This is a genomic window from Phyllobacterium phragmitis, assembly GCF_002980495.1.
In the GTDB taxonomy this organism is placed as follows: Bacteria; Pseudomonadota; Alphaproteobacteria; order Rhizobiales; family Rhizobiaceae; genus Paramesorhizobium; species Paramesorhizobium phragmitis.
In genome coordinates this window covers 1-53,069 of the sequence record NZ_PVBR01000030.1, presented here as the reverse complement: position 1 = coordinate 53,069, position 53,069 = coordinate 1, and the positions used below count along the sequence as shown (strand labels likewise).

General features: G+C 59.0%; 44 protein-coding genes and 4 pseudogenes. 18 read left to right on the top strand and 30 right to left on the bottom strand.

Features of this window, described 5'->3' with window-relative positions:
* Nucleotides 1-261: 261 nt before the first annotated feature.
* From C5748_RS25100 to C5748_RS25090, 3 genes are all read right to left on the bottom strand, one after another.
* Nucleotides 262-450 (bottom strand): hypothetical protein, encoded by a 189-nt coding sequence (locus tag C5748_RS25100; protein WP_146119620.1) that lies wholly within the window; start codon nucleotides 448-450, stop codon nucleotides 262-264.
* 325 nt (nucleotides 451-775) lie between these two features.
* Nucleotides 776-1,726 (bottom strand): alpha/beta fold hydrolase, encoded by a 951-nt coding sequence (locus C5748_RS25095; protein WP_105745456.1) that lies wholly within the window; start codon nucleotides 1,724-1,726, stop codon nucleotides 776-778.
* Between the two features lie 29 nt (nucleotides 1,727-1,755).
* Entirely contained in the window at nucleotides 1,756-2,880 is a 1,125-nt protein-coding gene (locus C5748_RS25090) for an MFS transporter (RefSeq protein ID WP_245581964.1), read from the bottom strand.
* A gap of 182 nt (nucleotides 2,881-3,062) precedes the next feature.
* On the opposite strand from C5748_RS25090, the gene C5748_RS25085 reads away from it, so the two are divergent.
* Nucleotides 3,063-3,662, top strand: a complete 600-nt coding sequence (locus tag C5748_RS25085) for a TetR/AcrR family transcriptional regulator (RefSeq protein ID WP_105745452.1) — start codon at nucleotides 3,063-3,065, stop codon at nucleotides 3,660-3,662.
* A gap of 276 nt (nucleotides 3,663-3,938) precedes the next feature.
* On the opposite strand, the pseudogene C5748_RS25080 reads toward C5748_RS25085, so the two are convergent.
* Both C5748_RS25080 and C5748_RS25070 read right to left on the bottom strand, forming a co-directional pair.
* Nucleotides 3,939-4,130: pseudogene (locus C5748_RS25080) on the bottom strand (Tn3 family transposase); the annotation flags it as partial.
* Nucleotides 4,131-4,887: 757 nt separating this feature from the next.
* The gene (locus C5748_RS25070) at nucleotides 4,888-5,538 is read right to left on the bottom strand and encodes a TetR/AcrR family transcriptional regulator (protein ID WP_105745448.1); all 651 of its coding nucleotides are present in this window, start codon (nucleotides 5,536-5,538) and stop codon (nucleotides 4,888-4,890) included.
* A gap of 158 nt (nucleotides 5,539-5,696) precedes the next feature.
* Between C5748_RS25070 and C5748_RS25065 the strand changes: the two genes are divergently transcribed.
* Genes C5748_RS25065 through C5748_RS25055 form a run of 3 tightly spaced genes read left to right on the top strand, consistent with a single transcriptional unit; the run spans nucleotide 5,697 to nucleotide 10,116 of the window.
* Entirely contained in the window at nucleotides 5,697-7,847 is a 2,151-nt protein-coding gene (locus tag C5748_RS25065) for a TonB-dependent siderophore receptor (protein WP_105745446.1), read from the top strand.
* Nucleotides 7,848-7,854: 7 nt separating this feature from the next.
* Nucleotides 7,855-8,976, top strand: a complete 1,122-nt coding sequence (locus tag C5748_RS25060; RefSeq protein ID WP_245581963.1) for an ABC transporter substrate-binding protein — start codon at nucleotides 7,855-7,857, stop codon at nucleotides 8,974-8,976.
* 18 nt (nucleotides 8,977-8,994) lie between these two features.
* The gene (locus C5748_RS25055; RefSeq protein ID WP_105745442.1) at nucleotides 8,995-10,116 is read left to right on the top strand and encodes a siderophore-interacting protein; all 1,122 of its coding nucleotides are present in this window, start codon (nucleotides 8,995-8,997) and stop codon (nucleotides 10,114-10,116) included.
* Between the two features lie 184 nt (nucleotides 10,117-10,300).
* Here the strand turns inward: C5748_RS25055 and C5748_RS25050 are convergent, their stop codons facing one another.
* The 12 genes from C5748_RS25050 to C5748_RS24995 all read right to left on the bottom strand — a co-directional run bounded on the left by C5748_RS25050 (nucleotide 10,301) and on the right by C5748_RS24995 (nucleotide 22,727).
* Complete coding sequence (locus tag C5748_RS25050; RefSeq protein WP_199194897.1) at nucleotides 10,301-10,636, bottom strand: hypothetical protein; 336 nt, start codon at nucleotides 10,634-10,636, stop codon at nucleotides 10,301-10,303.
* On the bottom strand, nucleotides 10,633-10,974 hold the full coding sequence (locus tag C5748_RS25045; RefSeq protein ID WP_105745440.1) for a cupin domain-containing protein: 342 nt from the start codon (nucleotides 10,972-10,974) through the stop codon (nucleotides 10,633-10,635). The genes C5748_RS25050 and C5748_RS25045 overlap by 4 nt, the downstream gene beginning before the upstream one ends.
* 22 nt (nucleotides 10,975-10,996) lie before the next feature.
* On the bottom strand, nucleotides 10,997-12,070 hold the full coding sequence (locus C5748_RS25040) for a tartrate dehydrogenase (protein ID WP_105745438.1): 1,074 nt from the start codon (nucleotides 12,068-12,070) through the stop codon (nucleotides 10,997-10,999).
* A gap of 22 nt (nucleotides 12,071-12,092) precedes the next feature.
* Nucleotides 12,093-13,562 carry an NAD-dependent succinate-semialdehyde dehydrogenase gene (locus tag C5748_RS25035; RefSeq protein WP_105745436.1) on the bottom strand — a complete coding sequence of 490 codons (1,470 nt, stop codon included), beginning with the start codon at nucleotides 13,560-13,562 and terminating at the stop codon, nucleotides 12,093-12,095.
* A 47-nt stretch (nucleotides 13,563-13,609) separates the two neighbouring features.
* Nucleotides 13,610-15,034, bottom strand: a complete 1,425-nt coding sequence (locus C5748_RS25030; protein WP_105745434.1) for an aldehyde dehydrogenase family protein — start codon at nucleotides 15,032-15,034, stop codon at nucleotides 13,610-13,612.
* Nucleotides 15,035-15,051: 17 nt separating this feature from the next.
* A complete protein-coding gene (locus C5748_RS25025) occupies nucleotides 15,052-16,746 on the bottom strand; it encodes a GMC family oxidoreductase (protein WP_105745432.1) in 1,695 nt (564 codons plus the stop codon).
* The gene (locus C5748_RS25020) at nucleotides 16,743-17,540 is read right to left on the bottom strand and encodes an ABC transporter permease (protein WP_105745430.1); all 798 of its coding nucleotides are present in this window, start codon (nucleotides 17,538-17,540) and stop codon (nucleotides 16,743-16,745) included. Before C5748_RS25020 ends, C5748_RS25025 begins: the two co-directional genes overlap by 4 nt.
* Nucleotides 17,541-17,543: 3 nt before the next feature.
* The gene (locus C5748_RS25015) at nucleotides 17,544-18,416 is read right to left on the bottom strand and encodes an ABC transporter permease (protein ID WP_105745428.1); all 873 of its coding nucleotides are present in this window, start codon (nucleotides 18,414-18,416) and stop codon (nucleotides 17,544-17,546) included.
* Nucleotides 18,417-18,440: 24 nt separating this feature from the next.
* Complete coding sequence (locus C5748_RS25010) at nucleotides 18,441-19,481, bottom strand: ABC transporter substrate-binding protein (protein WP_105745427.1); 1,041 nt, start codon at nucleotides 19,479-19,481, stop codon at nucleotides 18,441-18,443.
* A gap of 61 nt (nucleotides 19,482-19,542) precedes the next feature.
* Nucleotides 19,543-20,847, bottom strand: coding sequence for an NAD(P)/FAD-dependent oxidoreductase (locus C5748_RS25005; RefSeq protein ID WP_105745425.1), 1,305 nt, complete (start codon nucleotides 20,845-20,847; stop codon nucleotides 19,543-19,545).
* A 19-nt stretch (nucleotides 20,848-20,866) separates the two neighbouring features.
* A complete protein-coding gene (locus C5748_RS25000; RefSeq protein WP_105745463.1) occupies nucleotides 20,867-21,598 on the bottom strand; it encodes an HAD-IA family hydrolase in 732 nt (243 codons plus the stop codon).
* Between the two features lie 37 nt (nucleotides 21,599-21,635).
* Entirely contained in the window at nucleotides 21,636-22,727 is a 1,092-nt protein-coding gene (locus C5748_RS24995; RefSeq protein WP_105745423.1) for an ABC transporter ATP-binding protein, read from the bottom strand.
* A gap of 231 nt (nucleotides 22,728-22,958) precedes the next feature.
* On the opposite strand from C5748_RS24995, the gene C5748_RS24990 reads away from it, so the two are divergent.
* Nucleotides 22,959-23,927: a LysR family transcriptional regulator gene (locus C5748_RS24990; RefSeq protein WP_105745421.1), complete on the top strand. Its 969-nt coding sequence runs from the start codon at nucleotides 22,959-22,961 to the stop codon at nucleotides 23,925-23,927.
* Nucleotides 23,928-24,064: 137 nt separating this feature from the next.
* A complete protein-coding gene (locus C5748_RS24985; protein ID WP_105745419.1) occupies nucleotides 24,065-24,304 on the top strand; it encodes a hypothetical protein in 240 nt (79 codons plus the stop codon).
* Nucleotides 24,305-24,498: 194 nt separating this feature from the next.
* Here C5748_RS24985 and C5748_RS24980 read toward each other — a convergent pair whose 3' ends face one another.
* The gene (locus C5748_RS24980) at nucleotides 24,499-25,461 is read right to left on the bottom strand and encodes a 3'-5' exonuclease (protein ID WP_105745417.1); all 963 of its coding nucleotides are present in this window, start codon (nucleotides 25,459-25,461) and stop codon (nucleotides 24,499-24,501) included.
* Between the two features lie 91 nt (nucleotides 25,462-25,552).
* Between C5748_RS24980 and C5748_RS24975 the strand changes: the two genes are divergently transcribed.
* From C5748_RS24975 to C5748_RS24935, 9 genes and pseudogenes are all read left to right on the top strand, one after another.
* Complete coding sequence (locus tag C5748_RS24975; protein ID WP_105745415.1) at nucleotides 25,553-25,759, top strand: hypothetical protein; 207 nt, start codon at nucleotides 25,553-25,555, stop codon at nucleotides 25,757-25,759.
* A gap of 88 nt (nucleotides 25,760-25,847) precedes the next feature.
* Nucleotides 25,848-26,039 (top strand): annotated as a pseudogene (locus tag C5748_RS29070) (DUF6088 family protein); the annotation flags it as partial.
* Between the two features lie 430 nt (nucleotides 26,040-26,469).
* Nucleotides 26,470-26,901, top strand: a complete 432-nt coding sequence (locus tag C5748_RS24965; RefSeq protein ID WP_105745460.1) for a ParB N-terminal domain-containing protein — start codon at nucleotides 26,470-26,472, stop codon at nucleotides 26,899-26,901.
* Complete coding sequence (locus C5748_RS24960) at nucleotides 26,898-28,271, top strand: Y4yA family PLP-dependent enzyme (RefSeq protein WP_105745413.1); 1,374 nt, start codon at nucleotides 26,898-26,900, stop codon at nucleotides 28,269-28,271. The genes C5748_RS24965 and C5748_RS24960 overlap by 4 nt, the downstream gene beginning before the upstream one ends.
* Complete coding sequence (locus C5748_RS24955; protein ID WP_105745412.1) at nucleotides 28,272-29,282, top strand: PLP-dependent cysteine synthase family protein; 1,011 nt, start codon at nucleotides 28,272-28,274, stop codon at nucleotides 29,280-29,282. It abuts the gene before it with no gap.
* Nucleotides 29,279-30,418, top strand: coding sequence for an NAD/NADP octopine/nopaline dehydrogenase family protein (locus C5748_RS24950; protein ID WP_105745409.1), 1,140 nt, complete (start codon nucleotides 29,279-29,281; stop codon nucleotides 30,416-30,418). The genes C5748_RS24955 and C5748_RS24950 overlap by 4 nt, the downstream gene beginning before the upstream one ends.
* Nucleotides 30,418-32,304: an IucA/IucC family protein gene (locus C5748_RS24945; RefSeq protein ID WP_105745407.1), complete on the top strand. Its 1,887-nt coding sequence runs from the start codon at nucleotides 30,418-30,420 to the stop codon at nucleotides 32,302-32,304. The genes C5748_RS24950 and C5748_RS24945 overlap by 1 nt, the downstream gene beginning before the upstream one ends.
* On the top strand, nucleotides 32,301-33,530 hold the full coding sequence (locus tag C5748_RS24940; RefSeq protein WP_105745405.1) for an MFS transporter: 1,230 nt from the start codon (nucleotides 32,301-32,303) through the stop codon (nucleotides 33,528-33,530). Before C5748_RS24945 ends, C5748_RS24940 begins: the two co-directional genes overlap by 4 nt.
* A 14-nt stretch (nucleotides 33,531-33,544) precedes the next feature.
* On the top strand, nucleotides 33,545-34,687 hold the full coding sequence (locus tag C5748_RS24935) for an ABC transporter substrate-binding protein (protein WP_105745403.1): 1,143 nt from the start codon (nucleotides 33,545-33,547) through the stop codon (nucleotides 34,685-34,687).
* 82 nt (nucleotides 34,688-34,769) lie between these two features.
* On the opposite strand, the gene C5748_RS24930 is transcribed toward C5748_RS24935, so the two are convergent.
* From C5748_RS24930 to C5748_RS24890, 7 genes are all read right to left on the bottom strand, one after another.
* Nucleotides 34,770-36,905, bottom strand: coding sequence for a TonB-dependent receptor (locus tag C5748_RS24930; protein ID WP_105745401.1), 2,136 nt, complete (start codon nucleotides 36,903-36,905; stop codon nucleotides 34,770-34,772).
* Nucleotides 36,906-37,959: 1,054 nt separating this feature from the next.
* Complete coding sequence (locus C5748_RS24915) at nucleotides 37,960-38,805, bottom strand: ABC transporter permease (protein WP_105745399.1); 846 nt, start codon at nucleotides 38,803-38,805, stop codon at nucleotides 37,960-37,962.
* Nucleotides 38,802-39,830, bottom strand: a complete 1,029-nt coding sequence (locus C5748_RS24910; protein WP_105745397.1) for an extracellular solute-binding protein — start codon at nucleotides 39,828-39,830, stop codon at nucleotides 38,802-38,804. Before C5748_RS24910 ends, C5748_RS24915 begins: the two co-directional genes overlap by 4 nt.
* A 27-nt stretch (nucleotides 39,831-39,857) precedes the next feature.
* Nucleotides 39,858-40,910, bottom strand: a complete 1,053-nt coding sequence (locus C5748_RS24905) for an ABC transporter ATP-binding protein (protein WP_105745395.1) — start codon at nucleotides 40,908-40,910, stop codon at nucleotides 39,858-39,860.
* A gap of 25 nt (nucleotides 40,911-40,935) precedes the next feature.
* Nucleotides 40,936-41,853 (bottom strand): ABC transporter permease, encoded by a 918-nt coding sequence (locus C5748_RS24900; RefSeq protein ID WP_105745393.1) that lies wholly within the window; start codon nucleotides 41,851-41,853, stop codon nucleotides 40,936-40,938.
* Nucleotides 41,854-41,863: 10 nt separating this feature from the next.
* On the bottom strand, nucleotides 41,864-42,373 hold the full coding sequence (locus tag C5748_RS24895; RefSeq protein ID WP_158259924.1) for a GAF domain-containing protein: 510 nt from the start codon (nucleotides 42,371-42,373) through the stop codon (nucleotides 41,864-41,866).
* Entirely contained in the window at nucleotides 42,370-44,211 is a 1,842-nt protein-coding gene (locus C5748_RS24890) for a CocE/NonD family hydrolase (RefSeq protein ID WP_105745389.1), read from the bottom strand. The genes C5748_RS24895 and C5748_RS24890 overlap by 4 nt, the downstream gene beginning before the upstream one ends.
* An 86-nt stretch (nucleotides 44,212-44,297) precedes the next feature.
* On the opposite strand from C5748_RS24890, the pseudogene C5748_RS29585 reads away from it, so the two are divergent.
* The 3 genes and pseudogenes from C5748_RS29585 to C5748_RS24880 all read left to right on the top strand — a co-directional run.
* Nucleotides 44,298-44,519 (top strand): annotated as a pseudogene (locus tag C5748_RS29585) (helix-turn-helix domain-containing protein); the annotation flags it as partial.
* A 57-nt stretch (nucleotides 44,520-44,576) separates the two neighbouring features.
* Complete coding sequence (locus C5748_RS24885; protein WP_245581962.1) at nucleotides 44,577-45,254, top strand: LysR substrate-binding domain-containing protein; 678 nt, start codon at nucleotides 44,577-44,579, stop codon at nucleotides 45,252-45,254.
* 403 nt (nucleotides 45,255-45,657) lie between these two features.
* Nucleotides 45,658-46,041, top strand: a complete 384-nt coding sequence (locus C5748_RS24880; protein ID WP_245581961.1) for a hypothetical protein — start codon at nucleotides 45,658-45,660, stop codon at nucleotides 46,039-46,041.
* Here C5748_RS24880 and C5748_RS24875 read toward each other — a convergent pair.
* From C5748_RS24875 to C5748_RS24850, 5 genes and pseudogenes are all read right to left on the bottom strand, one after another.
* Nucleotides 46,038-46,373: an SbtR family transcriptional regulator gene (locus tag C5748_RS24875; protein ID WP_342588386.1), complete on the bottom strand. Its 336-nt coding sequence runs from the start codon at nucleotides 46,371-46,373 to the stop codon at nucleotides 46,038-46,040. The genes C5748_RS24880 and C5748_RS24875 overlap by 4 nt on opposite strands.
* Nucleotides 46,374-46,666: 293 nt before the next feature.
* Complete coding sequence (locus C5748_RS24865; RefSeq protein WP_105745383.1) at nucleotides 46,667-48,088, bottom strand: aldehyde dehydrogenase family protein; 1,422 nt, start codon at nucleotides 48,086-48,088, stop codon at nucleotides 46,667-46,669.
* Between the two features lie 54 nt (nucleotides 48,089-48,142).
* On the bottom strand, nucleotides 48,143-48,934 hold the full coding sequence (locus C5748_RS24860) for an SDR family NAD(P)-dependent oxidoreductase (RefSeq protein WP_342588385.1): 792 nt from the start codon (nucleotides 48,932-48,934) through the stop codon (nucleotides 48,143-48,145).
* Entirely contained in the window at nucleotides 48,931-49,554 is a 624-nt protein-coding gene (locus tag C5748_RS24855) for a carbohydrate kinase family protein (RefSeq protein WP_245581960.1), read from the bottom strand. Before C5748_RS24855 ends, C5748_RS24860 begins: the two co-directional genes overlap by 4 nt.
* A gap of 62 nt (nucleotides 49,555-49,616) precedes the next feature.
* Nucleotides 49,617-52,592: pseudogene (locus C5748_RS24850) on the bottom strand (Tn3 family transposase).
* Nucleotides 52,593-53,069: the final 477 nt, after the last annotated feature.

Below are 53,069 nucleotides of genomic sequence, written 5' to 3'. Positions count from 1 at the left end.
CCTCATTCGCTCCATCAACGACAAGGCCAGCCTCAAGGTCAGACGGAAAACGCTCGGATGGGACGACGATTATCTCGAAACCGCAATAACCGCAGCACACAAATGATTTTTCAAGCGATTCCCCTGCCTAGGGCGAGGTGAACCTATCACGTTGCTCCGAGGCCCATCGCAAATAACATTGGTTGGGTTTTACCGGCTCACCTTACCAGCCGGTAGATGTCACTTGGCGCTTAAATGGAGACCGGAAAGAAGTTGGGGGTGTCAGGCGGCGATGAGCATCAAGTTTCGGTCGGGCGTTCGGTCTATTGCTCCAGGTTTGGCAAGACCCGTGTACCGCCCCAGCCTGCCGTTCGGATGCGCGGTTCGCACATTGAGCAGGAACTGGGCGCCGGAGCGCGACCAACGCATTTGTCGCTTCTTGCACATGCGCTGGTTGATCAGCTGGTTCACGGTCGATTCCACATGGGCGGTCGACACCCGACCGCCTATTCGGCAATGTGACGCGTAGTCCGCTAGGGATCCGATGTTGCGAAAGACATAGCTGCGGAATTCCTCGAAGCGTTGAGATCATCGATTCTGGCGGATCCAGATGGGAAGCGGTGCAGTCCGGTTGGCTACCAGGACGCTACAGCGCCCAATGCCCGGAGCGTTTTAGGACGGTCTGTCCGATGGGAAGTCAGGGTTTTCGCAACAGCTCGGCGGCTTCGTGCCAGAAGCCGCCGCTCTTTCCGCCCTGTCGAAAGCCGGGCGAACATAGTTCGCTCGGCACGCTGTGCTATTTCGTCAGGAACTCGACGACCGCCTGATTGAGAGGTGCGCTGCATTCTTCGGGTAGCCAGTGGCCGCAATCAGGAATGACGAGCCCTTCGACATTCGTGCCGTACTCTCTAAGTTGATCTACCTGCAACTGGCCCATACCGCCGTGGCCACCTCCACCGATTGCAAGGACGGGCATACGCAGCTTAGTTTCAGCCAGGGGTTTATTCCGCTCTGCCGTCTCGTTGAGCGATCGGTAATACTCAAATGACGCATTGAGGGAATGGGGCTTCGCGTATGACGCCGCGTACATATCGAGGAGTTCGTCAGAGAAAGCATCGCGGTTGGTTGCGTGTTCCTTAATGAAGTGTTCGAAGAACATTCGCTCGTGCCCAGTCACGAGCGTTTCCGCCAGATTTCCAGCCGCCGCGAAAAAGCTGAAATGCCAGACAAGAGATTCACCCTTTGGCGTGAAGGCCGGAAACGCGTAGATACGATCGTTCGGGATCGGTGCCTCCATGAAGACCAATTTGCGAATATCATCCTGATGGATGACTGCCATCGGATAGGTGTTCCAGATGCCGATATCATGGGCGACCAGATCGAATGGGGCATCCGAGCTGAACTGTTTGGCCAGTTTGTGAAGGATAGGTGCTACGTCCTGCCCTGCGTAGGACTTCGGCGGGCTCGACTGACCGAGGCCCGGCAGGTCAACCGCAACGACCGTATGCGTCTTTGCGAGTTCAGGCATGAGCTGATGCCACTCGTACCAGCTTTGACCAAAGCCATGTACGAGGAACGCCAGAGGCCCTGAACCGCCCTTGACATAGTGGAGTTTCACCGAGTCGATCTCGGAATAGTTGCTCTCGAAACCTGCGGGGACAGGGAATTCTGTCTTGGTCTCGGCGCAAGCCGGGGCGATCATGATGGCAGCCGCAAGGGCCACCGCTGAAAGCAGTTGTTTCATCATCGTAAGGTTTCCTTGGTTGGTGTTGGTTTCTAGTGACGCCGATTACCTGGCGGAAAGCCGTTCGTTCGCGCGGCGTAGGCGATGCAGAATGCGATGAGCGCCAGAACGAGCACGGCGGGTGGGAAGGTTGCCGCCCCGCCGTTGTCCAGAAGAACACCCCCGAGGATGCTGCCGCCGGCGATGGCGGAATTCCAGACGACGACATTCATAGAGAGGGCGATGTCCGCTCCCTCACCAGCGGTATCTGCCAAAGCAGTTTGGAGTTGCGTTGCCGCGCCTCCAAAAGTGACACCCCAAACAGCAGTTGCCAGAAGCAGAATGACGGGAATTGTGCCTAGCAGCATAAGGAGCAAGGCAATTAGACTGAACGCGACCAGCGCGATCAGCACGGATGCTCGCAGCGCGCAATCAATCACACGTCCGGTGATCCAGATGCCGACCAAAGCCGCCATGCCAAAGGTAAGCAGAACGAGATCGACGCGCTCGGACATATCGGCCCGCGAAGCGAAGGGGGCAATGTAGGTGTAGAGGATGTTATGGGCGAGCATCCAAAACAGGACCACGGACAACACGGCGCGAACACCCGGCATTGCAGCGACCCGGCCAAGACTGACCTTGCTGTCACTTTTCTGTCCTGGGTAGTTAGGGACGGCGATGAGAATCCAGGCGATTAGCAAGAGCGTCATGGCAGACATGACACCGAACGCCATGCGCCAGCCGATGGCAGTGCCGAGCCATGTGCCGAGGGGCACACCAATCGAAAGAGCAATCGGCGTCCCGACCATGGCAAGCGCCATGGCGCGGCCCTGTTGATGCGGTTCGACCATGCGACGCGCGTAGCCCGCCAAAAGGCTCCATGCCAGACCCGCGGCCGCTCCTGCAAGAAAACGAGCAGCGAGCGTCAACCAGTAGTTTTCCGAGACTGCCGTCAGGGAGTTGAATGCCAGAAACCCGAGGACCGTCAGCAACAGCACGTTTCGGCGAGACCATGTTTGGGTGAGAAGAGTCAGCGGTATTGCGGCCACAAGCGAACCGATGGCGTAGGCGGCAACCGACTGCCCGGCGAGCGACTGCGAGACGCCTAGACCATCCGCCATTTGGGGCAACAGCCCTGCGGGAAGCGTTTCCGTGGCGATACAAATGAAGCCGGTCATCGCCAATGCCAATAGAGCGGCTACCGGCAATGGTTTGTGATCGTCGGGGGCTTGTCCCGCCCGCCCTAACTTGTGGGGCATGATTTCTCCTACTTATGTATCGGTTGATACGGAACTACGGATCATCGAAGCACTTGTCAACAACTTATGTATCGACTATTTCATAAATAGGAGATTGATCGATGGCACGAACTGGACGACCCCGCGAATTCGACAGACAGGCGGCGCTGGACGCAGCGCTCACTCTTTTCTGGAAGCAGGGCTATGAGCCGACATCGCTTAACCAACTCAAAGAGATAATGGGGGGCATCTCTCCTACAAGCTTCTATGCGGCGTTCGGCTCAAAGGAGAAGCTTTTCGAAGAGGTGGTGGAACTGTATCGGTCTACCGAAGGACGCGTGACGGATATTCTGTTCGATGATGAAATCTCGCCACGCTCCGCTATTGAGCGGTGTTTGCGCCAATCAGCGAAGATGCAGACCGATCCTTCACATCCGCTGGGTTGCCTCATCGTATCAGGGGCGAGCAACTGCGGCAGCACGGGCAACCGGGTAGTCGAGCTGCTGAAAAGCATCCGCAGAAAGAACCATGAGGCAATCAAGAGCCAGGTTCGGCGGGCAGTTGCAATTGGGGATTTACCTAACAGCACCGATATCGAAGGCCTGACCGAAATGTTCAGCACCTTCCTCGTCGGTATTTCGACTGCCGCACGGGACGGTGCGAACAGAGCCAACTTGGATCGGTCGATCGACCAAATCATGGCGCTGTGGGGAAAGCGCTGAATTGTTCGCCTGCCGCACAACGACATTGATACAATCCAGAAGAAAAAACATTCCGACCTTCCTCTGATGGACGGCTTTGGGCCGACCTCGGACCTTCGCTCGTCGCGAAAATCCCAATAAAAGTAGGAATTCCGCGCCTGAGTTTTGCATCGCGCATTTTCACGCCGTTGCTCAGGCAGCGATTTTTCCAAAATCGATCCTGCTGTCCAGATCGAGGTCGAAACGACCGTAAGGATTGACGTGGGCATAGATCAGCGGCGTAAGACCGCGATAGTCTTCCGGTGACGAGCACCGTTTGAGCTGAGAATAAACGCATGTGGCGCGCTTCTCGACATGCCAGTAAATCATGCCCCCGCGGCCACCATAGCGGGCATGCCACTCGGTCATCAGGTTGCGGTCCCAAGCTCCAAACTTCGTAGAATCCGAGGCACAGGCCGTTCCTGCATCACCCCAACCGGAAGCAAGGCAACAGTCTTTGCAGGCGCTGGTATCGTCGCTGGCTCAGATCCCGAAAAGGAGCACACGGAGACGAGCACGAAGCTGCAAACCTTCATCAATGCATTGGGATAAGCGTCGGCTACCGATCTTCCGGAGTGGCGGGGGAGCAAATGTTTTGCAGACAACATGGATGATTGCGCCCTAAAATATGAGAATAATAGTCAACAATTACTAGACGGGACCGTCCCGTTTGGTATAACTGCAGCCAAGGTGGAGGCAGACCTATTCGGTGGCGATAGCAGAGGGCCGAGTGGCCGCTTCACCCCGAAACGTGATTTCGCTTTGTTGGCTCCCGCCTCGCAGCTTGGAGCCGTCCGAATGTCGCGTCGGTGACGCGGTATTTGCAACCAATCATTCCAAGGCATCAGAGAGGCTAGGTATGCCGACGATACAGCAGCGCGTTGAATTCGGAGAATTCGAAAGGTCGAACAGCCACGGTAGGTCGGCCGAATATATCAGGGCAGGCCGCAATCAGGTTTGCGGGAGGTCGATGTGAACACTCTTCCAGATCGTTTCGCTCAACCACATAGTGTGCTTCCAGTTTGACAAGCTCATCTGCCCTCTCGCTCAATATAGCGATCTCGCCGAGGAAAGAACGCGGCTGCTCCGTCAAAAAATATGGGTAATCAGGCATATGAGATCCAAGAGAGCGCTCGGTTCAACTCAACGATCGTAGATGCCGAAGCAATAAACGGCGTATTGCCACAGAGCTGCATTCGGCAGGCTATTATATAGTCTCCCCACTCACACCATTGATGAGCCAATACCAAGTCCTGTCAAAATGTGCTTCAATATTCCGGCGCGAATCAAACTCATTGCTGCCCATCATTGCCGCGGCCGTCGGCAACGCGACCATACAGTGAATGAGGTGATGAGCGATCTCGGTAGCATCGCCAGCGCCGATGGCACCGACGTCTTGCGCCTCGCCAACCGCCTCAATCAGCTTCACCATGATCGGATCCGGCTGCGGCGGTATCGGCCCGTTCTTCTCGAAAACAACAGCTTCACTGAAGGTGATACGCTTCAATGCGATGAGTTCCGGCTCCATATTCACATGCAAGAGCTCGAGCATCAGTGATCGGAGCCGCTCAAGTGAGTTCCCGCTTGCCGCGGGCATCTTCTCGAGCTTGGCAGTCGCGCACTGATGTGCGTGCTCGACGACCGCTTCGAATAGAGCCACTTTCGACGGGTAGCGGCGATAAACGGTGTCCTTGCCGGCTCCGCAATGCGAGGCGACCTGTTCCATCGACGTGCCCGCAAATCCCCTGCTGGCAAAAAGCGCGGTAGCCGCCTCTATAATTCTCTTTGCCGCTGCATCCTGTTTCGCTTTAGGGGGCCGACCCACTCGGGTCCTCGTACGTACGTTTTCAGATGCCATCTTTTTCTCCGACTGTCCTAGGCTCGTCCCGTCTTAACGCCGAGGGTTAGTTTGCCAGCACGAAAGCTGATGAAACCGCTCATATTTACTGGACAGGACGATCCCGTTTGATTTAATAGCCTACCAGATACTGCAAGCTTCGACCATGGGGGCGTTTCGTGAAGCACAGCCTTTCCCTAAAACAGATACTGACGGCATCGACCTTTCTCCTCGTTGTCAACCAAACCTGGGCTCAGGACCAGGTCACACAACTGGCGCCCATCATAATCTATGGTGAAGGCACCATCGACGACACGTCTGGCAGCATTCTCGTCAAATCGGCACGATCCGCCACCAAAACCGTGACGCCGGTCGCAGAGACGCCGCAGTCCATAACGACCATCCCGCGCAAGCAGATCGATGAACAGAACCCTCAGACGGTCGGAGAAGCGCTGCGCTATACCGCCGGCGTTCTTTCTGATCGGGATTCGAATTCCCGCTATGATTCGGTATTTCTCCGTGGCTTCGGCGCATTCGGCACCGCCACGAGTTATGTCAGCTATCTCGATGGCCTGAAGTTGCAGCGAGGACAGGCCTTCGCCACTCCGTCCATCGATCCGTTCTTCCTGGATCAGGTGGACGTCCTGAAGGGGCCGTCTGCCCTTCTCTATGGGCAGATCAGCCCCGGCGGCCTCGTCAATCAGATTAGCCGGGAGCCGTCCGACGTCCAATCAAACGAGGTGCGGCTTGAGGTCGGATCGGACGGGCGGGTTCAGAGCGGACTTTACTCCACCGGAGCTCTCACCTCCGATGGCACAGTGCAGTACGGGCTTGGGGTCATCGGCCGGTCCTCGGGCACGCGCTATGACGATGTCGATGAGCAGCGCCTAGGCGTGATGCCATCGCTGAAGTGGGAGCCGGACGCAGACACGTCGCTGGTGATCTCCGGCTATTATCAACGGGATCCGGAAGGCGGCTATTTTAATTCCCTGTATCCGAAGTTTCTGGCGCCTGCAGGCTATGCCGGTTTCTTGGCGCGCGATCTCAATGTTGGTGATCCAAACTACGACGCATTCGACCGCACCCAATACGGCGTTGGCTATAGGTTCGAACACAGTTTTGATGAACAGGTGACCGTACGTTCGAACTTCCGATATTCTGGCGTTGAGACTGACATGCGATCGCTCCAGATGAACGGCCCGATGTCGGCAACCGGTCTTATCCCTCGCTGGGCTGTGCATTCCATTGAAGACGCGAGTGGTTTTTCGTTTGATAATCAGGCCGAGTTCAACTTCGACACTGGCGCCGTCAGTCATACGCTTCTTGCAGGCCTGGACATCCAGCGCTCCAGCAGCAGTTGGGAGTATATGCTGGGTGGCGCAACATCGCTTGATGTCACCAACCCCGTTTATGGTCAGCCGGTCGGCCCGTTCATGACTGCGATCGATAGCGATCAGACGCTTCGCCAGACGGGTATCTACGTTCAAGACCAGATAGAAATCGGCGGCCTGCGCGGTGTCTTCGGTGTCCGGCACGACTGGGCAGACCAGGATACGGATAATCGCCTCACCGGCGCGTCAACCGAGCGATCTGACAGCGCGCTGAGCTATCGAGCCGGTCTGCTCTATCTATTCGATAACGGCATAGCGCCCTACGTCAGCTACTCCACCTCATTCGAGCCGTCGACCAGCGTGGGAGCCGACGGCAGTCCGCTGAAACCGACGGAAGCGCAACTATACGAGGTGGGCATCAAGTATCAGCCAACCGGGCTGGATGCCATCTTCACGCTATCCGCCTTCGATATCCGCCAAAAGGATGTCGTCTACTTCAACGCTTCAACCGGCTTCAACGAGCAACAGGGCGAGATCCATTCGCGCGGCGTGGAACTTGAAGCAAGAGGTAACCTGGCCAGCAATCTCGAGCTGATCGCCGCGATCTCCCTTCTCGACACGGAAGTCTCCGAATCCAGAATCGCGTCGATCGTTGGCAATCGGCCGCAGGCCGTACCGCGTTATTACGGTTCGCTCTGGGCAAACTACACCGTCGATACCGGCGCGCTGAAAGGTTTGAGCATCGGTGGGGGAGTACGTTTCGTCGGATCCAGCTACAGCAATGACGCGAATACGGTGAAGGCCGATGGCTACACGCTGCTAGACGCAGCGCTCCGCTACGATTTTGGAGCGAAGAACCCAGGTCTGAAAGGGCTTCAGGCAACGCTGAATGTCACTAACCTGCTCGATAAGGAATATTATTCCTCCTGCAGTTCCGAATATTATTGCCAGTACGGGAACGGGCGCACGGTATTGGCTGGTCTTAGGTACAAGTGGTGAGGCAGCCGTGACGATCACACGACGCAGTTTCTGCGCTTCCCTCGCCGCCGGTTTCCTTTCGGCGATCCGGCCGACCGGGGCGGAACAACCCGTTACGATCATGGATATGGCAGGGCGCGAGGTACATCTCCCCGCACTGCCAAAAAGGATCGTCCTGCTCGAAGCACATGATCTCCTGACCATGTCCCTTCTACATCCCGATCCTGCCTCCCTCGTCGTTGGCTGGGCGGCTGTCGATCGTATAGACAGCGAACTACTGGAGAGACTCCTCGTCAACGGCCACACGATCAGCGTCGCCGGCAAGCAATCTCCCGACACGGTCTCGCTGGAGGGGCTGATCGGTCTAGCACCCGATCTAGTCGTGACAACCTCCTTCATGACGCCTCAGGGCAACGGCGAATCCATAGCGGAGCGGCTGGGTCAATTCGGAATTCCCGTCGTCTTCAGCGACGCCTCGAGCAACACGTTCGTGGGCGCGCGTGACTCAGATCCAGTTGCCGAACTCAAAGCCTCGATGAAGATGTGGGGGGTGCTTCTCGGCGTGTCGGAAAAGGCCGATACATTCGTCTCGTTTTACGAACGAGAACTGGCGGGCATCACAGCGCGCATCTCGGGTACGAAACCAATCACGACCTATCTAGAGGTCCAGTCCACCCTTGACGACTGCTGTTGGGCGGCAGGCCGGAAGGTCTGGGGCGATCTGCTGGCACTTGCCGGTGGACAGCCCTTACCAGGCGTGACCGCGCCTTGGTTCGAGAAGCTCTCCCTCGAATATCTGCTGTCCACGCCCCACGACGTCTACATCGCCTCCGGCGGTGGTTGGGCCTCGGGCAGCCGTCCCGCGATCGGCCCCGGTTTAGACCCAAAGCTGGGCAGGCAAGGATTGCAGCGCCTGATCGACGGAAGGCCTGCATTCGGTCATCTGCCAAGCGTTCGCGCAAGACGCGTTCATGGGATATGGACCGGGCTGATCACCAATCTTCCGCTCAACATCCTCTTCGTAGCCCAAGCCGCAAAATGGCTGCACCCCGAGCAATGCATCGATCTCGACCCTGTGGCCATCCTCGATCGCATCAATCGCGATTTCGCGGCATTCCCCATTGAGGGACCGTTGTGGGCCTCAATCTGAGTTCAAGGAGCAATCCGGATGTCACTGATCATCAACAAACGATATCGCGCAAACGCCATGGTGCCGTTTGCGAAAATCAGTGAATACGTCGAGCCGATCGTCGATTCGATCGCGACCCACGACATGACTGTTGAAGAAGCCGATGGTGTTCACCATATCCGCTCACCGTTCGGGGATGCCACGTTCGAAGCGACCGCAAACGGCTTCAGGCTGACGGCCGAAGCGCCGGACGCCGGTGGCCTCAATCGGCTGAAACACGCGCTCGTCGGGCCGATCGGCTTCATCGCCGCCCGTGAAAAACTGGAAATCCACTGGGATGGCGATCATGCGGAACCGGCCCTGCCCGCCGATCTGCGCATCCTGCATGTGAAATCCGTAGAAGACATTGCGCCGCGCTTCCGCCGGATCGTGTTCCGGGGGGAGAACCTCGTACGGTACGATCGCGACGACCAGTTCCACTGTCGACTCATCTTCCAGCCGCGTGGCACAGCCGAACCGCGATGGCCCATGCTCGACCACCGCGGCCATGTCGTATGGCCGGATGACAAAGCTGTTCCGACACGGGTCTACACGATCCGGCATATCGACGCAGCAAGCCAGGAAATCACGATCGACTTTGCCCTTCACGCCAACCCCGGCCCTGCAACCCGGTGGGCCATGGATGCGCGAACGGCAGATCTTGCCGGTATTCTCGGTCCTGCCGCGAATGGTCCAAAACATGCAGAATTCTATATCCTGATTGGGGATGAGACTGCATTGCCGGGTATCGCAAGGATCCTTGAAAACTTGCCCGTCACCGCGACCGGCTATGCGTTCATCGAGGTGGATGCCAAATCAGACGAGTTACCACTTCGCTGTCCGGCCGGCCTAAAGGTCGTTTGGCTGCACCGCAACGGCGCTGACGCCGGCACGACGACATTGCTGGAGGATACCGTATGCACAATAAAATGGCCTGAGACACTCGAGACGGTCTTTGTCTGGGGCGGATGCGAGCACAGGGCATTCAGTGCTATTTATCGCCACATGAAGAAGGATATCGGGCTTTCTCGCGATCGCTTCGTCCTCTACTCGCACTGGCATAGGCGCTTCAGCGAAGAAGAAATCATCGCCACAGGAGCGGAGGCATATCTGCCACAGTGAAAGCCCCAACAGCTCTTTTTGGGTCTTGAAGGGATACGAACTGCCAGCGCTGCGGCCGATTTATCTAAGCCTCTGATAAGGCTAGAGCTATTAATCGTAGAGAGTTTTCTGGCTCTCACGGGTGTCCTTGAGCTCTTTTCGAGGTGTCGCTAAGAATCCCGGGCGAGGTCGCTCCACCGTAAGGCTACCTGCCTGATCCGTCATCGCGGAAGTTTTGGCCATCTCCGCTTTCGAGCAAACCAAGGATTTCGACCGGGTGAAGGCTCGCCTGGACGCTATGGGGTTCAAGCGCTTGCAGCTTTTCGAGAGTTTCTATTCTGCGGCTTCTCTCGTTTAGCCAGCGGCGACGCCATGCATCGGCAATTGCTGCGACGGGTTTACCCCGAATGCCCTCATTCGATAGTCCCAAAAGCGCCTCTCTTGCCCCAACACCAAGCTCACAGGCGTAAAACAAACGGGGTGTGGCGTGGTGAAGAATAGTGTCGCTGTCCAGACCAAGAGCATCGAGACCTTCTCTCATCTGTCGGAGCCTCGGACTGGTGTCTTCGCCGAAGCGATTGTTGAGCCGGGCCGCATGGTAAAAGTATCACCAGCGACAAAGCGGCGAGGCTCCTTGTCGTCCTCGGTCAGTTCCAGAAGTCCGGACAGGATGGTGCAATATTCCCGGGTCCCGCCCGTGATCGAACGCGTTGCGCCGGGCGTGGCTTCCCAGATGCCGGAGCGGATGCGGCCGTTATCGACATTGTCCCGCTCCCAGGTCTTGTAGGACGGCTTGCCGTCGACCAGGCGTTCGGGCAGGGCCATGCTTTCCTTCGGCGTGCCGGGATTTTCGAGATTGAAGACGATCAGGTTGGACATGGAATGAACCTTTTAAACTGTATCAGGACAACAGGACAGCGATTGCCTTGCCGCAGGTTTGGGTGTCCGCGCTACCGCCAAGATCGCGGGTGCGCAAGCTGGGCTCTTTCAGCACCATCTCGATGGCGCGCATGATGTCGGCAGCGGCCTGTTTCTCGCCGAGATGGTCGAGCATCATCGCCGCCGACCAGATCTGGCCGATAGGATTGGCAAGGTTCTGGCCGGCGATATCGGGAGCTGAGCCATGGACCGGCTCGAATAGCGAAGGGTGCTCCCCCTCTGGATTGATGTTACCGGACGGCGCAATCCCAATCGTGCCGGCGCAGGCCGGGCCAAGGTCGGAGAGGATGTCGCCAAACAGGTTGGAGCCGACCACAACGTCGAAAATCTGCGGTTTCAACACGAAATTTGCCGTCAGGATATCGATGTGGAACTTGTTCCAGGAGACATCGGGATAGGACGACGCCATCTCCGCGACCCGCTCGTCCCAGTAGGGCATTGTGATCGCAATGCCATTCGACTTCGTCGCCGACGTCACCAGCTTGCGCGGGCGCGTCCGGGCAAGGTCGAAGGCGAACTTCAGGATGCGGTCGACACCCTTGCGGGTCATCACCGTCTCCTGCATCACCATTTCGCGCTCTGTGCCCTCGAACATTCGCCCGCCGATGGCGGAATATTCGCCTTCGGTATTTTCGCGTATCACCCAGAAGTCGATATCCCCGGGCTTACGACCGGCCAGCGGACACGGCACGCCCTCCATCAGCTTGACCGGGCGGAGATTGACATACTGGTCATACTCGCGCCGGAACTGCAGCAGCGAGCCCCAAAGCGAGATGTGGTCCGGCACGATGTCCGGCCAGCCGACCGCACCGAAGAAGATCGCGGCGGGCTTGCCGATTTCTTCCTTCCAGTTTTCCGGCATCATGCGGCCGCGCCGGGCATAGTAGTCGCAATGGGCGAAGTCGTGCCATTTCTGCCTCAGCGTGAAGCCGTGACGGCGCGCGGACGCTTCGAGCACCCTTATGCCTTCGGGCATGACCTCCTTGCCGATACCGTCGCCGGCGATCACAGCAATATCGTAGATGCGTTGCGTCATAAGCTATCTCCTGCTTCGCCTGTCAGGCAGGCTGCGTATCCAAACCGCCAAGGTGAAAGGCCTTGACCTCGAGATATTCGTCCATGCCGCTGGGGCCGCCCTCGCGGCCAAGACCGGATTGCTTGATGCCACCGAAGGGGGCGACTTCCATCGACACGCTGCCGGTGTTGAGCCCGACCATGCCGAATTCCAGCACCTCACCGACGCGCCACGCGCGATGAAGGTTTTCGGTGAAGAAATAAGCGGCGAGACCGTGGGGTGTCGAATTGGCAATCGCGATCGCCTCCGCTTCGGTCTTGAAGCGGAAGAGCGGCGCCACAGGTCCGAAGGTCTCCTCACTGGCAAGTCGCATCGCGGTGGTCGCTCCGGTCAGGACGGTCGGAGCGACATAGCGGTCGCCCGCCGGAAGGTCGTCGCGGGGCGTGATGTTGGCAGCGCCTAACGCCAGTGCGTCCTCGATATGGGCGCTGATCTTGCCAACGGCTGCGACGTTGATCATCGGGCCTATCTGGATATCGTCATCAGCGCCGGAACCGACGCGCATGGCGCGGACACGCGCAGCAAGCTTGCTTGCAAAGGTATCGTAGACTCCATCCTGGACGAGCAGGCGGTTGGCGCAGACGCAGGTCTGCCCGCCATTGCGGAATTTGGAAACGATTGCTGCTTCCACGGCAGCATCGAGGTCAGCATCATCGAAGATGATAAAGGGCGCGTTGCCTCCGAGTTCCAGGCTGAGACGTTTCACCGTCGGGGCGCACTGCGCCATCAGTAGGGAGCCCACCGCCGTCGAGCCGGTGAATGACACCTTGCGGACATCCGGGCTGGTTGTGAGCGACGCGCCAATCGCCTTCGGCAGGCCGGTCACGATATTGATGACGCCAGGCGGGATACCGGCGCGTTCCGCCAGCAGCCCTAATGCCAACGCCGAATATGGGGTAAGTTCGGACGGCTTGATGACCACGGTGCAGCCGGTCGCCAGTGCCGGCGCGCACTTACGGGTGATCATCGCATTGGGAAAGTTCCAGGGTGTAATGATTGCCGCGACGCCAACTGGCTCTTTGCTGACCAAAATACGGCGATCGACTGTTGGTGCCGGGATGATCATGCCGTAGCTGCGGCGAGCCTCCTCGGCGAACCACTTGATGAAGGAAGCGCCGTAGAGGATTTCGCCCCGTGCTTCGGCCAGGGGCTTGCCCTGTTCGCGTGTCATGATCAGCGCGAGATCGTCTGCATTTTCGATGAGCAGGTCATGCCAGCGGTCGAGGAGGCGCGCCCGCTCCACGGCCTTGGTCAGCCGCCAGGTCTTGAAAGCCGCAGCCGCAGCCGCGATTGCCCGGTCGGTGTCGTCCTTGCCGCAATCCGGCACAGTCCCGATGGAACCGCCGGTGGCGGGATTATCGACGGTAACGGCGGCGCCACTGGCGGCACCCGTCCAGTTGCCGTCGATCAGCGCCTGCTGCACGAAGAGTGACGGATCTTTGAGATTGAGCATGTCTTCACCTGTAATGTGTAGCGCTGATGGTTGCAGTGACGGCATCGTCAGTCGCCGAAACCAACGATTCCCTTGATTTCCGTAAATTCGTGGAGCCCGAACTTGCCGTATTCGCGGCCATTCCCGGACTGCTTGTAGCCGCCGAAGGGAGCCGCACCGTCCCAGGCAGAGCTGTTCAGACGAACGATGCCTGTCCTGAGCCGTCGTGCGAAAGCGCGCGCCTCCCCGGCTTCGCCCTGGACATAGGAAGCCAGGCCATAGGGTGTGTCGTTGGCGATCTCGGCGGCCTCATTGTCACTGTGATAGCCCAGGATCACGAGAACGGGTCCGAAGACCTCCTCGCGGACGATCGTCATATCGTTTGTCACCCGTGCGAAGATCGTCGGCCGCACGTAATAGCCGACATTGAGATGGGCGGGTCGGTCAGGGCCGCCGGCAACGAGTTCGGCGCCCTCCTCCAGGCCCTTGCGAATGAGGCCCTGGATCTTATCGAACTGGGTCTGACTGACGACAGGTCCGATGTCGGTCTCCGGATCAACGGGAGGACCGACGCGAACCGATTCAGCCGCCTGCCGGGCAATGCCGATCACTTGGTTCATCTTCTCCTCTGGGACGAGAAGCCGGGTCGGCGCATTGCAAGATTGGCCGGAATTGGCAAAGCATTTGTCCACACCGGCCCGGACGGCCGCATCGAGGTCGGCGCTTGGCAGAATGATGTTGGGCGACTTGCCGCCCAATTCCTGGTGAACGCGCTTCACGGTCGGGGCTGCCGCCTGCGCCACCGAGATGCCGGCGCGCGTCGAGCCCGTGAAGGACACCATGTCGATATCGGGGTGACCGGAGAGCACCGCGCCTACGGTCGGGCCGTCGCCGTTTACAAGATTGAACACACCCTTCGGCACACCGGCTTCGTGCAGGACCTCGGCAAAGAGGATGGCATTTAGAGGGGCGATCTCGGAGGGCTTCAATACCATGGTGCAGCCCGTAGCAAGCGCCGGCGCAACCTTGCAGGCGATCTGATTGATCGGCCAGTTCCATGGCGTGATCATGCCGACGACGCCGATCGGCTCATGCACGATGCGGGTTGTGCCCTGCATGTATTCGAAGGCGAAGTCCCGCATCGCCCTTATGGTCTGCTCGAAATGAGCGATGCCGATACCGGCCTGCTCATCCCGTGCCATACGGCGTGGAGCACCCATTTCGCGTGAGATCATATCGCCCATCTCATCGTTGCGCCGCTTCAATATAACAAGGATGCGCTCGAGCAACCCGAGACGCTCCTCGTGCGGCGTCAAGGAGAAGCTGGCAAATGCATGACGGGCGGCGGCGATGGCGCGCTCTGCATCGGCGGCACTACCCATGGCAATCTGGGCGAAGGGCTGCTCCGTTGCAGGATCGATAACCGTCATGCGCTGATCTCCGACCGGATCGACCCACGCGCCGTCAATGTAGAACTTCAGATAGCTGTCCATTGATATCTCTACGCGCTTCAGCGACCGGCCAGGATGAAATCGGCGACCCGCTCCGCGATCATGATCGTCGGTAGGTTGGTATTGGCGCATGGGATGGAGGGCATCAGAGACGCATCGCAGACCCGCAATCCTTCGACGCCGTTCACCCGTCCGGTCGGAGACGTCACGGCCATTGGATCGCCGGCCGGCCCCATGCGGCATGTTCCCGATGGATGCCATGTGCCGCCGACATTGTGTCTGACGAAATCGGTCAGGGCGTCATCGTCCCCCAGCAAACCACGCATCGTCGTTCCCAACGTGATCGCCGAATGGACAAGGGCAGAGCGGAGCGGCCCCGCCATATCCAGCAGGCCCGCGAGCATGCCGCGCTGCAAAGCGTTCCACGCTCCCGGCACCGCCACCTTCGCAACCCGCGGCGAGTAGCTGGAGGGGAAGACCGTGCCGCGATGGCCGTCCATGGAGGGATCGCACACCGCCTCGGCGCCCATGCGAAGCGCGAGCTTGAGCCGGCTCAGATCGCGTTCGTCGCTCAGCATCCTGAAATCGACATCTGGCTCAGCCTGGAGATTGGCGGAGGCAAGACGCACGGACCCGCGCGAATAGGATTTGTTGACCCAGAAAAATATGCTGCCGAGGCGCGTGCCGACCGAATGCCAGCCGGACCGCGAGAGAATGGCGGCATGCATGTCGCCGCGCGGCGCGCCGTCCAGTCCAGAGGAAAAGCGCCAGATCGCCTGTTCGTGGTGCTCGGCCAGGTCGCGCACACGCATATGCGGCGGCAGATAGGCGGCGACAGCGATGGAGGGATGTTCCATGAGATTGCGACCGACGCCCTCGCGCCCGACCAGGACATTCACCCCCGCTGATGCGAGATCGCCGGCGGGTCCGATACCGGATCGGAGCAGCAAGGCCGGTGAATGGATTGCGCCGGCCGAAACGATCACTTCCGCCGCATGGATCGTCTCCGCCATTGCGCCCGACAGCTGCGCGCCCGTGGCACGTCGGCCATCGAACAGTATTTGAGTTGCTACGCTTTCGGTGATGATCCGAAGATTGGGCCGTTTGCGGACGTCCGGTGTGAGATAGGCCAGTGAGGTCGGAATCCGCTCGCCGCGATCGCTGACGGCGATGGCACCGCGAAAGACACCGTCTTCCCAGGGACCATTCTGGTCGGGCTTGATCGGATAGCCACGCCGGTCGAGCGTCTTCATGACACGATCGACGAAGGGCGAAATCTTGTCATCGGAGACGCGGCGGATGGTGAACGGGCCATCCTGTCCATGCAGCGGGCCGTTGAAATCCCTGTCGGTCTCGATCTTGAGAAAATAGGGGAGGCAATCGTCCCAGCCCCAACCCTCCGCGCCAAGCGCCTGCCATTCTGCATAGTCTGCAGGAGCACCCCGGTTGGCCATCATGGCATTGATCGCCGATCCGCCACCAAGCAGCCTTGCCTGTTCATAGCGCCGCGAAGCGCGCGGGGCGGTGTTGGAGCGCGCATACCCCATCAGCGCCGTGAGCTGCGACCAGATATTGCGCGTGTCGAGATAGGCACGTCCGGGATAGCGGCTGCGGATCTCGTCGGGAATATCGTCGGCTGAGATATTGCGCCCGGCTTCGACCAGCACGACCGTTCGTCTTGGATCAGCCGAGAGCCGGGCGGCCAGCACACAGCCGGCCGACCCACCACCCAGGATCAGGTGATCGACGATCATGTCGCCCGCCCTTGGGAGCGATCAGCGTTGCGTGCGTTCAGCGCCGCCAGCATCAGCAGGATGAAGGAAATCGTCGTCAGCAGCGAGCTGATCGACGCGATGGTCGGATCGATCTCGTCACGCAACGCGGTGAACATACGCTTGGTCAGCGTCTGGTACTCTCCGCCGGAGATGAAGAGCGACACGACCGTCTCGTCGATTGCCGAGATAAAGGCGAACAGCAAACCGGAAATCACGCTCGGCCGGATTTGCGGCAGGGTGACAGCAAAGAAGGTGCGCCATCTGTTCATGCCGAGGCTGCGCGATACCATTTCCTGTGTTGGGTCGAACTTGCGAAGCCCGACCAGAACCGAGGTAACGACATAAGGCAGTCCCAGCATCACATTGGCGAGGATAAGCCCGGTCATGGAGGCAAGCAGCCCGACCTGTGCGTAAACGAGGAAGACGCCGACGGCGGTGATGACAATCGGGACGATCAGCGGCAGCAGCAGCAATGCTTGCAGGCTACGAACCAGGCGCGACTGCGTAAGGTTCAGAGCATAGGCTGCGGCCGTACCGAAGATGGTCGCGATCACGGCACTGCAGACGCCGACGATCAGGCTGACGCGCGTGGCCTGCATCCAAGCGGCACCGCCCAGGTAAGATTCATACCACCTCAGCGACCAGGAAGGTGGCGGAAAGGCGAGGAAACGAGCGCCGGAAAAGGACATCGGCAGGATGATCAGAACCGGTATGATTAGCCAGGCAAGGATGAGGACCACGAAACCGTAGAGAAGGACTTTCGACAGGCTCATGCGTCACCTCGTTCCCATGATGCGTTCGAATGGTATGAGCAGGCTCGCCAGGCGGAAGACGAGGAAGACGCAGATCATTAGTACCACGCTGATTGACGAGGCGGCGCCCCATTCGTTGTAGACCTCGATATTGCGCGAAACCAGCATGGAGACCATGTAGGTGCGTCCGCCGCCGAGCAGCTCCGGCGTGATATAGAAGCCAAGCGTCAGCACGAAGACCAGCACCATGCCGGCGATCAAGCCCGGCAGCGACAGCGGCAGGAAGACGCGCAGGAAAACATGCATCGGCGATCCACCCAGGCTGGCGCCGGCCATGGTCAATTCACCCGGGATTTTCTTCATCGTTGCATAAAGCGGCAGCACCATGAAGGGCAGCAGGATATGAATTGTTGCCATGACCGTGCCGAATTCGTTGTTGACCAGGCGCAGCGGCGTATCGATCAAGCCGGAGCCTGTCAGCGCCGAATTGATGATGCCGTTGCGCTGAAGCAGGATCAGCCAGGCATAGGCGCGCACCAACACCGAGGTCCAGAACGGAAGCAACACCATGGTCAGGATAAGGATGCTCCAGCGTTGGGGCGCCCCCGCCGCCACATAGGCGACGGGGTAGCCGAGGACAACCGTCAGCAGCGTGACGATCGCGGCGATGCGGAAGGTTTGCAGGAAAGTCGCCCAATAGACGGAATCCGTCAGAAACCGCTCGTAGTGGGCGAGCGTAAAGCGGCCGTCCTGCCAGATCGACTGCCAAGCCAGCCATAGCAGTGGCAGAACCAGCAAGATGATGATGACCAGAAGCGCTGGAGCCAGCAGCAGCAGCATGAGCCTCTGCTCGCGCCGCTCATGCAGTTCCGAGGGATTTCGCGTCGACTTCGTCATCAGTGACCCTCCAAAGGCCCGTGATTACTGCTGGATGAACGAGGCCCAGCGCTTTTGCGCATCCTCGCCGGCGGGCGAGCTCCACCATTCGTCGGCGACCAGTACCTGAATAGCTGCATTTTCCGGTGAACTTGGCATTTCAGCCGCACGTTCCGGCGAAATCTTGCCGGTCTTGTAGGCTTCGGGGTTGCCCGGGCCATAGTCGATATAGGCCGGGAAGTTCGCCTGGATATCCGGTGTCAGCGCGGCATTGACGAACTTGACTGCGGTTTCCATGTTGGGCGCGCCCTTAAGGATGCAGAGCGACGTATATTGAAGGAAGCCTTGGTTGAAGGAGTAGCCGATCGGCGCGCCTTCCTTGACGACCGCCGCCACGCGGCCGTTCCAGGCCATTTCCATGTCGACTTCGCCGTCGGCGAGCAACTGTGCCGACTGTGCGCCCGAGGTCCACCAGACAGACACATGCGGCTTGATTTCCTCGAGCTTCTTGAAGGCGCGATCGACATCGAGCGGATAGAGCTTGTCGGCCGGCACCCCATCAGCGAGCAATGCTGCTTCGAGAGTGGCGAGGGGATGGTTGCGCAAGGCCCGGGCGCCGGGGAATTTCTTCACGTCCCAGAAGTCAGCCCACGTCTTGGGCGGATTGTCGCCGAATTTGTCCTTGTTATAGGCGAGCACGCTTGAATAGAATTCATAGGCCACCGAATAAGGGCTCTTATAGGCCGCCGGCATCTTCCCCGCGTTTGGGATCTTGGAGAAGTCGAGCTTTGCGATCATGCCCTGCTCGCCGCCACGGATACAATCTTTCGCGGGGGTATCGATCACGTCCCAGATGATCTTGCCGGAGGCGGCCTGCGTCTTGATGACCGGCCAAGCGTCTGGAGAGCTGTCCTGATTGACAGTGATACCGAGCAGTTCAGCAACCGGATCGAGGATCGCCTTGGTCTGGGCTTCCTGATAGGCGCCGCCCTGCGACACGAAGGTAACTTGCTCCGCGGATGCCGTGCCAGCCAGAAAGACCGCGGCCGATGCGGATAGCGCGATCATGGAAAGTCTGTAGGTCATTAGTGGTTCTCCTCTTTCTTTGCGGGACTTGATGCCCCGGTTCATATGCGACTTTCGGGTCTTAGCGCCCGATTGCATCGAGAAACTGGTACCAGCCGGCGACGAGCCGGATGGCCGGTTCCCTGATGGGATAAAGGGGCACGGGCTTAAGTGGCTCGGAAGTCAGGAGCCCGAGAGCAGGCTTCTCGCCCGCAATCATATCCGCGACATAGCGGCCCATGTTGGAAGCCAATGCGACGCCGGTGCCGTTGTAGCCGACCGCATAAATCACGCGGTCATCGAACCGGCCAAGATGGGGAATGCTATCCATGGTCATGGCGACCAGTCCCGACCAGCGGTGCGTGACGGATACCGACGCGAGGTCGGGAAACTGGCGCACCATAGCCTTGTGTAGAGCGGCAAAGGCGCTCTCGGAATCGGTTCTGCCGAAGGCGCCCCGGCCACCATACATCAATCGGTCGCCAGCCCTGCGGAACCAGCGCATCATGCGGCGGGTCTCGGTATAGCTCCGGCGCTGGGACAGAAGGCCTTCATTGAGATTTCCCGTCAGCGGTGCGGTGGCGATCATTGCGGAGCGGAACGGGATGAGGGACTTTCGCACAGCCGAGGTCGCCGGCGTCAGGTCGGAATAGGAATTGGTGGCGATCACGACCTGAGCGGCCGACACGGTCCCGCCGGGGGTTTCCAGCACGACGCCGTCGCGATCTCGCCGGATCGCTGTTACCGGCGTCTTCTCATGGATGGCGATGCCCGCGGCCTTCAGGCCGCCCGCCATGCCCAGGACGAAATTCAGCGGATGAATGACGCCGCCATGCGTATTGAGCATGCCGCCGACGAAGTCACGCGAGCCGGTCTCGGCTTCCATCTGTTCGGACGACAGGATGGAGCACGCATGGTCGCCCAGTGTAGTCCTCAGCCATGCGACTTCTTTTTTGAGGCCGTCCAGCGAGATCTGGTTGTGGGCGCATCGCAGCGAGCCAGTGGGGCGATAGTCGGCAGAGGCAATGCCGTAATCCTCCACCAGTTCGCCGACATGTTCTATCGCCTCGATGCCAAGGTCATGCATGCGGCGCGCTGTTTCAAGTCCGTAACGCACGGCGATGTCGGAAAAGGACAATCTGAACTTTCCTGAAACCACGCCGCCGTTGCGGCCGCTCGCCCCCCATCCGATCTGGCTTGCCTCCAGTACCACTGCGGAAAGACCACGCCGCGCAAGATAGCGCGCCGTCGACAGACCGGTATAGCCGCCACCGATTATGGCGACGTCAAACTGATGACTGCCCGTCAGCCCGTCGAAGACGGGGCGGTGGGAAACGGTCTCCTGCCACAGGGATCGGATGTCCGGAAAGGGAGGATGGGCGGTCATCGGTTTTGCTCTCTTGTGTTCAGGCTGCCGTTGCGGTCGTGACGGCCGCCGCGATTTCCGCATCCACGGCATCAGCCAATTGCTTGAGCGTGGAAAAGTGGAAGTCGGGTTTGGTCACCGCCTTGGGCTCCGGTGTGCCGCCAAAACCCTGTTGATACTGGCGCCGCTCGATCCAGCAGGTCGTATAGTCAAGTTCGTGGGCGACGCCGATGTCGTGGTACTGGCTTTGGGCGACATGCAGGATTTCCGACTGCCTGAAACCGAAGGCGGTCTGGCGGCCCTTATTGAAAGCGAAGAACTGCGGATTGGGCTTGGCGCAGCCCGTTTCGTCGCAGGTAACGCTGTCGTGGAACGGATTGCCGAGCGTGTCGGAATAGGCCGAAAAGGCGGTCCGGTCGGCATTGGTCATGGCGACCAGGCGGAAATTCTTGCGCAGCCGGGCGAGCGCCTCGACGGAGTCGGCGAAGGCCGGCCAGCGCAGCACGGCAAGCTGGAAGGCTTCAGCTGTGGCATTGTCATTCCGGAAGCCGACTTCATTGGCAAGCGAAAGGTAGACATCCTTCATCGCGAAGGAAGAGCGGCCATAAAATTTCTCACGGCCACGCTTGTAGGGCTCGAAAATCTCATCGTCGGTCGCCTTCGCCGCCTTTTCGCCGCCAAGAGCACGAACTGCATTGAGCACCCCGCTTTCAAAATCGATCAAAGTGCCGACCACGTCGAAGGTCATAACCTTGAATTGCATGAGTTTCATCGTCTTCATCCTTGTTGAGTATATTGAATGGGAGTCGTCATCCCGCATCGGGGACGATAATTGTATCTTCCGGGTGCAGCGCCAGCGTGATCCTCTCACCCGGCGATTTCATCAGTGCGCGGCCGGCATGATTGCTGGGCAGCCGGAAGCTCAGCTCCCCGCCGACATCAGGCTTGACGAAAACGCGAATGCTCTCGCCTTGGTAGAGCGTGTCAGTGATGATGCAGGTCAGCCTGTTGCAACTGTCGGCCTGCGACCCGTCTGCCACCGTCAGCTTTTCGGAATGGACCACGAGATGCAGGTTGTCGCCATCGGGCACGCAGCGCGTTGTTTTCAGCACCTGGTCACCGAGGCGTACGGCGTCGCCGTGCGCGCGCTGGACCGCCAGCAGCGTGGCTTCGCCAATGAAGCTGGCAACGAAGGCATTCGCGGGATGATCGTGCAGCCGTTCCGGCGTGTCGACCTGCACGAACCGTCCCTTGTTCATGATTGCCACGCGGTCGCTCATCGTGAGCGCCTCACGCTGATCGTGCGTGACATATATGATCGTGGCGCCGAGCCGTTTGTGCAGTCGCTTGAGCTCGATCTGCATAGTCTCGCGCAGTTGTTTGTCGAGCGCCGAGAGAGGCTCGTCCATGAGAATGAGGCCAGGCTCGAAGACCATGGCGCGCGCCAGCGCCACGCGCTGACGCTGGCCGCCCGACAGTTCATGGATCCGCCGACCCTCGTAGCCGACAAGTTCAACCATCTCGAGCGCAGACTTGAGTTTTTCCGGCCAAGTCGACTTCGGCAGGCGTCGCGCCCTGAGCGGAAAGGTAATGTTCTCGCCAACGCTCATATGTGGGAATAGCGCATAGTTCTGGAAGACGATGCCGATCTCGCGCTTATGTGGCGGCTCAAATGTAATATCTCTGGTTCCCAACCAGATCGAGCCGGACGTCGGCTGGACAAAGCCTCCCAGGATGCCCAGCAGAGTCGTCTTGCCCGAGCCGGAGGGGCCGAGAATGGACACAAATTCGCCGGGAGATACATCGAGGCTAACGTCATCGAGCGCACGAAAGGCCCCGTACGACTTAGTCGCCTTCTTGATGGAAACGGTGACGCGCTCTTTTTTCGGTTGATCAATCATGTGATTCCACTGCAAAGTCTGACAACCGCGGCAACATGCCGAGGTCTGGCAATGCGTTCCTGCAGAAACACGAACAGACTGACGGTACATGGCGCAAAGCGCTCATCAACGATCAAACCGTCACGTTCCCCTGATTACATGGAAGGTCTTCTGCCTTCGCTGGCACTCAACAAACCAAACAACTTACAGACGCGCAATTGAAAAAAAATCGAAGGGCTGTTACAAAATGTAATGACGCTCCTTCGGCGATCCCTGCCATCCATGAACGGCCTCTTTACTTTCGAGGCGGCTGCGCGCTGTGGCAGCTTTTCGAGGGCCGCGGACGAGTTGAACGTCACGCCTGCCGCAGTGAGCCGCATGATGTCACGGCTTGAGGAACATCTTGATACTACGCTATTTCTTCGCCAGCCCGGCGGTGTGAATCTAACGGAAACGGGTCAATTGCTGTTTGATGCCATCGCGCGCGGCTTTGCTGGGATCGAAAGCGCCCTACGAGAGATCGCAGACCGTAAGACTGGTTTGGAAACGGTGTCACTATCCGTATCAACCGGCTTCACCACGCATTGGATGATGCCGAAAATGGCTGAGTTCAAGAAGCAATTTCCCAGCGTTGATCTGCGTTTCCAACTGGTGATGGGCGCCCTGTCGGGACCCGTCAACGATGTCGATCTCGGCATGCGCTTTGTAGATGGGCCGGATGAGCGCCATGAGGCGGCTTTCGTCATGCCGGAAATCCTCCTGCCAATCTGCAGCCCCGACTATTTGAAGAGCCATGCCATGTCCGGCGGAGGAATTGGCCGCGTGCCCGATACGACGATCAACCTGAGCGACGCACAGCCGAACTGGTCGAAACTGTTTACTCCCGCCAATGGCAGCGACATGCAGAATTCCATGATCTTCTCGGATTATGCGATCGTCGTGCAGGCGGCCCTGCTGGGCCAGGGCGTGGCACTTGGCTGGCTCAACGTTGTCGCGCATTGGCTGAGGACCCGCGCACTGGTGCCGGCGCGCGAACATCTCATGGTCACCGGTCGCCGCTGCCATCTCGTCAGACTGCGTGACAAGCCAGTCCGTCCAATCGTCGGCAAGGTCAGGGACTGGATGATTGCGGAGCTTACGGCGGATGTCGAGGCTGTAAACAGCTTGTATCCTTCCTTGCGCATCACCGCGCTAGGGCACACTCCTCAGTCCTCAACTTAGATCAGGGCGGAAAAACAAGAGCTCCGGATATGGGATCGAGCCAAATGCAGGTGCCGCTTGCCGCCCTCTCATGTAATAATGGCAGCTGCGCTTAGCGGATGAGCATCATGTCTCGCATGCATTGAGTGGGAGGAAGCTTGTCGACGGCCGACGCGATTCGTGATTTTTTCCAGCGGGGAGAAAGCGGCGAGGATGCAGGCAATGTCGAGAAGCTGAGTATCGACCTCGGGCTAAGTCGCGCGACCACCTACCGCCTGCTCAAACTGTTTCAGTCGGATGGAACGGTTATGTCACTTCTGAAACGCAAGCGCGGCCGGCCTGATCGGCTCACAATTAAATACAGCAGCGCGATCAAACCGGCGCATTCTTACAATTAAGTGCAGTTCGACAGACATTGTTACCGGCAATACGGGCACCACGATTGCCGTTACCAGAGCGACGTTCACGTCCCGGATGCCGAATGCAGCATAAGAGCCGTGCCAACGGCGCCAGCGGCTCGCTTCGTAACGGCCCTTGAAAAGGAATCCCGCGCCGCTCATCACTGGATGCCTACTCGCACGATGATAGCTTGTCAGGCCTTGAAGCGATCAAATGCGGTGAGGCGCTTGACCGGTCGGTCGGCGTCCTCCCAGCGATAGATTTCCAACCGCAGATAACGAAGTTCGTCCTCGCGTGCGTCTTCCGCAAGTTCGATCCACCAGGACTTCGAACGACCGTCACTGCCATCCGACCATCGGTAGCCGCGCGCCTTCAGGTTATCTTTCATATCGAATGGGCTGTTTTCCGCGAAGATGCGCACACGGGATCGCTGGCTTGCCGCATAGAGCTCGGCAAACGGCGTTCGTCCCGGCTCTCTCCCACCCTGTACGAGGACCTCGAGCAGGGCAAAGCAGTCATCGACGGCCCGATGGCCCTCGTGGAAATAGCCCGCCTGCCCGATCAGGTAGCCAAGCTTGGTGCCTTCGAAGCCACGGGCCGCCCAGTCGATTTCGCAGATCGAGCAGGCCCAGGCTTTTCCGACGAAAATGGCTGAGAAGGCCTCGCAGAACGGTCGGTCGAAACCGGCGTTGTGCGCGATCACGAGATCGGCCGGCTCGACGATCGAGCCCAGTTGATCGACATCGATCATCTGGCCTGTCACCATCTCGTCGGTGATACCGGTGAGACGGGTGATTTCCGGTGGGATCGAAATGTCCGGTTGCTGCAGTCCACTGTAGACACCGACGATATTACCGGCCTCATCGAATGTGAACGCAACGGCTCCGATCTCGATGATCTCGTCCTTGCGATGGTTGAGGCCGGTGGTTTCGGTGTCGAGGATCACGCCATTCAGCGGAAATCCGGGTCGCGCGGCCGCAGTGACAGAACGAGGCTCGAGTTTTTTCAGGACACGGTACCGGCCGGTCTCCTGGAGATGCCGCACCATGTCGTCTTCGCTCAACGCAGCCGGAGAACGGTGCCTCATCGCCGATGAACCAGTCACCTTCGCAGATGCTACCCCGTTTGCAACGAAGAGATCAAACTGCTGCGTCATTCGACTATCAGGTTCACTAAATCAATTTCCTGGACTGCATCGTCCTTCAAATTCGCTATAAGGCATCCGCTCGAAAAAATCAGGAGAAATCATGGAAACCGTGGAAATCAGTAACCGCAGCGACTTCGCCCTATGGGCGATCCAGCGCGCGCAGGAGATCGTGACGGCACAAGGCGCTGCCTTCGCAATGGCTGCTCGTGACATGAATGAGGAAGTGCTGACTGAGACCGCAGCCGCGCTCGGCAAGGCGATCAGTGACGCCATGCTTGAAGTTTTCGATGGCCTGATCGGTGAATGAACCTCAGTGAGCAAGGGACGACAAGAAGATAGCGACCCCTGACTGACTGATATTTTGATATAAATTTTTGGCCTAACTCACTTAGCAGTTGCTACTGACCAAGGCAGCGCCCGTCGGCATCTGGTCGCGACGATTTTCTGGACATCGGAACGCCAATGCTGTCGAAAATGCGCTGCAGCGGCTTACCAATCGAGGCGACATTCGTCGCCCTCGTAGGGGCCTATACGATAAGCCAACCATCAACCAGTTGACCGGCAAGATGCTCTTTCCGCCGCGAGCCTTCCTGGAACATTATGGGAAATTATTCCTTTTTCCTTGACTCTCATGCCGACATAGAACAAAGTAAGAACATAAGCATTCCAAACCCGTCGCATTCACCAATTTAAATCACACTTTTGAGGTGAATAACGGCGCACATCCAATGATAGTGGAGAGAAATGTGAACGTCCTTATCACGCGAAGCTGGGACGAAGTAGAGGACGCGCTTGGAACGGCGGCAGTGCACGGTTGCAATCGCAGCTTCTTGAGATCGTGGCTTTCCTCCGTGAGTTCGAGAGTGTCTTGCTTTCATGTTGATCGCCATGCCGAAGGATGTCGCCGAGAGTAATCGTTCAGCTTGACCATAAAATCAAAACCGTCTAGCCATTGTCATAAACATGATAAAACAACTCAAGTATTATGCCCTGACATTACTCATGAGAGGTAGGCGCATGGACTATTGTTTTGTCTCCCCGGACCGCTTGATTCCCACCGAAGAGGTGGATCTCGAAAGAGTTAATGAGTTGCAGGGGCAAATCCTGCATGCGGGCTCATGGACGGCGCCGATAACAGCTGAGAAGGACGCAATGTTCGTAATGGACGGTCATCATCGGCTAACGGTTGCCCATCGTCTCGGGCTGGGCGCAATACCGGTGATCCTCCTCGATTACAGCGCCGTGCGCGTGGAGAGCTGGCGCCCAGGTGAGACGATCACGCCTGCGAGCATCTTCGCGATGGCGCGCAGTGGCCGAAAGTTTCCCTGCAAGACGACGCGGCACATTTTCGATCAAGCTTTGCCGAGCTGCGACGTGCCTCTGCAGCTTTTGTACCGGCTCAAGCCGGACGAAGCTGCGCCGACACATGCCATTGGAGCGTGGTCATGACACTTCATTGCCACAAGCTCGGCGCTGGCCTGCCGCCAATTCTGCGATCGTTGACCGCAGACCTTCTTGCTCAACAAAGTACGCAGCTTTTTGACTGGGTCGCGCGATACGGTTCTCCGCTCAATCTGATCTGGCCTGAAGTCTTGCAGGAAAATCTCACCGCCTTAAAGGGCGTGTTGACGGAACATCGCGTCGAGCATGCGCTCTATTACGGAGCGAAGATCAACAAATCGCCTGGACTCATTGGGGTTGCGCTCCGCACAGGTGCAGGTATCGACGTTTCCAGCTTGTACGAGCTTCGAGACGCCAGACAGCTCGGCGCCAATGGCCTTAAACTCGTGGCGACTGGGCCGGCGAAGACCGACATTTTTCTCAAAGAGCTTATCGCCTGCAATGCTCTGATATCCGTGGATTCTCCAGAGGAGCTGGAGGATCTCATCAATTGTCTTTCACCAGAAACGAGCCCACAGCCGGTCCTCCTGCGTGTGCGGCCAACGAACCAGGGCAATAGCCGCTTCGGCATGCCGGCGGAGGCAGTCATTCAGTGCCTTACGCGCATTGCTCAAGAAAACAGACTGCACTTTAGCGGGCTGCATTTCCATCTCAACGGCTATCGTTGGGAGGACCGCGCCGCAGCTCTTAGGGAGGCTGCAGCTCTTGTTGCTGAGGCCCGCAGAATGGGCTTTTCTCCAAGCATGATCGATATTGGCGGCGGATTGCCCATACAATATGTCGATCAACAACATTACCAGGCGTATCTGGCGTCGCAAACATCTGATGACTACCGCACGGGCAAAGTTCCCGGTTCCTTTTATCCCTATGGCAGTGTTCTTTCAGCGAAGGACTGGCTACGCCGGCTTTTGCAGGCAGAAACAGGCGATGGGCGCGCAATCGCTGACTATTTCGCGCGGGAAGGCCTGATCCTTGGAATGGAACCAGGCCGCGCCCTGGCTGATCAGGCGGCCATAACGGCTTTCCGGATCACGCGGGTGAAGGCGTTAGACCAAAACACCCATGTCATCTTCGTTGAAGGCAGCAGCTTCAGCGCTTGCGAAACCTGGTTTGCCTCGGAGTTTTTGGTCGATCCCATTCTCATCCCAACCGCGAGAGCGCCCTCCTTGTCGCCGCCGATCCGCGCTTATCTGGCCGGCCACAGTTGTCTGGACGATGACGTTCTCAGCAACAGATGGTTGACCTTCCCTATCACGCCGCAAGCCGGTGATCTGTTGGTTTATGCCAACACCGCCGGTTACCAGATGGATCTCCTTGAAAATGAATTCCACCGCCATCCCATGCCCGCTCGCTTGCGCGTGATGCGGAGCTCAGAAGGCCAGATCACCCTCTCTCCCGACACCATTGAAGAGGTATAGATGATGCATACGTCCATAACTCAGTTGATCGGCCAGACACCGGTAATGTCGATCGCTGTTCCGCATCGGGATTGCACCTTGGTCCTGAAGATCGAGAAGAACAATCCGGGCGGCTCCATGAAAGACCGCATGGCGCGCAGCATGGTTGTTGCCGCGCTTCAGGATGGGCGCCTTGCTCCTGGCGGGACGATTGTCGAATCCTCGTCCGGCAATACCGGCACCGGACTGGCGCTCGCCGCGGTGGAATTCGGACTGCGCTTTATCGCCGTGGTGGACCATCATGCGGCGCCGGACAAGATCCGGATGATGCACGCGCTCGGCGCTGAAATCCGTTACGTGGAAGGCGATTTTCGCGAAGACGAGGTGGCTGTGGTGGAAAGGCAGCGGTTGGCGGCACAGCTTGGCGCCCAACTTCCGGGAGCATTGTTCATGAACCAGTCAGACAATCCGGCAAACCCTGAAGGCTATGCTGGTTATGTCGACGAGTTGCTGTCCCAGCTCCCGGACGGCATCGACGCATTTGTCGGCTGCGTTGGCACCGGTGGCTCCATGACCGGCATATCCCAGCGCCTCAAGCGGCACAATCCGGCGATACGCACCATCGCCGTGGAGCCAGTCGGATCGATCGTTTTCGGCAAGCCTGGGCACCCTTACTACCAGTCGGGAACCGGCACACCCGCAGGAGATGAAGTCGGCAAGGTGCTGGACTATAGCTGCATTGATGAAGGCGTGCAGGTAACCGACACGCAAGCCTTCGAGACGGCGCGTTATATCGCCCGGCGAAAGGGCCTTCTCGTGGGCGGCTCAACGGGCGGCGCCATCTACAAGGCATTGGAGTTTATTGCGGCAGGCAAGCTCAGTGGCACGGTCGTGACGACGGTTGCCGATGGCGGAGAGAAATATCTGAGCACGGTATTCGACGACGAATGGATGACAAAGCGCAATCTGTTCGATCCGGCAATTGCCGCTCAGTTAGATGGCTGGCTGATCGAAAAGGCACATGCGGCATGAAGGTGACAATCTGTGGCGCAGGCCGCACCGGGCACCTGAATGCGGTCCTTTTCAAGCAAAATCCGGATATCGAGGTCTCCGTCCTGACCAACTCCACCGCGGTTGCAGAACAATGGGATAAAGATGACGCTCTCTGGCAGGCCGAAATCCAGGACAATCGCATCCTGAGCGCCAGACCCGACCATGTCGGGACCGATCCGGGCAAGGCGCTCGAGAACACCGATATCGTGGTCATAACGCAGCCCGCCCAGGCGAGACTTGCACTCCTGCTTCGGATAGAACCGCATCTACCGCGCGATAAGAGCGTTTTTGTCGGAGCGATTCCCGGCTTTTGTGGCTTCGACTGGCTCGCCGCAAAGGCTCTATCGAGTCATGACAATGTGGTGATCTGGGGCATGAAGGACGTGCCGCATATCGCCTTTGACCTGATCGCGGGCAAGCGCGTGCGGATGGGGGGTGCGAAGGCCGATCTCTTCGTGGCGCTTCATCGCCGGGAGAGCGCTACAAGTAGCGCCGCTCTCGTGGCAATGTTGAACTGCCTCTACGATGCCCCCGTCGCTCAGCTGCAGGACTACCTCGAAATCACATTGACGCCGGGCAACGCCCTGATGCATCCAGCCGTGCTCTACGCGCTCGTCGGCCCCGGCGCTCCTTGGGAAAATAGACCCTTCGACGATTTTCTATGTTGGTGGAGTGACTGTCCTCAGGCAGGTGCCGAGTTGCTGGAAGCCTGCGATGCGGAAAACCAGGCGATCCGGCGGGCGAGTGAAGCACATCTCGGCGTCGATTTGAGTTCTGTGAAACCGCTCCGTCAGGAATTGATCGAGGCCTATGGCCACCAGATCGAAGACAGCCGAACCATGTACACGCTTCTGCGCACAAATCGCGCCTATGCCGGCATTCGTGCGCCCCTCATTCCCAATCCGAACGGGCCGGGGCTTGTCATCGATCGCGAAAGCCGTGCCTTCCACGAGGATATCGCCTTCGGACAAGCGCTGCTCATCACGATGGCGGAACGGCTCGGTGTAGCGGTTCCAGCCATCGCCAGGACCTATCAGTGGGCCCGCGATTATCATGGCGGATTGGCGGGCAGCATACCGGATTATATCCCGTCGAACTGGCCGGAGGCCGCCTAATGGATGAGAGAATGACGTCCCTCACAGATCATGGTCAAGAGAATGATGCAAAGCTTCTGGCCGATGCTGCAAGCAACGCGATCAACCGGCTTGTCCGTTGTCTTTTCGCTGAGCGTCTGCTGGATCCAGATGCATTGTTATGGGCACGCGACGGGCGGCAGGCGTGGTTCCCCCTTTGGCCGTCGCGCCGCGTGCTGCATTTTGCCGATCTTCGCTCCGCACCTGCCGGAACGTTGCAAAATCGCGGGCAAATCGAAGTGTTAGATAGCGTTGGCGTCCGGCACAGGATTGACGGTCCTGTTGCCTTGATGAGAGAGGCTGCACCTTCCCTGACGATTGCGCTCGCTCCCGATGGGCTGGAGCATCTGCTGCGCGATGTTGACAACAGCATCCATAATGATGTCATCGCGCGACGCCACAGGCAAAACTGGAGCGCGGAACTGCGCCGGAAAATATCCGCGGCGGATACGCGGGGCTTTCTTGGCTATCTCGAAGGGACCCTGCCGTCGCACCTGGCCGCCATGACCCTCGACCAGTGGGGCGCACTCGAGGGGCATCCCTTCTATCCCACATGGAAGGCCAAGCCCGGCCTCGCGCCGGACGACGTGGTCGCCTTGTCGCCGGAGTTCGGGGCCCGGGTGCGCCTGCGCATCGCAGCACTGCGCAGTGATTGGGCCTATGTGGAGAAAATGCCCCATGTCGGCAGCTATTCGGAGTGGTTTTCGAAGAACTTCCCTGATGTGTGGCAAAACTGGAGCGACGGTCTGAGAGAACGTGGCAAATCGCCCGAGAGCTGGCTTCCACTCCCTGTCCACGCATGGCATTTGGACAACTTCGTGCACGAAGAGTTCGCGCCCGAGATCGAAGCCGGTATTTTCGATCCGGCCGGACCGGAAATCGAGACGCTGCCATCCATGTCCTTTCGAACCATGCTGCCGGAAACGCCGGACCCCAGACCTTTCATCAAGCTGCCGGTCGCCATCTGGCTGACGAGCGAGCAGCGCACGTTGCAGGCGAAGTCGATCCATATGGGGCCGCGCCTCAGCACGCTGATTTCCGACATTCTGTCGAAAGAAGATGATCTCAACAACGGGCTGGAGATCTTTGTCGAAGAACTGGGGGCAATTCTCCACCACCCTGAAACCGGCGACGAGCATCCTGGTCGGTTCCTTTCAGTCGTCTATCGCAACATCGATTCCTTGGCACGCGATGACGGACTTTTGCCGATAACTGTCGCAGCCCTTTTAACGGCGAACCCAGTCGACGGCCGCCCAGTCCTTTGCGAGCTTATCGCCAGAAAAGGCGGCGAAACCGAAGCAGGCGTTGCGGCGTTCTTCCGTGCTTATGCACGCACCGTGATCCGGCCGACGCTCGCCATGTATCTGCTCTACGGAATTGCGTTCGAGGCGCATCAGCAAAACAGTACCATCCTGTTCGACCATACGGGCCTGCCGCGGAAGCTGCTTATCCGTGATTTCGGCGACGGCCGCAGTTTTGCCCCCTTGTTCAAGGAACGGGGATACGATCTGAAACCGTTCAGCCGCGAGGGGATTTTGCCGACGACCTTCGATGACGATATCAGCCCCGTGCGTTCCTTCGTGATCGATGCCTGCTTTGTCTGCCATCTACACGAGATCGCCTTATGCCTGAGCGAGCAATATACGCTGGCGGATAACGGTCTATGGCGCATTCTGCGGGAAGAGACGGAGCAGGCGCTTGATGCGCTGCGGCCACGTATGTTGTCGGATGCATTTTGGATCAAGGAGCGGGAAGCCTTTCTTGACAATCCCTGGCCGACCCGTTCGGTGCTCCGCATGCATCTGGAGCGCTATCGCGATTATCGGGTCGAACACCAATTGCCCAATCCGCTGGCGAGCGCAAAATGACCGGTGCAGTTGCCGCACTTCGCGGCTTTGGACCCGCCTTCGCGCTCCTGTTCGGCCTGCAGTTCATTTCTATGGGGGCGATGGAGATGAGCGGCCCCTTTTGGCCGATTCAGATCAAGGCGCTCAGTTCGTCTGAAAGCATCTTCAGCCTTGCTGGAATTGGCGTCTATGTCTGCCCTATGCTTGGCATCTCGCTGACAAGCGCGTTCTGGGGACGTATGGGCGATCGCTACGGCAATCGGCTGATGATGGTTCGGGCGCTGATAGGGCTGGCGGTCACGCAAGTGCTTGTCGCCTTTGCCCAGGACGTCTGGACAATTCTGGCGCTGCGCTTTCTGCAAGGCGCCTGCGCGGGCTATATTGCGCCGGCGCAAGCTTATGGCGTGCAAATAACCGGAGGCCGGGACCGTGCCGGGCTCTTCGCATGGCTGCAGGTGGCGACCAATGTCGGCTCGCTGGGTGGCGCTTTCCTGGGTGGCCTCATTCTGGATGCCATGCCTTTCGCCGTCGTCAATCTCACCGCGGGTGTTATCTGCGCGGTCTGCGCGGTCATTGCATGGATCAGCTTGCCGGCGCGCCCCGCCGGGTTGGAAACGTTGCAACCGCCAAAGGAGAGAACAACGCCTCAAGTGACGAAAATGGACGCCCCTGTTTCGGGACTTCTCGCGCTGATGGGAATGCTGCTCGCAAGCAGGATGGTTCTGCAGGTTCCTTTCTCCCTCTATATGACGGATGTGTTCGGCGCCCATCATGCGATAGCTGGTTTGAGCTATGGATTGCTCGCATTAGGTTTTGTCGTCAGCGCCCCCATATGGGCTCGGCTCTTTGAAGGGCGCGCGCTATCCTATGTATTGGGATGGAGCGTATGGATTTCCGCAGCCTGCCTGGTCGTTACCGAGTTGGCCGGTCTCACCAGCAGCATCAGCCTTTTTATGGTGCTCTATTTTGTCTGGGGCGCGCTCTTGGGAGGAACCACACCGGTGCTCCTGGCGCTCATTTCAGCAGCGACACGGAACGATCAGCAAGGATCGGTGTTGGGGCTTGCCCAGACTTGCCAGCAAGGCGCCTCTGTTGCAGGAATAATCGCAGGTGTTATAGCGACCCAACGCTTTGGTCTGGAAGCGGCATTCCCGCTCGTCGCAAGCCTTTACGGCGTGTCGCTGCTGATTGCGCTCGGTCTATGGCTCAAATCGCGCTGGCCAATCAGCAAGGGAGTATTGTTGTGAAGAGAAGACCTTCGATGTTGCGTGCCGTGATCCTGGCCCTGTTGATCCCGGCAATGGCGTTTGCAGGAGAACAAGCCGCTGGCGATAAACAGGTACCAATTACCGTCACGGATATTGCCGGTCGCAAGGTGCAGGTGAACGCGCCGGTGAAACGCATACTCCTCGGAGAGGGACGGCAGCTCTATCTCATCGCGTCGCTGGAACAGGAAGACCCGTTGGCCCGCATCGTCGCCTGGCGCAACGATCTGATTGAGGCCGATCCTGCCACTTATGCGCAATATCTCCAAGCCTTTCCAAAATTGGTCGACCTTCCTTCGTTCAAAGGCCAGGAGAACGGCCTGATCGACATAGAATCGACCATCGTCCAGAAGCCTGATGTCGTTCTGCTCAATCTTGAGGCGAAACGCGCCAATGAGGACGCCGAATATGTCGAAAAGCTCGCGGAGCTCAATGTTCCCGTCCTCTACATCGACTTCCGTCATCATCCCCTGCAGAACACCGAGAAAACCATCCGTCTCCTGGGCAAGATCATGGGACGGGAGGCGCGCGCGGAAGAGATCATAGCATTCCGCCACCAGGCCATGGCTCGGGTCACCGACGTCCTCGACCGGGCCAAGCCACGGCGCCCCAGGGTGTTCATCGAACGGATCGGCGGCTATGCCGACGATTGCTGCTTGTCATTCGGCGCGGAAAACTTCGGAAAATATGTCGAGCTTGCCGGCGGTCACAACATCGGCAGCGACATCATCCCAACCACATTCGGCCAGCTCAATCCAGAACAGGTGATTGCTTCCAACCCCGAGCATGTGGTCGTCACAAGCGCCGACTGGGAAGCCTATGTGCCTGGCGGCCACTGGATTCCGCTTGGCCCGGGCGCGGATCGGGATGTGACGCGCAAGAAGCTCGAATGGTTCACCGGGCGTATCGCCTACACCGACATTGCAGCCCAGAAAACACGGAATTTTCACGCCATCTGGCACCAGTTTTACAACAGTCCCTATGAATTTATCGCAGTTCAGCAATTGGCGAAATGGTTCCACCCAGACCTGTTTGCCGATCTCGACCCGGACGCGACATTCGCCGAATATCATCGCCGTTTCCTGCCGATCGCGTTTCGGCCGGGCTACGCAGTGAGCCTCTCCGATAGCCCGTCATGAGGGCAAAGGATGCAGCTTTTTTGGAAGGATGAGATGTAAAGTCCATGCCGGGCGCTGCCGCGTAGCGCCCGGCATTCCTTTTCTAGAAATCTGTCGTCATTGACAGTTTCACCGTTAGCGGCGCGCCTTGCGACAGCGTGCCAAAGCTCGCGACGCCGGACCAGTAGTCATGGTCGAAAACGTTTTCGACTTCGGCCCTGAACGTGACGGGCCTCTCGCTGATCTCAGTATGATATCTCGCTCCAAGGTCGAGCCGAGTCCATGAAGGGATCTCCATGGTGTTCGCGGTGTTGACGGATTGCTTGCTGGTGTGGATGATATTGCCGGCCAGCGTCAGCCCGGGCAGGAACGGCGTATCCCACTCCGCGCCCAGATTGACCTGCAGCGACGGAACACCGATAGGCTTGTTACCGCGCGTGGCGGCGTTTACCGTTTCCGTCAATTCGCCATGGAGGAACGTCGCACCGCCGAGCAGCCGGAGCTCTGGCGTCACTTCGCCGAAAATGTTGAGTTCGACACCGCGATTGCGCTGCTCTCCCCCTTCAACGAAGACGAGATCGTTCCCGCGCGTTTGCAGTTCGCCGAAAGGCTTCTCGATCTGGAACACGCTGAGGGTCATCGCCACCTGGCCCAGATCGACCTTCGTGCCGACCTCATACTGCCTGGACCGGTAGGGAGACAGGGTTTCTCCCGCATTGACCGCCGTCGTCGGCGCGCTGTCGCCGACGCTGAGGCCTTCGGCATAATTGGCGTAGAACGAGATATTCTCCCACGGCTTGACGACAATGCCGGCCAGCGGCGTGAAAGCGCCTTCGTCGGATGACGTGGTAACGGCGCCCGTGGCATTATAATTTTCGGAATCGATGTGCTGCCAGCGGCCCCCCAACGTGACCAACAAGCGGTCATCCATCATGGAAAGCGTGTCGGAGAGAGCAAGTCCGTAAAGTTTGTTCTCGGAAACTTTTGGAGCGTGGGCCGGGTCCGGCACGTCCTGCTCGGGCCGGGGAAAGGGATCATAGAGATTGGTGAATTGTTCCGTCCCGGATTCGATGCCTCTGTCAAGGCTCTGGCGAAGGCCGCTTGCCTGCAGCGTAACCGTATGGTCGATGCTGGCCGTCTCGAACTTGGCACGCACGCCCGTCTCCGCGGTCGTCCTGTCGACATCGAAGATAGCGTTCTGCGGCGTGACACTGACATCGCCCAAAGAATTAAGAATGACCGGCGTGCTGAAGAGCCGTGTGACACGGGAGCTACCGCCGCCAATCGCCGCAAACACCATGACATCGTCGTTCAAATCATACTCGACCCGTCCCAGCCAGGAGAGATCCTCGCTCTTCGACCATTCCCAGGGCCGTTGAATATTGAGCCTGCCATCGGGCGCATCTGGAATGCTTATGCCGGCGACCGGGAAGAAAGGACGCTGCGGCGCGTCGAAATCTTCCCGCTGGCCGATGATGTCGAGCGTCGCCCGCAGCCCTTCGCCCTCATAGTCGAGCCCCAGGGCGCCAACCGCAACCTTGCGCGTCTGATCGTCGATCGGCGTGTCGCCACCATGAAAACTGCCATTGAACCGGACGCCGAACCGGCGATCTTCGCCAAACCGCCGGCTGATATCCAGATGGCTGCCTCCGTAGAGGTCCGACATGTAATCCGTGGTAATCCGCGTCAGGTCGACATCCCCAGCGCGTTTGGGGACGATGTTGATCGTGCCTCCTACGCTGCTGTTCGGCGAAATGCCGTAGAGCAGCGCGGTCGGTCCCTTGAGTACCTCGACACGTTCGGCATAGTCCGTGAACAGGCGATAGGTCGGGGCAACGCCATATACGCCATCGAAGGCGATTTCGCCGAAGTTCCCCTCACCGAGGGGAAAGCCCCTGACATAGAAGGAATCAAGCATGCCGCCAGATGCGTGGGTGCTTCTTACAGACGGATCGTTAGCCAGGACATCGGCGACCGTCCGCGCTCCCTGGTTTTCGATCGTCTCTGCCGTGTAGCCGGTGATATTGAACGGCGTGTCCATGAAGTCGCGGTTGCCGAGTAGTCCTACACGGCCGCCGCGGGCCACCTGCCCTCCGGGATATTCTTCCGGCAAAGTGGTTATCGTCGAGGTCGATGCGCCTGTGTTTATGTCGATGCGCTCCAGCACGATATCCTGCGCAACAGCAACTGGGCTCACCGTCAGAGCCAAGACGGTCACCAGTCCAAAACGCAATTCCATATGAAGCCCCCTCTGTGAACAGCGACCGCATTGCTTGCACGACTAGAAGCTAATGCAGCCAGTTTGAGGGTGTTAGATAACATGAGAAAATCTGTCAACATATTTGCGAAAGGGCCCCTACCGGAATTCGCATTGCAACCTGCAGGAGTTTGCTGGGAAGCGTCGCCTTAACATTTTCGGCGGTATTTTCCGGCATGAGCCTGCACCCGCCGACCGATATTGCGACGCGCCGATACAAGCGTCATCGTTTGCCTGCCGAGATCATAGCGCATGCGGCTTGGCTCTATTTCCGCTTTCCGCTGAGCCTGCGTCATGGACAATTGGCTTAGCCTGTGCAGAAAGCGGAAGATAATAGTTTCAAGGCCGTCCCTGAAAAGCAGGCAGGCTTTGAGCGCCGCGCGTCCGAATGGACGCGCGGCGCTCAACCTTGACGGAAAGGGCTGGCAGGGCCAGAGTCTGGAGATGATTACGAGAACCGGCGGATTGTGCGGCGCGGTTCGCTGCGAGGTGAGCGGAGAACCTTTGGCCATCGCCACTGATGGAACTCACATATGTAGCCGGCGTTGTTCGGCAAAGGAGGACTTCTCTTGAGCCAAGCCTCTCATCCAGACAACGCTTTACACCACGTGTGACTTTCCATTAAACCGCAAGAATCAGAATACAATGATATCAAGGCGTTGCGCGGGCACTTAATTTGATAATTAGCAGTTAATTGTGATAATGGTCGCTTGATTTTGGCACTTGATGCGAGAATATGGTTCCCAATATTTACGGCCACAACACCATATCATCGAGAAGCCTATAGCCTGCGTCGACGGCTGTAAGCCTCCTCCCAGATGCAGTGAATTTGAGAATCGAACGACCGACATTCTCATAATTAAGGGTCTTCCACACTTTGTGTGGAAGACCCTCATTAAGTGCCGAGCGACACATGCCTCACGCTCTGAGGTTCGACCATTTCTTCGAGCGCACGAGCAGCGAATACGCCGCTCGTAGAGGGCGGTAGCCACGCAGTCCTGGAATCGGCCGAAGAAAAGTCAGTATAGCCAGCCTCTCAGGCCGCACGATACTTGCGGCTGAGCGCCGCACTTCCAACAACCGTCATCAAAAGGGTGACGATAAGTAATATGAAAGCGAGTGCTGCCCCAAACGGCCAGTTGCTGACGCGGCTGAACTGATCATAGACGGCTGGTGCCATCATCTGGAACTGCGGGCCGCCAAGAAGAACAGGCGTCGCATAGGCGTTCATGCACAGGATGAAGACGAGAACGCTGCCGGCCACGACACCAGGGGTGGCCAGCGGCAGGACAACCCGGCGAAAGACCGTGAGCGGCCGCGCGCCGAGATTTCCGGCGGCTTCTTCCACCTGGCGCGGTATCCCCTCGATCACTGCCGAGAGCGTGAGCACCATGTAGGGCAGAACCACGCCGACAATGCCGACAATCACTGCGCCAGGTGTATAAAGCAACCTCAGAGGGCCCACGATAAAGCCCGCTTCCTGAAGAGTTGCATTTATGAGCCCGTCATTGCCGAGCAGGGCAATCCAGCCTGCTGAACGGACGACATTTCCGACAAGCAGTGGAAAGAGGGTGAGAATGGTGACGGTGCTTTTCCACCTGCTCTCCATGCGCGACAGCCAATAAGCGGCCGGAAAGGCGAGCAGCAAGGTCAGCACCGTGCTGGATAACGCTACACCGAGCGTCACCATGAGCACCTGCTGATAATAAGGGTCCGTGACAGCTCGGAGATAATTTTCCGCAGTCAAAGCCTCGACCATGAGAACCATCGGATCATAGTGGTTCAATGAGATGCGGGCCATCATCAGCATCGGCACGCCGAGCAGCGCACAGACAAGAAGTCCCGCCGGCAGGATGAAGACGGCCGTTTCGTGTTTTCTCATCCCTTGAAGTCTCTGTTCCAGAAATCGAGCATCTCCGCCTGATATTTGGCCAGATACGCGAAATCCGGCCTCCAGAAGCGCTCCTTCTCGGCCTCCGTGAAGTTGATTCTCTTGTCGAGTTCAGGATCGAGGATTGCATCCGAGACGGTCGGGACATATCCCATCTTCGCGGCAAATGCCGTTTGTGCCGCCGGCTCAAGCATGGCGTCCAGGTATTTGAGTCCATTCTCTTTGTTGCGTGCGTTCCGCGGCACGGCTGCCTCATAAACGGTCGGAAACGCACCTTCTTCGGCAATCACATGCCCGAGCGGGATACCCGCCTCGTTCCACATGTAGCCGCGTGCGGCCGCGATGATCGTCATCCAGATCTCCTCCGATTTAAACGCCGCAGCGACAGCTTCGGTGGAGGCCAGCACTTTCGCATCCAGTGACCGCCATTCCATGAGCTTTTTCTTGGCCGGCGCGAAGTCGGTCATCGAACCGCCGCCGGCAATCGCGGCGAATGCGGTGTTGGTAGTGAACAGGAAATCGGAGAGACCCACCTTGCCGCGATATTTCGGGTCCCACAAATCATGGATCGACTTCGGTGGGGTGGTGATGCGATCGGTGTTGTAGACGATGGTGTGCGCAGAGTAGATCTGCGGGATGGAGTGCGATTTCCTGAGAAATGGAAACACGTTCCCCATCCGAGGCACGTTCTGCTCGTCAAGTTCCTCCAGCGCGCCAAGCTCGGTTGCGGTGAACATGTCGAAGTCGGCAAGGCAGGCGACATCCATACTGCCGCGCCGGTTCTGACGCTCGGCCATTAACTTGGTGCGACGAGGCACGGGCCCGGAAACATCCTGCAGAACCTCGATGCCCTGCGGAACCATGATGGCCTGATCGACACCTTCGCGAAGAAGATCGCCATAGTCCCCGCCCCAGGTGCCGACAATGACCTGGGAGGATTGGGCATATGAAACACGCGGCAGCAGCGTCGTGGCTGCGGCAACACCGATAAAATCCCGCCGTGTAAATTCAGTCATGTTCTGTTCTCCTCTGGTTGCTTGCATTCAAGCAGGAAGCAGCCGCGCAGCGGCGGGATCCCAGCTTATGTTGACCGTGTCCCCGGTCTTGATGTGGCGCAGTGCGTCGTTATCCTGCGGCGTAGGGCGGATGGCCGTGAGAACGGTGCCATCGAGATCCAATTGATATTCGGTCTGAGCGCCGAGATAGAGGACTGCGCCGATCCGCGCAGTCAGGCCGCTGCCATCAGTTCCAGGCTGCATGGCGATGCGCTCCGGTCGCAGTGCGAGCACGCTCGCATTCGCTGGTGCGCCCTCCATCCTGCACGGCAGCAGACTGCCGCTTTCGCTACGCATCGCGCTGCCCTCGATCGTGCCTTTGACGATGTTGCAGCGCCCCACGAAATCCGCGACGAAGGCATCGGCCGGATTCTCGTAGAGCTCTTCCGCCGTGCCGACCTGGCGCACACGACCGCCCTCCATCACGATGAGCCGGTCCGACATGGTCAGCGCCTCTTCCTGATCGTGTGTCACCAGGAGCGTAGTGAGGCCGAGGCGTTGCTGAAGGGCACGGATTTCGCCACGAACCTGGGCACGCAGCTTGGCGTCGAGGTTGGACAAAGGCTCGTCAAGGAGGAAAACCTCCGGATTGATCACGAGCGCGCGCGCAAGCGCCACGCGCTGCTGTTGGCCACCGGAAAGCTGGCGCGGCAAACGCTCGCTCAGATGATCGAGTTGGACAAGCTTCAGCGCTTCCATGATATGCCTGTCGCGCTCAGCACGTCCGACACCACGCATCTCGAGACCAAAGCCCACATTTCCGGCGACGGTCATGTGAGGAAACAGGGCATAGGATTGGAAGACCATTCCTGTCTGGCGCGCATAGGCTGGCATTTTCGTCACGTCCTGCCCGGCGATGACAACGCGGCCTTCCGTCGGCTCGATGAAGCCCGCCACCATGCGAAGGGTTGTCGTTTTGCCGCAGCCCGAGGGCCCGAGAAGCGAAACGAGTTCCCCTTCCCCCACGTCGATGTCAACGCGCTCGACCGCGACGGACTGACCATATTCCTTGCGAAGTCCTTGAAGAGAGAGAGTGCCCATTTATAGCGACCTCCTTGAGGAGCGATCAGACGATCCTGGACAGCTTTACAAACTTGTCCGTGATCAGCATCAGCGCCGCGACGATGACGATTTGAACGGTCGCGACGGCGGCAAGCGTCGGGTCCATGCGGAACTCCAGATAATTGAGCATTGCGACCGGAAGCGTCGTCTTTCCGGGGCCGACCAGGAGCAGCGTGAGTTCCAAATTCTCGAAGCTCTGGATAAAGGAAAACATGCTGGCGGCGACGATGCCCGGACGCAGCATGGGCAAAGTGATGCGTCGAAAGACCGTCCAGGGTCGCGCGCCGAGATTGGCGGCCGCCTCCTCGGCTGCCCGATCCAGCCCCTGAAGGCTGGCGGTCACGACACGCACTGTCCACGGGATGGTCAGCAGGACATGGGCGGCGATGAGGCCGGCAAAGGTACCAACAACGTCGCGGTCCAATGCGTTCTCTATCCTGAGATAGAAAAGGTAGAGTGCCGTACCGGCGACGATCCCGGGCACGATCAGCGGACCGAGCAGAAGCGTGTTGATTGCGCCTTTGCCTGCAATACTACTCCTGGAAAGCGCAAGCGCCGCCGCCGTTCCCAGAGGCACACCGATGATCATAGCGGCCAGCGCAACCTGGGCGCTGACAAGGAAGCCTCGGGCGAACTCGCTTCGGCTGAAGGCATTTGCGTACCAGTGAAACGTAAGGCCGCTCGGCGGAAACGAGACGATCTCGTCCTGGAAAAAGCTCATGACGAGGATCATTGCCACGGGCGCAAGCATCAGCACATAGCCAAACGCGATGATACTGCGGTAGCTGAGGCGAGCGAGCGCTGCCTGTAGCCTGTTTACAGCTATCGTACGGTGATGGCGCAGATCGGCATCATGAGGTACACTGCTTCGATCACTGTCGTCGCGGCGGGCCTTTGAATAGATAGGATCGGTGAAAGTCATCGGTTTCCTCCTATCCTCTATTCAAGATCGAGAGGAAGGCAGGCGCCACAATCTCTGCCATAGTCTCGACGGCAGACAGATGGGATTCCCGCAAGTGACCAGCTACATGAAGCAGGTTGACCTGACCCAGCACCGTGCCCTGCCGGCGCACGGGCACATTCAGTATGCTGCCGCAACCAAGGGCGAAGATTTTTTCATGGTCGGGAAAATCGCGCTCGATATCTCCAACTTCGGTGGCAACGTACGGCGCACCGGACGTCAGCACCCGCGCCATGGTCGGCGCATCTGCAAGGTTCTTCGTCCCATGCGAAGGAAAAACATCGGGCCGGCTGCTATAGAGCCGTTCGGCCATACCGTGCTGCGGGCGATAGAGCAACGCCGTGAAAAGCTTATGCCCGATGGCTTCATCGAGTAGTCGATCAAGCACACGAAGCGCGGCGTAGGGCTGGTCGGGTTCGCTCAGCGCCTGCCTCAGCGCGGCAAGTCGGTTGGCCGACACCTGAACCGCGCGAGCGCTCACGGCGCAATTTCCTCGACCAATGGGAGCTCAAACGCTGACGCTTGGTCGCCGCCGAAGGCCAATGTCAGCAATGGCGGCCGGCCGTGAGGGATTTGCCCGCTATGGTCGGCGTCCGCACCGGCGACGGACAGGCGAATGCGACTGCCGGCAGCGAAGCGCCACGCGACCGGCAGCAGCGGAATGCGGATGCGCTCGATCTTGCCAGGTGTCAGCGGAGCGGCGTCCTGGCGGGAGAAACTGCGGAACGGCCATGTTGTGCGGTAGGTTTCGGGGGACGGTGTTTCCTTGCGATGCAGCGCACGCAAAAGCCCCTCGGTCACGTAATGCTCAGTCCCATCAGCCTCGATCTCCGAGAGATAGACGAACAGCGCCGCATCGGGTTCGTCTGCCGAAAGCCAGAGGTCGGCAATGGGGTGCCCAACGAATTCCGCGGCTTGCTCCAACGGCGCAGATGTATAGCTGAGCATTCGCTCTGTGCGACCTTGCCAGTCCGGGTAATAGATCCGCGCATCAATACCGGCGATGCGTTCGTAGCGGGTGCACTCCCCGGTTCCCAGCGTAAAATCGACTTTGTAAACGTCGGCTCCGGTCCCATCGGGCACGGCATCCGAAAGCTGCTGCTTTGGAGCGAGAAAATATGTCTCCTTCGACCGGGCCGGCGGCCATTCCGCGGCGGCGCGCCACTCCTGCGCGTGCATCGTGAAATAATGAACCGGCGCTTCGTCACGCAGGCCGGTATCCAACCCCATGAGATAGTTGTCGAAGAAGCGCAGCACCTCGCCGAGTAGCGGAAAATCAGCTTCCTCCGTCATCCGCCACGGCGAAACATCGATACGCGCGCCATGATCCCACGGTCCAAGCAGGAGATGGCGCGGATTGTCCTTCAGCGTCAAAAACCTGGAGATCGCTCCGTTCATGTAGCCGGCGCCGTCGCGCCAGCCCGATACAGAGAGGACGGCCACATCCGGCTTGATACCTTGTGAAACGGCATAAGGGCTGAACGAAGCCGAACTGAAGCTCGGATCGTAGGGCAGTCCCTCCTCGCGGAAACTGAATTCGCGCATGAAATCCGTTTGGCGAAAATTACCGAGATGCTCCCGGATGGCCTCACGCAGCAGAACACCATCCGGATCCTCGTCAACGGGTTGAGGGCCTTCAAAATCGGGATTGTTGAAGTATGCAAACTGCTTGAGAAGATCGCGCTTGTCGTGGTCGAGCCCGATCATGAGGTCATCATAGACCTGCATCAGCGATTTGAGCTGAATGCCGCCGGGATAATAATTATCGGCATAGGTGTCCCAGACGGAGAACAGCGGGGCGATCGCCTTGACGGCAGGGTGCCCGGTACTCGCCAGAAAGTCCGACGCCGCGCCAAGATAGGAAACTCCCGTCGCGCCTATGACACCGTTTGACCAAGGCTGCGCGACGATCCAGTCAGCAATCTCGCGGCTATCTTCGCGTTCCTTCGGGGAGCGGAAACTATCGCGGGTGCCGAAGCTTGCGCCAGTACCACGCACATCGACGATTACGACGGCGTAACCACGCGGAACAAAGAAATCTCGAAACTTGCCGGTGTTTGGATTGACTTCGCCCTTGCCTCCCGGTCGCAGCTTGAAACGGCGGTAGTAAGGCGTGAATAGCGCGATGGTCGGAAAGCCGTGATCGGCACTGAAGTCCGGAATTTGCGGGACATAGACATCGACGGCAATTCTGCAGCCATCGCGCATAGTCACATAGTGCGATTCAGGCGCAGACAGATCGAAGTCGACCGGACGGTTTGCGACATATTCGCTGGGAAAGGTCTGCCAGGCGCGACACATGTCGGCATGTATATTCATATGATCCCCTCGCGACCTGCTGTGGCGGCCGAGTTATTCTTTATGGCAAGAATTTGACATTCCCCATTAAATGTGTCAAATGCATAGTGCTTCATTTAACATGCGTATTACGCACTTTATGGGATCGTCACTTGCCAAGTCAGCGGGGGTTGGAAGCGCTTCGCGCCTTTGTCCAAACAGGCTCAGTTTCCAAGGCCGCCGAGCGCCTCGGACGAACACAGCCGCAAGTTGGGCGACTTTTGACAGCACTTGAAGAGGAAGTCGGCTTTCCGCTTTTCGTCAGGAAAAGTCGACCGCTGGCGCTCTCCCGAGAAGGGCGGGAGTTCTACGCTCAGGTTGAGCGTGTGCTCCTGGGATATGACGACTTGCATCGCTTTGCCGCTCAGATGCGCCTTGGCAGCCGCGAGCATGTGCGTGTCCTGACGGCTCCTTTTATTGCTCATGCCATAGTTGCCGATGCTGCGGCGGCGTTGGCCGCGCGATCCCCGACCTTTACCGCTTCCATTGAATCCCGGGTACGTCTCGATATCGAGACCTGGGTTGGCCAGGAAAACTTTGATCTCGGTATTACCGTCCTGCCGATCTCACACCCCGCCTTCCAAGTCGAAGAATTCTTACGCATCGAGGCGATGGTGGCCATGCTTCCCGACCACCCGCTCGCCCGGAAAGACATCGTTGATTTCGAGGATTTCATCGAGATGGAGGTGATCGTCACGCATCCGCGGTCGATCATCCGTCAATATCTCGAACGCCTATGCCGGGAAAGGGGACGGTCTCTCAAGGTTCGCTTCGAAGCGACAAACGGCGTGATCGCTTGCCAACTCGCCGGCCGCGGCCTTGGGTGCTGCCTGTCGGACCCGTTCGTTGCCCGCTCGAGCGGTGTGCCAGGTCTCGTTCTGCGGCCGTTTCGACCGGTCTTCCCTCTGCACTATGGGTTCCTCTACCCCACCTGGCAGTCACGGTCTCTGGTTGTTGAAGACCTGGCGAGCGAGATCGTCGATATAGCCGAAGCACAATCGAAAACGCTCGGCACCGACACATAGTACTCCTGCGCACGCCAAGCGCCCACCGGCTTTTGGGGCGACGCCGACTTCGCGCCGTGGTATCCGCCGGGACTCGACCCTTCCCACCTAGCGACCACCTACTTCCGCCAGCAATCAGGAATCCCCAAAAAAGTCCATCCAAAGCATCAGATTCGCAAGTTGTGGTTACCAATCCAGCTTTGGGCCGGAGAGAAAGACGATAGAGCCCCCGCAGCTACGAACACAGTGGTTGCTGGAGCGGTGTTTTCGCGGCCATGTGTGCCGGGAGATCTAAACAGGCGCAGTTGCAAGGAGCCATCGGACTTTGATCGAGCAGCTTTCCACGCGCACTTCAACGCGAAGATTGTCGTTTTCAATCGTGCACTCAACATCGTGCCGGAACAATAAAACTTCGGGATTCCGAATGCCGCCATATTCGAGGCATCTCTTTGCCCTTCTGGTTTCCTTGTTAGCCTTTGTGCTTGCCGGAAGCGCGAGCGCGCAGCCGTGGCAAAGCACCGATCCCGCATTGGCTGGATGGTCTGTCGGGAAGCTGAAGGCGGCGCCGGATTATGCTGCCAGTCTGAAACCCACGGCCGTCATGGTGGTGCAGGATGGCAAGGTGATCGCCAGTTGGGGCGATATTTCCCGCAAGGTGAATGTCGCTTCCGTTCGCAAGAGCTTGCTCAGTACCCTTGCCGATCTCGGCATCGATGACAGACCACCGGCGCTCACAACGGCGGAAATGCGCGCCACCGTGCGCGATCTGCTCATGCTCTCTGGCGCGATAAGCTGCAGTTCGCTTTAATAGCTTCGATTCTGGCCATCGTCTCTCTTTGCTACCTGCGGCGTGAGAAGATCGATGAGACCGAGAGCCGAGTCTTTCCAGTCCGGATCGGGTCTGATGCTGGCAATTCCGGTCAGAGCACGGAGCAGGTCGAGCGGCTTGACGTCGATCCGGGCTCCGGTGCCGTCGGTCGCCCCGGCAACCAATGCCGAGATCGGAGCGGACAATCGAGCATGCGTTTCGGTGTAGAGATCATCCGATCCGTCGATCAGTGTGCTCAGGGCGTCAGCCATGCCGCGTTTCGTATCCAGAAAACCAACGAACATCCGAAGCCATTCCCGAAGGGCCGTCACAGGATCACGGTCGGCCCTCAGTCGCTCGGCCGCCCCAATGAGCTCTTCGACCTCCCCTTGTAGACCTCCTCAAGCAGCGCGTCCCGGGACGGGAAATGACGGTGCGGAGGGGGAACAGCTCCCCTCCCTGCCCCATCGGGCGAGCTCGACCTTGCGGACGAAATCACGCTCAATGAGGCACTCCTGCGCTCAGGGGGCGCCGATTTCTGCACTGAACGCGATCCGCAATTAGTTCTCAAGAATCAAAGGCGGCAGGCTGGCGGCAACGTAACCTCAGTGTCAGCAACTCAGATCTAGACGACTTGATACCCCCCTGTCGCCTTGATCTCCAGAAAGTCGACAAGGCCGAATTCGCCGTGCTCGCGGCCGTTGCCCGACTGCTTGAAGCCACCGAAAGGCGATCTCGCGTCCCAATCGGCCTCGTTGATGTAGACCATGCCGACCCGCAACTGCCGCGCGATCCGCCGCGCCGCAGCATTGTCCTTCGTCTGGATGTAGCCGGCGAGACCGTAGACCGTGTCATTGGCAATGCGCACGGCATCATCCTCGTCCATATAGCCGAGAATCGACAGGACGGGGCCGAAGATCTCCTCCCGCGCGATCGTCATGTCCGGCGTCACATGGGAGAAGACGGTCGGGCGCACATAGTAACCGCGATTGAGGCCCTGCGGGCGGCCAAGGCCACCCGCCGCGAGACACGCGCCTTCCGAAATCCCGGTTTCGATGAGCATCTGGATGCGCTCGTATTGCTGGCGGTTGACCACCGGACCCTGTTCGGAAGCAGCATCGCCGGGCGCGCCTACACGGATCGCATCGGCCGTGCGGGCGGCCTCGTCCATCCTGTCATGCGGCACCAGCATCCGCGTCGGCGCCTTGCAGGCCTGTCCGCAGTTGGTGTAGCAGCCGTGCACGCCGCGAACGACGGCCTCCTCGAAATCGGCGTCCGGCAGAATGATGTTGGCGGACTTGCCGCCAAGCTCCTGATGCACGCGTTTGATCGTGTCGGCGGCGGCCTTTGCGACGGCGACACCCGCGCGGGTCGAGCCCGTGATCGACATCATGTCGATGTCGGGATGGCGAGACATCGCCTCACCCACGGTATGTCCCTCGCCGTTGATATAGTTGTAGACGCCCGGCGGGAAGCCGGCCTCATGCACCAGTTCGCTGAAGCGGATGGAGCTGAGCGGCGAATATTCGCTCGGTTTGACGACCATCGTGCATCCCGCGGCCAGCGCCGGTACGACTTTCACCACCAGCTGGTTCATCGGCCAGTTCCACGGCGTGATCAGCCCACAGACGCCGACGGCCTCACGCGAGATCAGGACGTCGCCTCTCGGCTCCTCGAACGGATAGTTCTCCAGCACGTCGATGATGGTTTCGAGATGCGCTCGACCGACCCAGGCCTGTGCGGCCCGCGAGAAACTCACGGTCGTGCCCATCTCCTCGGTCATCATCGCAGCGATCTCGTCGTAGTTCTCGTTGTAGAGTTCGAGAAGACGCTGCAGCAGACGCCGGCGCTCTGCCGGCGTCGTCATCGAGTAGGACGGGAAGGCCGCCTTGGCCGCGGCGACGGCGCGATCGACGTCCTTCGCATCGCCCATCGCGATCTCACAGATCGCTTCTTCGGTGGCAGGGTTGATCAGCGTATGGCGGCCGGTGCCGATCGGTTCGACCCAGGTTCCGTCGATCAGGAATTTCAACGCGTTCGCGTGCATGACAGTCCTCGATAGGATGGACCGGAGGGCGCGGCGGAGCCGCGCAGCGCTCCGTCAGTGGAAATAGATGCCGCCGCAGACGTTGAGCGACTGGCCGGTGACGAAGTCCGACTGGTTGGAGGCGAAGAAGCGAACCGGGCCGATGATGTCCTCGGGGTAGCCGAGCCGCTTCAGTGATGCGACGGTTTCCCAGTGGCGGATGGCCTCGTCGCTGCCGAGATTGTTCTTGCCCATCTCGGTAAGGATGATGCCCGGGCAGATGGCGTTGACGGTGATGCCGTCCATACCGACCTCCTGCGCAAGCACGCGCGTCAGCGTGATGACGGTCGACTTCGTCGCGGCATAATGGCCCTGCGTCGCCACGCCCTGACGCCCGGCGATCGAGGCGATGTTGATGATACGGCCGCTTTTCTTCGAGCGCATGTGTGGCAGCACCGCCTGGCACATCAAGAGCACGCCCTTGGCGTTGACGTCGAAATGCGCGTCCCAGTCCTGTTCGCTGAGGTCCTCCAGCGTCGACGGCTTGAGGATACCGGCATTGTTGACGAGCACGTCGATGCTGCCGGCCTCCGTGAGGATCGCTTTGACTGCCGCTTCGATTTCCGGCTTCGAGGTTACGTCGAATTCATGGACGAACGCCTTGCGGCCGGCGGCGCGCACCTCCGCTGCCGTTTCGTCAAGAGCTGCGCGCTGCGCGCCGAGGTCGAGGATGGCGACGTCATAGCCGAATTCCGCAAGGCCGACGGCGATGGCCCGGCCGATGCCTCTGCTTGCACCGGTGACGACGGCAACGCTGCCTGTTGGCATGATCTGCATGGTATTCCACTCCTGAATGATAAGGGTCACGCCGCGTTCTTGCGGCGAACGGGCAGGCTGTTCATCGCCGCGAGCGTATCGTCGAACGAAACGAGCTTGCCGTCCGAGCCGAGGCCCATCGCGACCTTGGCCGCAACGGCAGAGGCGAAGCGCGCCGCCTCGCGAAGTCCCCAGCCCCTGATGATCCCGACGATGATGCCGGCGGTGAAGCTGTCGCCGCAGCCGGTCGTGTCCGAAACCGGGATGTCGAAGGCGGGAAGGACGAAATCCTCACCCTTTTCCGGCGAGACATAGACGCCGTCTGCGCCCATCGTCAGGATGGCGTTTTTCACGCCCCGCGCCTTGTAGAATCGCGCCGCCTCGCGCGGATCGAGCGTGCCGGCCATCTCGCCGGCCTCCTCGATGCTCGGCACGAAATAGTCGATATAGGGAAGGCACGGCCCGACGAGCGCGAAAGTCTCGGGATTGGCCTGGATGAGATCGAAGGTGGTGATGCGCCCGAGCGCCTTCGCCTTCTTGAGAAGACTCACCGTCGGCTCGCCATCGAAGGCCTTCAGGAGGCCCGTACCACCGACATGTACGACGCGGGCGTCCAACGCCGCATTGAGGTCCTCGTCGGCGACGGTGAAGATGGCCGCGGTACCGGGCACATGCAGGGGTCAGAACAAGAGCTGCTCAAAATCGTACGCTAAGGTCGAACGGAGCATGAACATCATGCCACCCGTCGGATTGGTGCTGGCAAGCGAAGCGATCTGAAGCCTTCCGGCATCTGGTGCTCAGAATCCCAAGTGTAGATGCCTGTGAGGTTGATGTGTTCCCAACTGAGCGGCGAGACATGTTTGAGCAGGTCATTCGGGATAGTCCGACCCGCCATGCGCAGATGCGTGGCTGCGCGGTCAAGATAGACGGTGTTCCAATGGACAATGGCACTGACGACGAGATTGAGACCGGAAGCGCGGAATGCCTGGCTCTCGAATGACCGGTCACGGATTTCTCCGCGCTAGTGGAAGAACACCGCGCGTTTGAGCTTATGCGCTGCCTCACCCTTGTTGAGGCCGGCTTGGCACCGTCGGCGCAGGGCCGGGCTCGAATACCATTCGATCATGAACAGAGATCGCTCGATCCGGCCGAGTTCCCGCAGCGCCTTGGCCAACTGGCTTTCCTTCGGAGACGCCGAGAGCTTCTTCAGGATCGTCGAGGGGACGACGGCGCGCGTCGTGATCGACGCTGCCAGATGTAGCAGGTCATCCCAATGGTCAAGGATCAACGCGGTGTTGATCGGTGCGCCGATGTGGTTCGTCAGCGCCGGGTAGGCGTCGCCTTTCTCGAATGTGTGGAACTTTCGATCTTTGAGGTTGCGTAGCCGAGGCGCGAAGCGTTTGCCGATAAGGGCGAACAGCCCGAAGACCCGATCGCTCGCGCCGCCAGTGTCAGTAAAATGCTCCTGGATATCCAGGATCGTATCCTGGTCAAACAGGCCATCGAGCACGTAGGCCGCTTCGCTCTCAGTGGGGCTGATGGGCAAGATACTGAAATAGCCGTACTGGTCCGACAGGTGGCTGTAGAATTTCGATCCCGGTTCGCTGCCATAGTGCAGATTGACGTCGCCGCGTTTTGCCGCTCGGTCGCTCGCACGGAAGAACTGTCCGTCGGACGACGCGGTCGTTCCGTTACCCCACAGGCGGGAATGCGGGTGACCGGTATGTGCGTCGGTGATGCAGGCCTGAGCGGCGCGATAGGTTTCTGCTCGGGCACGGAACGTGCGCATCCAACCAATCTGATGGGCGCTGATGCCCTTGGATGCGCCGGCCATCCGCTTCGGACCGAGATTGGTTGCATCGGCCAGAACGCCGGCCAGCATGGCAGAGACATTCCGTGGGGCGTCGCCTATGCGGACATGTGTGAAGTGATCGGCAAAGCCCGTCCAATCATGCACTTCCCTCTGGAGATCAGGAACTTCTACCAGCGGATACATCTCGCTGATCTCTGCGTTCAGTTCTTCGGCTGCCGCAGGAACGTCGCCGACGGTCGGCGTCACGATCAGCGTTCCCGCTTCGAGACGAACACCCTCGAGCTTACCAGCGCGAGCGCGATAGGTCAGGCGCTTCAGATTGAAGTCCAGCACCTGCTTTACTTCGTTCAGCCAGGCGGCGACGTCACTGCCTACACCAAGGCCAAGCCGATCCTCTTCCTTCATCGTGGTGAATGTAGATCGCGGCATGAGGTGCTCGTCGATCGGGCGGAACGAGCGGCTGCCCTCTACCCAAATATCCGCCGAACGAAGGCGCTCGCGCAATGCGGCGAGAGTGGCTATCTCATAGAGCCGGCGATCAGGCTTCTGCTGCCCAAAGATCAGTTTCCGATCGGTTGGACTGAGATGGCTGGTCGGAACACGCTCGGGCAGGGCACGCCGTCCCTCCGAATGAAGTCTTCGGAGCATCGCAATGGCTGTGAGCAAGGAGTCGTGGCGGCGCGCTGAACGGAACGTAAAGGTCGCCAGGAACGCCGTCGCATATTTGAGGACGCCACTATGCTGCTCGGCCGCCAGGACCAGCGGGGATGCCTCATCTTCCTCCACCATTGCTGCAAGCTCTGGCTTCATCCGCAGCAGCCGGTGCCAACCGACCTTCTGGTCGAGCACCTCAAGTGCGTCCTGACCCCGATCGTTGGCCGACTGCAGCGCCGATATCGTATCGAGGAACAGACGCAGGGCCTTGGAGGCGTCTGTTCGGTGGTCCATGTGCCGCCGTCTCTTGCGGTTGTGCGCCTTGGAGAACAGCCGCCCGATCAGCTTGATGAACATCGTCACGACGTCATCGGTTAGCTTCTCGCCGAGCTTGATGACCTGCGCGACGATCAGGGCGTGACGACGACTTGCATTGAAGTCGTTGGCCAGCCACGCTGGCGTGGCATTACCCTCACGGACCATCTGGCCCCATCGCCCGGAAGCCACGCGCGTCTGCAAACCGGAATCGATCCCGAGTGTTCGCAGGAATGCAATTCGTTGGGTCAACCCGATCAGATTTGAAGCTGCCGGTGCTTCGGGCGCCGACCGCAACCAATGGAAGCGGGTCTGACCGATCGCGGCATCAACCTCGAGCAGCTTGTCGAGCGCCTGCAGCTTCTCGGGTGCCAGACCTTCGATAAGCGCACCTTCGGCGCGGCGGCGAGCTATGGCGCGAGCCGCAAGCCCCATTCGCTCGATGATTTCCGCCGCAGGCAACAGTACTCCGCGTTCTCGCAGGGTAGCGACAATGGCATTCACAATCGAAGCGCCGCTGTCGGACATCGCGGCCGCCTCAATTGCCGACAACAGCCCCACGCGACGATCCTGAGCTGTCGCGCTTCTGACGCCGAGATAGATCATCAGGCGCGCAATGTGATCACGACGCGTCTCTTCCCGGCGGGCATAGGTTGTGAACACAGTGGGATCGGCGCCGATCTAGTCGGCGACATATCTCAGCATCGCAAGTGGCGGAATTTCGCCTGCCGCCAGCACCCGTCCCGGATGTCGCATCACGCAAAGCTGAACAGCGAAGCCGAGCTTATTGTGCTCGCGCCTGCGCAGGTCAATTTCGAGGCGATCCGCCGCGGACAATGAATAGTGTCGGATCAGGCTGTCCTCATCAGCCGGTATATCGAAAAGCCCCTGTCGATCCTGAGTTTTGAGAATCTTGCGCCTGGCCACTGCTAAACTCCGCACACACACCAACTCCCGCTCAATGTTGCCGAGCTGAATGGATGTGGAAACGGAAGCTGTCGCGTTGCCATGACTATCCACAGGGATCAGGCATCAAGCCCTGAAAATCGAGAGACACAAACAAACCCTGTTCGTGCTTCGTTTGACCTTAGCGCACGATTTTGCACAGCTCTTGTTCTGACCCCATCTCCGCCCGCCAAAACCACCCTCACTCCGAGGGCAGCCAAGTATGTACTCATGACTTTCCCACCAAGTGCGGGTTCGCGCTCAGGGGAAGACCAACAGCAAGATTGGCACCAACTAGGCAGGCTCTGCGACGCAATTCTCAAGAGGGGTCACTAGGTCGTAGTGACGATTTAAGGTTTTGGGATTCCAAAATTCCGGCAAATCAGATTCAACACTGACTTTTGGAGGTCAGTGATGGATTGCGATGTTCTTCGGGATGATCAATGGGAACGGATCAAG

Excerpts from the sequence above, each read along its gene's own strand:
- C5748_RS25010 (WP_105745427.1), bottom strand. The coding sequence starts at position 19,481 with ATGACCTACAGACTTTCCATGATCGCGCTATCCGCATCGGCCGCGGTC.
- C5748_RS25020 (WP_105745430.1), bottom strand. The coding sequence starts at position 17,540 with ATGAGCCTGTCGAAAGTCCTTCTCTACGGTTTCGTGGTCCTCATCCTT.
- C5748_RS25095 (WP_105745456.1), bottom strand. The coding sequence starts at position 1,726 with ATGATGAAACAACTGCTTTCAGCGGTGGCCCTTGCGGCTGCCATCATG.
- C5748_RS24965 (WP_105745460.1), top strand. The coding sequence starts at position 26,470 with ATGGACTATTGTTTTGTCTCCCCGGACCGCTTGATTCCCACCGAAGAG.
- C5748_RS24880 (WP_245581961.1), top strand. The coding sequence starts at position 45,658 with ATGCCGCCATATTCGAGGCATCTCTTTGCCCTTCTGGTTTCCTTGTTA.
- C5748_RS25045 (WP_105745440.1), bottom strand. The coding sequence starts at position 10,974 with ATGTCCAACCTGATCGTCTTCAATCTCGAAAATCCCGGCACGCCGAAG.
- C5748_RS25055 (WP_105745442.1), top strand. The coding sequence starts at position 8,995 with ATGTCACTGATCATCAACAAACGATATCGCGCAAACGCCATGGTGCCG.
- C5748_RS24910 (WP_105745397.1), bottom strand. The coding sequence starts at position 39,830 with ATGACTGAATTTACACGGCGGGATTTTATCGGTGTTGCCGCAGCCACG.
- C5748_RS24915 (WP_105745399.1), bottom strand. The coding sequence starts at position 38,805 with ATGAGAAAACACGAAACGGCCGTCTTCATCCTGCCGGCGGGACTTCTT.
- C5748_RS24935 (WP_105745403.1), top strand. The coding sequence starts at position 33,545 with ATGTTGCGTGCCGTGATCCTGGCCCTGTTGATCCCGGCAATGGCGTTT.
- C5748_RS24950 (WP_105745409.1), top strand. The coding sequence starts at position 29,279 with ATGAAGGTGACAATCTGTGGCGCAGGCCGCACCGGGCACCTGAATGCG.
- C5748_RS25035 (WP_105745436.1), bottom strand. The coding sequence starts at position 13,562 with ATGCTCAATCTCAAAGATCCGTCACTCTTCGTGCAGCAGGCGCTGATC.
- C5748_RS24940 (WP_105745405.1), top strand. The coding sequence starts at position 32,301 with ATGACCGGTGCAGTTGCCGCACTTCGCGGCTTTGGACCCGCCTTCGCG.
- C5748_RS24945 (WP_105745407.1), top strand. The coding sequence starts at position 30,418 with ATGGATGAGAGAATGACGTCCCTCACAGATCATGGTCAAGAGAATGAT.
- C5748_RS24930 (WP_105745401.1), bottom strand. The coding sequence starts at position 36,905 with ATGGAATTGCGTTTTGGACTGGTGACCGTCTTGGCTCTGACGGTGAGC.
- C5748_RS24980 (WP_105745417.1), bottom strand. The coding sequence starts at position 25,461 with ATGACGCAGCAGTTTGATCTCTTCGTTGCAAACGGGGTAGCATCTGCG.
- C5748_RS24990 (WP_105745421.1), top strand. The coding sequence starts at position 22,959 with ATGACGCTCCTTCGGCGATCCCTGCCATCCATGAACGGCCTCTTTACT.
- C5748_RS25070 (WP_105745448.1), bottom strand. The coding sequence starts at position 5,538 with ATGGCATCTGAAAACGTACGTACGAGGACCCGAGTGGGTCGGCCCCCT.
- C5748_RS25005 (WP_105745425.1), bottom strand. The coding sequence starts at position 20,847 with ATGACCGCCCATCCTCCCTTTCCGGACATCCGATCCCTGTGGCAGGAG.
- C5748_RS25050 (WP_199194897.1), bottom strand. The coding sequence starts at position 10,636 with ATGAGAGAAGGTCTCGATGCTCTTGGTCTGGACAGCGACACTATTCTT.
- C5748_RS25000 (WP_105745463.1), bottom strand. The coding sequence starts at position 21,598 with ATGAAACTCATGCAATTCAAGGTTATGACCTTCGACGTGGTCGGCACT.
- C5748_RS25025 (WP_105745432.1), bottom strand. The coding sequence starts at position 16,746 with ATGATCGTCGATCACCTGATCCTGGGTGGTGGGTCGGCCGGCTGTGTG.
- C5748_RS25090 (WP_245581964.1), bottom strand. The coding sequence starts at position 2,880 with ATGACCGGCTTCATTTGTATCGCCACGGAAACGCTTCCCGCAGGGCTG.
- C5748_RS24905 (WP_105745395.1), bottom strand. The coding sequence starts at position 40,910 with ATGGGCACTCTCTCTCTTCAAGGACTTCGCAAGGAATATGGTCAGTCC.
- C5748_RS25030 (WP_105745434.1), bottom strand. The coding sequence starts at position 15,034 with ATGGACAGCTATCTGAAGTTCTACATTGACGGCGCGTGGGTCGATCCG.
- C5748_RS25015 (WP_105745428.1), bottom strand. The coding sequence starts at position 18,416 with ATGACGAAGTCGACGCGAAATCCCTCGGAACTGCATGAGCGGCGCGAG.
- C5748_RS24975 (WP_105745415.1), top strand. The coding sequence starts at position 25,553 with ATGGAAACCGTGGAAATCAGTAACCGCAGCGACTTCGCCCTATGGGCG.
- C5748_RS24865 (WP_105745383.1), bottom strand. The coding sequence starts at position 48,088 with ATGCACGCGAACGCGTTGAAATTCCTGATCGACGGAACCTGGGTCGAA.
- C5748_RS24955 (WP_105745412.1), top strand. The coding sequence starts at position 28,272 with ATGATGCATACGTCCATAACTCAGTTGATCGGCCAGACACCGGTAATG.
- C5748_RS24900 (WP_105745393.1), bottom strand. The coding sequence starts at position 41,853 with ATGACTTTCACCGATCCTATCTATTCAAAGGCCCGCCGCGACGACAGT.
- C5748_RS24960 (WP_105745413.1), top strand. The coding sequence starts at position 26,898 with ATGACACTTCATTGCCACAAGCTCGGCGCTGGCCTGCCGCCAATTCTG.
- C5748_RS25040 (WP_105745438.1), bottom strand. The coding sequence starts at position 12,070 with ATGACGCAACGCATCTACGATATTGCTGTGATCGCCGGCGACGGTATC.
- C5748_RS24890 (WP_105745389.1), bottom strand. The coding sequence starts at position 44,211 with ATGAATATACATGCCGACATGTGTCGCGCCTGGCAGACCTTTCCCAGC.
- C5748_RS25085 (WP_105745452.1), top strand. The coding sequence starts at position 3,063 with ATGGCACGAACTGGACGACCCCGCGAATTCGACAGACAGGCGGCGCTG.
- C5748_RS24995 (WP_105745423.1), bottom strand. The coding sequence starts at position 22,727 with ATGATTGATCAACCGAAAAAAGAGCGCGTCACCGTTTCCATCAAGAAG.